Here is a 57149-nt window from a genome sequence, read left to right as displayed (position 1 = left end):
GTCATCGCGATCTGCCACGGCCGTGAGGACGGTGGTCTCGGCGGGGTGCCCCGGCGCTACGCGTTCATCCAGACCGGCGGCATGGGCGGGAAGAAGAAGACCCCTGCCGCGAAGGAGGAGGCCGACTCCAACTGGCTGCTGCATCTGATGAAGGACCAGCCCGACGAGGACGACGCGGCGGGCTCGAAGCGAGCGTCCACGAGCAAGGGCAAGGACAAGGGCAAGAGCACCGACAAGCCCGAGAGCACGAGCAAGAGCAAGAGCAAGAACAAGGACGATCGCGAGAGCACGAGCACGAGCACGAGCACGAGCAAGAACAAGCGCACGAGGAAGGCCGAGGAGGGCGACGCGGCCAAGGACTCGACGAGGAAGGGTGCCTCCCGGGGCCGCTCCTCGTCCGCGACGGAGATGAGCGAGCCGATCTCGCCCATGCTCGCCACCCTGGGAAGCCGCGACGACATCCGCGACGAGGACGAGTGGGCCTTCGAGATGAAGTGGGACGGCGTCCGCGTGATCGCCACCGTCACCGAGGACGCCGTGCGCCTGACCAGCCGCAACGGGCACGACACGACCGATGCCTTCCCCGAGCTCCAGGAGCTGCGCGAGGTCGTCGACCCCGATGTCCTCGCCGAGGGCGAGACCGTCTTCGACGGCGAGATCGTGGCCCTCGACGCCCAGGACCGCCCCTCCTTCTCCCGCCTGCAGCAGCGGCTCGGGCTCACGCGCGAACGGGACGTCGAACGCGCCCGGCAGGAGGTCGAGGCCCACGTGATGCTGTTCGACCTGCTGGTGCGCGGCGGCGAATCCCTGCTGCGCGCCCCGTACCGCGAGCGCCGCGACGCGCTGTACGAGGTCGCCGAACCCGCCGAGCACGTCCAGCTGCCCCACGCCGACCACGGCGACGTGGACCACGCGATCCAGCTGTCCAAGCAGCTGCAGCTCGAAGGCGTGATGGCGAAGAAGGAGGACGGCACCTACCGGGCCGGAAAACGCAGCCGCACCTGGATCAAGATCAAGAACGAGCGCCACCAGGAGGTGGTCGTCATCGGCTGGCGGGAAGGGAAAGGGGCCCGCTCGGGCACCATCGGATCGCTGCTGATCGCCGTGCCGGACGCCGACGGCGAGCTGAGCTACGCCGGGCGCGTCGGCACCGGTTTCACCGAACGCGATCTCGAGAAGGCCGCCGGCACACTCCGCTCCCGCACCCGCAAGACTCCACCCGCGGACGACGTGCCCGCGGCGGACAGCCGCGACGTCCAGTGGGTGCGCGCGGATCTCGTCGGCGAGGTGCAGTACACCGAGCGGACCGGGGACGGCCGGCTGCGCCACCCCGTCTGGCGAGGGTTCCGGCCCGACAAGGACGCCGACGAGGTGCGCTGGGAGGAGTGAGACCCAGCGCCGCGTTCCCGCCTGACCAGGGGATCCGGGTGTCCTCCGTCCGATGGATCACACGCGTGCACGAGCATCCCCGTCCATGCCGTAGGCTCAATGCAGTTGTTCGCACGATCCCGCCTCACGGCGGGGGAAGCACGCGCCGCACCTCCGGGTCGCGGAGATCGGGTGCTCTGGGAGCGGATGATCGCACGGCGCGTGACGTCTCGTTCTCGAGGCGGACCGACGACGGTCGCGTCGCACTATCTACGAAATTGGTACTTCATCACCTCCTCCGCACTTTCCCCGCACGTCGACGTCCCCACGTCACCCCTCACGTCCGCGCCGACGGCCGCCCCCGCGACCGTTGCAGCGCACCCCACCCTCTCCTGGCTCCGAGCCGATCACGACACCCATGTCGCCACGCTCGCCGGAGAGTACGCCGGCCACGTCGTCAGCAGCGCTGACGCGCCGGTCCACACGGCCTACGGGCCCCAGTTCGGCCGCATCGGCGACTTTCTGTCGCTGGCCGCGGCTCAGGCGGCCCTGGAGGCCGCACCTGCACCCCGCACGGGCAGCGTCGACCGCATCGGTCGGCGTGACGCCCGGGGTGCCACCCATCCGCGGCGGCGCCGTCGCCACGGATACACGGGTCACGAACGTGGCTCACGACAACGAAGGAATATCGCCATGGCTACTGGCATCGTCACCTGGTTCAACTCCGACAAGGGCTACGGGTTCATCGCCCCCGAGGACGGCTCCGCCGATGTGTTCGCGCACTTCAGCGCGATCGCCGGCACCGGCCGCCGCGACCTCGAGGAGAACCAGCGAGTGGAGTTCGAGACCGAGCAGGGCCCCAAGGGCATGCAGGCAGTGAACATCCGCTCCATCTGAGCGCTCCGGCCGGTCACTGACCGGCCCTGACGACCGGCGGGTCCGCCTCGCGGATCCCGGTCACGACCACGACGCCCGTCGGGTCCGGCACATGCCGGCACCGGCGGGCGTCGTCCGTGTCACGGTGCCGGGCGCCCGATGGTGTGCCGGCCGGCCTCGAGGACCTGCTCGATCCCCGGCAGCACCACTCGGGCGCGGGTCCCGGCGGGCACGGTCACGGTCACCGTCGCGGCCTCGCGATCCACCTCCACCGCGATCTCGCCATGGCGGGTGCGGCGGGTCAATGCGACGCGGCCGACGGGGACATCGGGATCGGGGGCGACCAGGAACTCCCGCCAGCCATCGCGCCCGCGCCGCAGCCCGGCCACGTGCTCGTGGATCCAGGTCACCGGCGTGCCCATGAAGTAGTGCGAGCACGAGCGCGGGTTCTCCCACATCTCCATGAAGGTCGAGTTGCCGGCGGCGAGCCAAGCCCGCCACCCCGGTGCCGTGGGAGCGGACAGCACCCGCAGCGCCAGGTCCCCGTGGCCGTGCTCGGAAAGTACCGGCAGCAGGTACCGCACCCCGATGTGCCCGCAGTCGTGATGGTCCCGGCGCGCCTCGATGTCCGCGACCAGGCCCGCCACGACGCGCTGGATGTGCTCTTCGGGCACGATCCCGAAGGCCAGCGGCAGCAGATTGCTGGTCTGGCGGTACTGATTCGAGCCCGGGTCGCGGTACAGGCCATGCTCGGTGTCGAGGAAGACGTCGTTGACCGCGGCCTCGAGCCGGGACGCGTGCCGGCGCAGCTCAGCGGGCGCGGGGAGGCCGCCCCCGACCGCTTCGTCATCCCCGGCTGAGGGAGCGTGGCTGACCGGCTCGCCGTCGCTGACCGGAGCGCCGCCGCTGACCGGAGCGTGCCCAGGAGTCTCCCCACCGCTGACCGGAGCGCGGCCAGGAGTCTCCCCGCCGGCGGTGGCCGCGAGCTCGATCGCGTGGGCGAGGGCACGCAGGGCCCTGGCGACGAAAAGGCTGGCCGTCAGCCGCTTGTCCTCCGGTGCCGGACCGGGACTGCCGGGCGTGAGGTAGTCACCGAGCACACCGGAGATGAGACCGTCCTCATCGCGGCGTGAGAGCTCGTAGTCCAGATATTCCGTGGCCTCCGGCCCGTGCTCGCGCACTGCCTCCGTGTCCCCGTACTCCACGGCCAGCTCTTCGAGCAGCACGGGCAGCAGTGTGGTCCACTCCGGGGCGGGGGAGAGCTCCTCGTAGCCCCATCCGGGGGTCGGCGCGATCACGGCCAGCGACCCGTCGGCGCGTTGCGTGTCTGCCTGGTCTCTGGCCCATTTGCGCAGCATCCGATGCATGTCGAAGCTCGTGACCATCGCCGCCAGGGAGGTCAGTGCGTCCCCGGTCCACCCGTTCTTCTCGTGCATCGGGGTGTCGGTGGGCACATGGTGCATGTTGTTGGCCAGCGAGGCCCTCATCGCCGTATCGAACCGCTCCAGGTAGGTGTCGGAGGAGCTCAGCGTGCTGGCGGGGGCGAGGTCCGCGTGGGCGAGCACGCCGGTGACTTCGAGACCGCCGAGGTCACCGCGAAGCGGCTCCAGCTGGACGAACCGGAATCCCTTGTAGCTGTGCTGCGGCTCGAAAGACCGGGCGAAGGCCGGTTCCAGGCGCACCCGGTCCTCCTGGAAGCGGTCGGTGTAGATGTGCTCGTTGTCGTCATCGACCGTGCCGTCATCGCGCAGCTTCTCTCCGTGCCGGGCCACGAACTCGACCGGTTCCGCGTCGAGGCCCACCTCAGCTGCGAGCTGGTACCGGCTCCAGCCGGCGAGCACGCGGCCCATGTCCAGGACGATGCACTCGGGGCTCGAGGACACCACGGCCGGGGTGAACTCGCCCTGGACGACCACCGGCTCCTGCTCCTGGACCTGCAGGAGCGGAGCCGGTGCGGCCGTCCTGATCCGGGAACCCGTGCCGGGCGAATCCACGAGCACCGGGTGCCACGCGGAGTCGTCGTAGTCCGGCAGCCGCCACGCCTCGGGCGCCTCCTCGGGGGCGAACGTCTCGCCCTCGTACATCGAGTCCTCGACGATGGGCCCCGGCCGGGTCCGCCACCCCTCGTCGGTGGCGATGGATCGGGAGCTGCCGTCGGCGAGCTCGATCTCCAGATGCGCCCAGGCCCGCACCGGACCGCGCCAGGGCGCCTGCTCCCAGCGCCAGACGTTCGGCGTGCGCATCCCGTGGAAGCCACGCCCGAGCTCGATGCCCAGCGCGTTGGGGCCCGCTGCCAGCAGCGTGGTGACATCGAGGTCACACACCTGCACCCGGCGTCGCGGGTCCGTCAGGCCCGGATCCAGGCGGGCCCCGGAGGTCGCAGCACCGTTGAGATAGGTACGGAACGTACCGAGCCCCGTAACCAGCAGACGGGCAGAGACCGGCGGCGCGGGCAGGTCGAACACGGTACGAAGCAGAGGATTCTGCGGATCCTCGCCCGGTGCCGTGATCCAGCGGGCGAGAGCGGGGTCGAGATCCGGCATCGCGGGGGCCACCTGGTTCCTGGGATGGGCGCCGATCGATCGGCGTCGACGGATCGGCACAGTGTGCCATGGTGCCGCGCGGACGGGGCGGCACGTGTGCTCTTCACGGGCGGCGGGCGACCACCTCGGCGCGTACGACCTCGCGCATCACGGTCACCACGAAGAAGCCCGCTGCGCCCCCTGCCACCCCGGCGCCCAGGGCGAGCACCACACCCGGCCCGCCGAGCGAGACGACCACCAGCAGATGCAGCGCCACGATGACGGGGAACGCGGCCATCAGAGCGATCGCGAGCCTGAGCACGTGCAGCCATGTCAGCGACGCGCTCGTGAACGCTCGATCGCCGGCAGCGAGCGCGAGGAGTCGCCAGAGCGCCAGGAGGACCACGAGGCCGCTGAGAACCGTGAGATCAGCAGCGACCGCATAGGGGATCACGAGGTGCGAGACCTCCGGATACATCTGTCCGGTCAGGTGTGATTCGCGGGGCAGTGCGGGAAGCAGCAGAACCCCGCCTGCAGCGAGAATCGTCAGCGAGACGCGTGCGGGCACAACGGCGCGGGTTCCCATGGGCGTCACCGTACGGCGCGGATGCGCCGGCCGAAGAGATTTCACACGTCGTCCACCGAACCTCCGTGACCTGCCCCCGGACAGTCGGGTTCCACTCCCAGGTACCCCCTCGGCGCGACTGGCACCATGGCCGGATGGATCTGCAGAACCTTGCCGGTGAGATCTGGGAGCGCGTCGCCCCCGGCACGGCACCCGAGCCGGGCTGGTGGATCATGCTCTCCCTCGCCGCGGCGCTCGCCGCCGTGGTGCTGCCGTCCGTGTGGCGACTCGCACGGCTCGCAGTGACCATCGTCCACGAGCTCGGCCATGCCGCCATCGGCATCCTGGTCGGCCGCCGCTTCACCGGCTTCGTCGTCAGCGCCGACATGTCCGGCCACGCCGTGACCGTCGGCCCCCGTCGCGGCCTGGGCCGCCTCGCCTCGACCTGGGCCGGCTATCCGGCCCCCGCCATCCTCGGGACGCTGCTGATCCAGATCGCTCTGCACGGATGGGCTCGCACCGCCCTGTTCGCCGCTTTCGTGGTGCTGGTCCTCTCGCTCGTGTTCACCCGCTCAGGCCACACGCTGCTGGCGGTGCTCGCCACGGCCGCCGGCGTCGGTGCCGCCTGGTGGTGGGGCGGCGCGGCGCTGAATGCCCTGATCACCCTCGCCGCAGGCGCGTTCCTGCTGATCGGCGCGTGGCGCCACCTGGGCGCCGTGATGAGCTCAGGCGGCCGTTCGGATGACCCGGCCCAGCTCGCCCAGCTCTCGCCGCTGCCGGCCTGGCTGTGGAACCTCACGTTCGTCCTCGTCCTGGCCGCCGCCACCTGGTGGGCCTGGACGGCGGTGTCCCCGCATCTGTCTGTGCCGTCATTGCCCGGCCTGACCGGATAGCGGACGGCCGCAGATCACCGCGCTGCCGCAGATGACGGCCGCGACCGTGGCGAGCCGAGTGCGGTCGGGGTGCCCATGCGCAGGGACCGCCGACCAGAAATTCCATTGCTCCCCTCCGCACTCGTTCGTACCGTCGTCTTCATGAGTGCCTCGATATTCGTTCGGATCCGCCGCCGCTGACGGCGCGGATCCCGACTACCCTCTGACGATTCCGCGCCGCCCCCGGTCCACCGCCGGGCGGCGCTTCATGCTGCCCGGCTCCTGCCTTTCCCCGAGGAGCCACCGTGCATCGTCACCCTCCCGGAGCCCATGAACTGGGCCAGAACTTCCTGCGCGACCGCCGTGTCATCGGCCGCATTGTCGAGCTCGTCGCCCACACCGACGGCGCCATCGTCGAGTGGGGCGCCGGCGACGGCGCCCTGACCCTGCCGCTGTCCCGTCTGGGCCGACCGCTCGAGGCGGTCGAGATCGACGAGCGCGCCGCACACGCGCTGTCCCGGCGAGTCCCGGCACACGTCGCCGTCCGGTGCGGCGACATCCTGCGCCATGCCCCGCCGGCGGGGTCCACGCTCGTGGCCAACCTGCCCTATCACCTCACCACTCCCGCCCTGCGGCATCTGTTCCGCGCCGGCGGCTGGAGCGACGCCCTGGTCATCACGCAATGGGAGGTCGCGCGCAAGCGCGCCGGCGTGGGCGGGGCGACCATGATGACCGCGCAGTGGTGGCCGTGGTTCGAGGTCTCCCTGGACCGCCGGATCCCCGCGACAGCCTTCAGGCCCCGGCCCAGCGTCGACTCCGGCCTGCTGATCATCCGCCGTCGGCGGGAGCCGCTCGTTCCGGCTGCGGACCGTCGGGCATACCACCGGCTGGTACGGGACGTCTTCACCGGGCCCGGCCGCGGGATCGAACAGATCCTGCGCCGCAGCGGGGGACTGACCGCCCGGCAGGCCCGTACCTTCTGCGACCGCTTCGGCTATCACCCTCGCGCCCTTCCCCGGGACGTGGACCCCGCCCACTGGGCCGAGGCCTTCGCGCTGTCCGGGCCGGAGCGGCGCCGAGGCTGACCCGGCACCGTGGAACCGGTCGGACGGGTCAGCTGACGTCGGCCGCCGACCGGGGCACAATCAAAGAGCATCCGAGACCCGGAGGTGAGCACCGTGGAGTGGACGAACTGGCTGGCACTGCTGGACGGGCACGACTACACGATCGCCCGCGAGGTCATCCTGCGCGGCGTCGCCGCCGTGTTCGTGCTCGCCTTCCTCTCCACCCTGAACCAGTTCCCGGCGCTGCTGGGGGAGCGGGGCCTGCTGCCTGTGCCGGAGTATCTCGAGCGGCCCGGCGCGCGTCACGCGCCGAGCCTGTTCCACTGGCGGCGCACCCCCTACAGCGACCGGCTGCTGCGGATCATGTGCGTGGTGGGCATCGTGCTGGGCCTGTCCGTCGTGCTCGGCATCGCCCAGCTGGGGCCGGCGTGGACCACGATCCCGGTGTTCCTGATCATGTGGGGTCTCTACCTCTCGATCCATTCCGTCGGTCAGACGTTCTACAGCTTCGGCTGGGAGTCGATGCTGCTGGAGTGCGGCTTCATCGTCGGTTTCCTGGGCTCGCACGAGGTCGCGCCGCCGCTGCTGATCCTGTGGTTCCTGCGCTGGATGCTGATCCGGCTCGAGTTCGGTGCCGGGATGATCAAGATGCGCGGGGATCAGTCCTGGCGCGACCTGACCGCGATGGACCATCACCACCAGACCCAGCCGATGCCCAACCCGCTCAGCCGCCGGGCGCATCTGACACCCCACTGGTGGCACCGCCTCGAGGTACTGGGCAGCCACGCGATCCAGCTGGGCGTGATCTGGCTGGTGCTCCTGCCCCAGCCCATCGCCTCGATCGCGGCCGTCCTGGTCATCCTCAGCCAGCTGTACCTGGTGGTCACCGGCAACTATGCCTGGCTGAACTGGCTGACGATCATCGTCGCCTTCTCCGCGATCAGCGATTCCTTCCTGCGCTGGATCGTCGGCGGCCCCTGGCCGGGCTGGGGCTGGCAGAACCTCCCGCTCGGGCCCGACGGCGCGACGGGCACGGAAGGCGGCGAGGCCTCGCCGCTGTGGTGGCACCTCCTGATCATCGCCGTGTTCGCGTTCCTCGCCGTGCTGAGCTGGAAGCCGCTGAAGAACCTCTTCTCCCGGTACCAGCTGATGAACGCCAGCTTCAACCGCTTCCATCTGGTCAACGCCTACGGTGCCTTCGGCTCCATGGCCGAGCGCCGCTTCGAAGTGGTCATCGAGGGCACCCTGGCCGAGGACCCCGAATCGGCCGACGACGAGGCCTGGCGGCCCTACGAGTTCAAGGGCAAGCCCGGCGACGTGCGACGGCGCTCGCGCCAGTTCGCGCCGTATCACCTGCGGTTGGACTGGCAGATGTGGTTCCTCGCGCTGCGCCCCGGCGCCCAGGCCTGGTTCGTGGCGCTGCTGGAGAAGCTGCGCGAGGGCGACCCCGCGATCCGCCGGCTGCTGCGCACCGACCCTTTCGACGGCGCCGCACCGACCGCCCTGCGCGTGAAGTACTACGAGTACCGCTACGCCACCGCCGCCGAACGGCGGGAGACGGGGAACTGGTGGACCCGCACCGAGCTCGGCGTCATCGCGCGACTGTGATCACGCCACGCGAACCGCGCGGGCGAGGGATCCGCGGCAGACGGCGGGCAGGTGAGCGTGAGAAGCCGGTGAGGCCCCGCGTGTTCTAGGCTGTCCTCTTCCGCCGACCATCACCCTGAGGAGCCCGATGTCCGCGATCGCCGTCCCGGCCCGCCGTCCCGTCCTGGCCGACGCCCTGACCCCGCACCGCACCCGCCTGCGCGATGCCGTCCTGGTCCTGGCGGGAACCGCCGTGGTCGCACTCCTCGCGCAGGTCACGATCCCGCTGCCCCTGGTCCCGATCACAGGGCAGACCCTCGGGGTGATCCTCGTCGGTGCCGCCCTGGGCTCTCGCCGTGGTGCTGCCGCGATGCTCACCTACCTGCTCGCCGGCCTGGCCGGAGCCCCGATCTTCGCGGAGTTCACCGGCGGCCCCGCCGCGGTGCTCTCGCCCAGCTTCGGGTTCATCCTGGGCTTCGTGCCCGCGGCCTTCGTGGCCGGCTGGTTCGCCGAGCGCGCCTGGGACCGCAGGCCGCTCGGGGCCATGGCCGGCTTCATCGCCGCCAGCGCCGTCCCGTTCCTGATCGGCGTGCCCTACCTGGCGATGATCCTCAACGCCGTGATGGGCGCGGAGCTCGGTCTCGGCGGCATCCTGGCCGCTGGAGTGTGGCCGTTCATCCCCGGCGGCGTGGTCAAGGCGCTGCTCGCCGCCCTGCTGATCCCCGCCGCGTGGCGGGGCGTGCGCGCCCTGGACGAGCGCGGCTGAACGACTGTCGGGTCCGACCAGTTGCCGTGAAGGAGCGTTCGGCCCGCCGCAGGGCTTCGACCCGCAGCGGGACCGTGCTCTCCTCAGGGCGCCAGGAAAGCTGCTCTGACCAGTAGGGCCACGAACGCCAGAGACGGGAGCAGCAGCACCGCGTTCCACACCTTGTGGTACGACATCACTGCGATGAACTCGCGCAGGGTGGCGCTGGGTACGTAGTAGAAGGCAGTGCGCCCGCCGACGGCTTCATCGGCGAAGCCCAGCCGTCGCGCCAGCAGGGCGGCGCGGAAGGCGTGGTACCGAGAGGTCGCGACGATGTACGGCCCCTGGTGGCCGGCCTCGTCGAGGATCCGGTGGGAGAGGATCACGTTCTCCTCGGTGGTGCGGGATTCGGTCTCGGCGTGCACCCGATCGGCGGGGATCCCGACCTCGTCGATCAGGTATTCGGCCATCGCCTCGCCCTCCGGGCGCAGCTCGTCCTCGCCCTTGCCGCCGGAGGGGACCAGCAACGGGTCGAGACCCGCCGCCAGCAGCCGGTCCCGCTCGGCGACCGCACGATCAAGGCGTCCCCGCAGCAACTTGCTGACCTTCCCGTTGATCAGCCCCGAGCCGTGGACGATGATGCCGGTGGTCTCCAGCTGCCGAGGAAAGAGCTGGTAGGGCACCGAGGCGCACAGGAAAACCAGGAACGCGATGCCCACGTGCACCGAGACCAGCGCCAGCAGGGCACCGGCACCGATCGCGAGCGGCGCCATCGTCAGCACCAGGGCGGCCGCGACCCAGGGAGCGGCGAGCAGAGCAGCCCCGGCAAGACCCGACAGCAGGTTGCCCAGCGAGCGCCCCTCCTTGCGCACCATCGTCAGCCCGTTGGCGACCATGAACACGCCGAGGGCGAGCACGCCCAGCAGCGAGACGATCCCCACGGCGAGGGCGAACAGATTGCCCAGAGGCAGCGTGGAGACGAGCTGAGTCACCAGCGAGACGCTCGCGTTCAGGGCGATCAGCAGCAGCACCCCGTTGCGCACCCGCCGACGGTCCTGCCGGAACACCAGCAGGTACACCGCCCACCAGAACGCCGTCCAGATCAACGAACCCAGCACCACCGTCTCCTTCCGACGCTCGTACCCTCATCCTGGCACCTACCGCTCGGCCTCGCGCTCCACGACCACCGTCCCTACACTGACGGCCATGCGCGCGGAGCAGGAGTCACCCGAGGTCGGCTGGGGATACAGCCGTGACGAGACCGAGGCCCAGAAGCTCGATCGGAACTGGAACGAGCTGCTCCAGGAGATCCGCGTGCTCCAGACGGGGTCGCAGATCCTCGCCGCCTTCCTTATCGTGCTGCCCTTCCAGTCCCGCTTCGACCAGCTCGATCAGTTCCAGATCTACCTGTACCTCGGACTGCTGCTGTTGGCGCTGGTGATCGTCGCCCTGCTGCTCACCCCGGTCGGGATCCACCGGCGCCTGTTCCGCCAGCGCGTCAAGGACGAGATGGTGCGCATCGCCAACCGGCTGCTGATGGCGGCGATCGTGCTGCTGGCGCTGTTGCTGACGGGCGTCGCCGTGTTCGTCGTCGACGTGGTCCTGGGCCGCGTGGAGGCCGCCGTCATCGGGGCGCTGCTGGCGACGCTGCTGGTCATCCTCCTGGTCGTGGTGCCGTGGACGATGCCCAAGCGGTCGATCTCCTGACCTGCGTGGCCTGACCTGCGCAGCCCACCCTGCGCGGTGCACAGCGTGGGGCCGGTCCTGCTCGACGGCACGGCGCCGCGGGCCGGTGGCAAAAAGGTGTAGCTGAGCGGCCCGCGACCCCTGTGAGGGGAGGGCGCGTGCCGCTCAGCTACAAGTTCGTGCCACCCTCCCTCAGCAGCCAGCAGCCAGCAGCCAGCAGCCAGCAGCCAGCAGCCAGCAGCCAGCAGCCAGCGGCTGGCACCAGCAGCCAGCCCAGCAACCGGCAGCCGGTGGCTCGGGGTCAGCGTCCTGTGGTTCCCGCGGCGAACGGGGCGAGGTGCCTGCCGATGTGCTCGGCGACGATGTCGGTGTGCTGCTCCTGGTGCGCGGTGACCACCTCGAGGAAGCGGTCGTGGATCGAGGCGCCGGCGGCGTCGGTCCCGTTCAGCGAGTCGCCGTAGCCGACGTGGAGGATCTGGCGGGCGTCGTCCGAGCGGATCAGCTCCACGAGGTCCACGCCGTCCAGCGAGGTCGGGGTGCGGTCCTCCTGGGCGGAGACCTGGTAGCTCGCGCGGGCCTTGACGTAGGAGGCGCGGGAGATGTCCCAGATCGCCGCGAACAGCTCCGGATCGTGCGCGGCGACGATCTCGAGTCCGCACAGGTAGCTGGTGCCCGAGGTCTTCAGGTGCACGTGTCCGTCGGTGGCCTCGACGCACAGCGGGTAGATCGAGAACTTGTCCGAGCCCGAGTGCAGCGAGATCTTGTAGCCGCCGAACTGCTCGGAGATCGCGTGGTGGGCCTCGAGGTTGGTGCGCAGCTCCTCGGTGTCGCCCAGGAAGTCCAGCCCCTTCTCGAAGCCGTCGACGTAGCGCGGGGCGAAGCTGAACCATGAGGCCCCCAGGCGCTTCAGCTCCGAGGCCAGGTAGTAGTGCTCGAAGAACGTGGTCAGCCACGCGGTCTCGTCGACGGCGATCTCGATCTCGATCTCGTGCTGGGCGTTCTCGGTGGCGTGGCGGTACAGGCGGATCGCCTCCACCACCGCGCGGCCGTACTTCACCGCGGCCGTCAGCACGTCCTCCTCGGTGACCTCGATCTGGGAGTGGCCGACGTCCACGGTCATCCCGACGTACCGCGTCCTCACGGCGGCCAGGGAGTCCTCGAGCTGATCCCAGGGGAGGGCGGCGGCGTCGGCCTCGCTGACGCCGCCGGTCACGTCGGCGACGAGGTCCCCCGGATCGAGGGTGAACATCGTGAAGCCGGCTGCGAGCCCGCGGTCGATGCCGTCGGTGCTCTTGATGTGGTCGCAGTCGGCCCCGAAGCCGCGGTCCCAGCCGGCCTCGAGCAGTCCGAAGACCGCTTCGTCCATGACGGACTGGGCGCTGCGGCCCAGGCGGTCCATCTCGCGGATCGACTGCTGGGCGAGCACGGGCATCACGTCTCCGCCGGCGGCACCGAAGGCGCGCGCCTGGCCCGGCGTCGCCAGGCCGGTGCGGTCGCCGGTTCCCACGGAGGTGCGATGCCCGGAGATCAGCTGCGGGCGAAGCACGGGGAATGCGGCCTGCAGGGCCTTCGCGTTGGTGGTGGACAGCGGGCCGGTCAGCTCGTGCACGTCCCCGGCGGCCGTGGTCTCGCCCTCGAAGGGGGCGAGGGCGTCCGAGGAGCGAGCTGTCAGGTGCAGGTGGCGGGCAGATCCGTCGTAGCGGATGCCGGCCTCGAGGGAATCGGTGCGCAGGGTCATGGGTGTCTCCGATCGAGCACGGGTCGAGGGTGGGCGAGGTCTGCCGAGGCGTTGGCAGGGAACGTGTGGCGAGGTCTGCGGACGTCAGCGTTCCGAACCCTCACACCGTAAACGATTGCATATCCCGTGCCTGCGCGACAGGGCATTCCGCGACGTAGGATGCGGTGAGACTGCAAACTTTGCAGATCGGGCCGACGTGCCCGGGCGGAGGAGACGGAGGCACCGGATGGCGATCACGCTGAAGGACGTGGCGGCCCGCGCCGGGGTCTCGATCGCGACCGTCTCCCGCGTGTTCCAGCGCCCCGAGATGGTCGGCGAGAGCACTCGCGAACGGGTCCGCGCCGCCGCGGCCGACCTCGGATACAGCCCCAATCGCACTGCGCGTGCGCTGATCACCGGCCGGTACGGCGTCTACGGGGTGATCGTCCCGGACCTGGAGAACCCGTTCTTCCCGGCCGTGCTCAAGGGCGCCCAGGCGCGTGCGCACCACGTGGGTGCGCAGCTGCTGATCACCGACGCGGGCGAGAGCCCGGAGGGGGAGCTGCCGCTGGTGCGCACCTTGGCCGGCCAGGTCGACGGCATCGTGCTCTGCTCCAGCCGGATGGACGAGAGCGCACTGGAGGAGGCTGCCTCCATGACGCCGCTCAGTCTCGTCAACCGTGTCTCCCCGGACCTGCCAGGCGTGTTCGCCGACGTGACCCCGGGCATCCCCGCCGCGATCCGGCACCTGCGCCGGATGGGCCACCGCCGCCTCGGTTACGTCGGCGGCCCCAGGGTCAGCCGCTCCGACACCGTCCGGCGCGCCGTGATCGAGGAGATCTGCGCCGAGATCGGTACCGAGTGGACCGACCTGGGCTCGTTCGCCCCGACGGTCGAGGGCGGCAGACAGGGGGCCGAGGCCGTCCTGCAGACGGATGTCACCGCGGTGCTGGTCTACAACGACCTGATGGCACTGGCGCTGATGGAACGGCTGCGGGGCTTCGGCGTGGCGGTGCCCGGCCAGATCAGCGTCGTGGGCTGGGACGACATCGAGTTCGCCGCGCTGGTGACTCCCGGCCTCAGCACGGTGCGCGTCCCGCGCTACGAGATGGGCGTCCAAGCGATCGACCTGCTGCGACGGGATGGCGGCACGTCCGACGGGCCCGCACGGATCGGCCTGCCCACCCGGTTCGTGCCGCGAGGATCGACGGCGACTGCGGCCGAGCACTACGGTGAGCTCCATGAGCGGTCCGGACGGCCTGATCGGTGACATCCCGGGAGTGGGGCGGCCGGCTGCTCGCGCGCTCGCCGAGCAGGGCCTGACGACGCTCCGATCACTCGCAGGGGCGGACTGGCCCGATCTGGCGCAGCTGCACGGCGTCGGGCCCGCCGCCGGCAGACGGCTGCAGTCGGCGCTCGAGGAGCACGGCATGAGCATGCGCGAGCCCCCGGCCCCGCAGCGGCGCACCGCCACCTTCACCGTGACCGATGCAGGCGCCCCCGCGGCCACGGGCGGTCGGCGGACCACCGGCACGCGCGCTTCGGGATCCACGCGCCCCACCGACATCTCCCCGCAGCAGTTCCTGGAGGGCCTCGGGGACCGTCGCCGACGGGAGGGGGCAGAGCTGCTGGAGCTGTTCACCGGTGTCACCGGGGAGCAGGCGAGGATGTGGGGCCCCAGCATGATCGGCTTCGGGCAGTACCACTACGTCTATGCCACCGGTCGGGAGGGAGACAGCTTCCGCGTCGGTTTCAGCACGCGCGCGGCGGATCTCGCCCTGTACGGACTGCAGAACGGCCCGCGCGCTGGTGAGCTGCTGGACCGGCTGGGCACGCACCGCCGAGGGGCCGGGTGCGTGTGGGTGAGGAAGCTCGAGGACGTGGACAGCGACGTGCTTCGTGAGCTGGTCGCGCACGCGTGGCAGAGCGGGCCCGGGGGCTCCTGATCCCCGGCTGATCCCGAGTCGCACGCCCCGGCCCGGGGCTCCGTGCGGCTGCGATCATCACGATCACGACACGGAAATGACCTCCACCGGGGCGAAGCTGGTGGTCTTGGGCTCATCGTCCGACCAAGCGTTATGTGCCGCCGTCGCAGCGGGCCTACGCTTTCGCCTGGTGCGGGGAGAGGCCCCGCAGCGTCGGAGCCGAACTGTTCTCGAGAGGAATCGCATGGGCGCGTGGAAGGCGGAGCGCAGGCGCGGGGACCGTGTCCCGATCGCCCGTCGGCGATCTCGCGCCGGTGTGGTGATCGTGGCCATCGGGCTCGCGATGGTGGTCGGCTACGCCGCCCTGTTCAAGGGCCTCATGCACATCGAGGGGCAGGAGCACTCCTGGGTCAGCGCCGTGTACTGGGCGATCACGACGATGTCGACGCTCGGCTACGGCGACATCACCTTCGACACGGACCTCGGGCGCCTGTTCTCCCTGGGCGTCCTGCTGAGCGGTGTCGTCTATCTCCTGGTCCTCGTCCCGTTCTTCGTCATCCAGTACATCGTCACCCCGTGGCTGGACCGTCGCCGTACCTCGCGCACCCCGCGCAAGGTGCCGCCGCAGCTGCACGGCCATGTCCTCCTGGTCGGCTCCGACGCCGTCACCCAGGCCTTCGCCGCTCGCGCCGAGCGCTCCGAGGTGCCCGCCGTCGTCGTGCTCGAGGACCCGATCGAGGCAGGGCAGCTGCACGACCAGGGCCGCCACGTCGTCGTCGGCCCCCTCGACTCCGCCCTGACGTACCGCAACGCCGGTGCCGACCGGGCACGGCTGGTGGTCTCGACGCTCTCGGACACCGCGAACACGAACGTCGCCTTCACCGTCCGTCAGTGCGCCGGCGACGTGCCGATCGCGGTCACCGCCAGCAAGCCCGTCTCCGTGGACGTGCTGGGTCTGGCCGGCGCCGACCACGTCCTCGAGCTCGGAGCCGTGCTGGGTCAGGAGATGGCCGGCCGTGTGCTCGGCTCCACCGGGCGCGTCCACCGCATCGGCAGCTTCGGGGACACGATCGTCGCCGAAGCCGCCGCGCGCGGCACCGCGCTGGTCGGCAAGACGCTCGGAGAGGCGATCTCCGAGCTGCGCTCGTGCGTGCGCATCCTCGCGATCATGCGCAAGGGCCGGCTGCGCCCCCTGAAGCCCGAGCTGAAGATCACCGACACCACCGTGCTGATCCTCGCCGGCGAGAAGGACGAGCTGGCCGCCTACGACGAGCAGTTCCAGGTCCAGGAGCAGTCCGAGGATCCCGTCATCATCATCGGCGGCGGCCGCGTCGGCCGTGCCGCCTCCCGCGGACTCACCGACGAAGGCGTGCCCAACACCATCGTCGAACAGCTCCCGGGCCGCGTGCAGAACTCGTACTCCGCCCTGGAGGGCACGGCCAGCTACGACGTCGTCGAGGGCGACGCCGCCGACGTGCGGATCCTGCGTCGGGCCGGGCTCGACAAGGCCTCCGCCGTGCTGGTCACCGCTCGCGACGACGACCTGAACGTCTATCTCACCCTGTTCTGCCGGCGGCTGCGGCCCGAGCTGCAGGTCGTCTCCCGCGCCACCTACGAGCGCAACGTCGCCACCCTCTATCGCGCCGGCGCCGACGGGGTGCTGTCCTACGCGACCATCGGCGCCACCGACCTGTGGAACCACGCCGGGCTCAGCCACCGCGTGCTGGTGGCCGAGGGCAACGAGCTGTTCCTCGTGCCGCGGCCGTCCTCGCTGGTGCGGCGCTCGGTGCGCAACTCCGAGGTCCACCGCCGCACCGGCTGCCTGATCGTCGCCGTGGCCGACGAGGACGGCACCCTCAGCTACGACACCGAGTCCATTCCCTCGGCTCCCGGCAAACTGCTGCTGCTCGGAGACCGCCACGCCGAGCGCCGCTTCCGCGAGACGTACCTCGGGCGGCGCCGTTCCCGCGGGAGCGGCCGCGACGGGCCGGCCGGTCCGCGCCGCTGATTCCGCCCCGCCCACCTCCCAGGAGAGACATGCCTGCCGCACCCGTGAAGCTCGCCGTCGGCGACGCCGCTCCCGACTTCGACCTGCCGACAGCCGGGGGAGGCCGAGTCAGCCTGGCCGAGCTGCGCGGGGCCCCGGCGCTGATCTGGTTCTACCCCGCCGCGAACACCTCGCTGTGCACGACGCAGGCCTGCGACCTGCGCGACAACCATCAGCTGTTCCTCGACGCCGGATACCGCGTGGTGGGCATCTCGCCGGACGCGGTACCGGACCTGGACCGCTTTGTCGCCGAGCAGGACCTGCCGTACACCTTGGCCTCGGACCAGACCCACGAGGTGATGGAGGCCTACGGCGCCTGGGGCGAGAAGAACATGTACGGCAGGCTCGTCGAAGGGACGATCCGCTCGAGCTTCGCGATCGATGCCGACGGGATCCTCACGTTCGTGAAGTACCGCGTCGGCACGCCCAAGCACATCACGCTGCTGCGGGAGAAGCTCGGGCTGTGAACCGGCAGAGCAGCTGTGAACCGGCGGAGCAGCTGTGAACCGGCGGAGCAGCTGTGAACCGGCGGAGCAGCTGTGAACCGGCGGAGCGGGAATCCTGCGCCACGCACGCTGACGTGAGGATGATCGACCCGCGCGCCCCGGTGTGACGTGATCGGTGCGCTGTCGCTTTGGCGCACTCCACGTGCTCCCGTATGCTGTATCGGCGTGCCACGCCGCGAGCGTGCGCACCAGGAGACGTGGCAGAGCGGCCGAATGCGCTCCCCTGCTAAGGGAGTAGGCGACTAAAATCGCCTCGGAGGTTCAAATCCTCTCGTCTCCGCCCAAGAAAAGGGCCCTTCACCTGCGGGTTTCTCCGCCGGGAAGGGCCCTTCTCATGCCTCCGTCCCCTGTCAGGCCGGCCCGCCCTCGCCGATCGTGGTCCACTCCGGGCCGGAGCTCTCGAGCAGGTCCGGGTCGCGCACCAGGTCCTCGTCGGCGCCGGCACGCAGCCGACCGGCGAGCTCCTGCAGCGATTCGCGCAGCAGGGCGCGGGCTCGCGAATCGTCTCCCGAGGAGAGCGCGTCCAGCAGGGCCTCGTGCGTGGCGGTCAGATCCGCGCGCACGCCGAAGCCCAGGGGATCGGAGAAGCTGCCCATCCGCGTGAGGATCACGATGGTGTTCATCGCGGTGCTCAGGAAGCGGTTGCGGGCGATCTCGGCGATCTGCTGGTGCAGGTCGAGGTCCGCGTTGCCGGCCTCGATGACCTCCTCGGCGGCCAGGGCGGCCCGGCTCCGCTCCATCGAGACCCGCAGCGGCGACAGGAGCGCCTCGGCCGCCTCCGGTTTCCCGGCCTCCCGCAGACCGGCGACCCGATCGGCGACGATCGTGGCGGCCTGCATCTCGATGCCCAGGCGGTAGTCGATGAAGTCCGACATGGTCTCGGCGTCCATGTGCGTGACGAACAGACCCCGCCCCGGGATCTGGGTGAGCAGCCCGTCGCGCACCAGGCGCTGGCACGCCTCTCGCAGCGAGGAGCGGGAGATGCCCATCTGCCGCGAGACCTGCACCTCCGGGACCCCATCGCCCGGCCGCAGATCGCCGTAGTAGATGGCATTGCGCAGTTCCAGCTCCGCCTGATCGATGATCGAGGGCCGGCGCAGCGGCTGCATCATCGGCAGCCGGACCCCCTCGTGCCGAGTGGTCATCGCCATCCTCCTGAACTACGCATGGTCACTTCCGCGATGGACATCGTATTCGCCCGTCGGGCCTGGTCGGAGCGCGCCCCGGGCACTGCCGCGATGCTCGCGCGATGCCCCCGCTGAGCGGGTCCGCACCTCGCGATCCGGCGCGGACGCGGCCCGTCCCTCGGGTCACGACACCATCACGATACGTGGCCTGACCCGCGAACGTCCCTCCCTCACCCCTTAGCGTGGACTGCGATCCGATATCCAAACAGCAGGTTGTCCGACAATCTGAGCGCTCGCGACGCCGTGGGCGCAGTGAGAGGGAGCACTTCATGCACAATCGCCGTACTTTCTTCCAGGGGAGCGGTCTCGTCGTGTCGGCCGCGGCCCTCGGCGGCCTCGCCGCCTGCAGCCGCACCGACACCGGAGGCAGCGGGGACGGCGGTTCCGGCGGCGGCAGCGAGAGCGGCGGCGACCTGCTCAAGCAGCTGCAGGATGCCGGCACGATCACGGTCGGCTTCGCCGGCGAGGCTCCCTACAGCTTCGAGGAGGGCGGCGAGCTGCAGGGCGCCACCGTCGCCATGCACCGCGAGATCTTCGGGGAGCTCGGTATCGACACCGTCGAGGGTGTCCAGACCGAGTGGAGCTCGCTGATCCCGGGCCTGAACGCCGGCCGCTTCGACATCATCAGCGCCGGCATGTCGATCCTGCCCGAGCGCTGCGCCGAGGCCGCCTTCGGCGACCCCGAGTTCCAGTACACGACGGCACTCATGGTCCCGGACGGCAACCCCGAGGGGCTCGAGAACATGCAGTCCTTCGTGGACACTGATCTCACGGTCGCCACCATGTCCGGCGCGGTCGAGGCCGGCTACGTCGAGTCCCTGGGCCTGAACGGTCTCGAGGTGGGCGGCCCGCAGGACGGCGTGGACGCCGTCAACAGCGGCAACGCCGACGCCTTCGCGCTGACCGCCATCTCCCTGAACTGGCTGGCCGAGAACTCCAACATCGACGTCGAGGTCACCGACAGCTTCGTTGCGGACATCGACGGTGAGAAGCAGTACGGCGCTGGTGCGACCGTGTTCCGCAAGGACGACACGTCCCTTCTGGAGGCCTACAACGAGAAGCTGGCGGAGATCGTCTCGGATCCGGAGCGCTACCTCTCCATCGTGGGCGAGTACGGGTTCACCGAGGGTGAGCTGCCGCCCGAGGAGATGACGACCGAGATGCTCTGCGACGGCGATCTCTCCGCCCTCCAGTGAGGCTTCTTCCGGTGAGCCGCGGCGCCCGAGGCCCCGCGGCGGGACCGGTGCGACTGCCAGGGTCCGGGCGCGGTTCCCCTCATGACCGCCCCCGGGCCCGTCCATGCTGCGCGCCGGAAGTGATGCACCCATGAACGACTTCTTCGAGAACTTCGGGGCCAACACCGAGTTCATGATCTCCCGCTGGCCCCAGATCCTCGACGGCATCTGGGTCACCGTCCAGCTCACGGTGCTCGGGGCGCTCGGCGCCCTGCTGGTCGCCCTGACCTTCGGCCTGGCTCAGACGGTCAAGTACGCCGTCGTGCGCGGGATCGCGCGGGTATTCATCGAGTTCTTCCGCGGCACCTCGCTCGTGGTCCAGCTCTTCTGGTGGTTCTTCGTGCTGCCCCAGCTGGGCTGGGAGCTGACGCCCCTGTTCTGCGGCGTGCTCGCCCTGGCCCTGAACTACGGTGCCTATGGTGCCGAGGTGGTCCGCGGCTCGGTCGGCTCCGTCCCCAAGGGGCAGTACGAGGCGATCAGCGCGCTCAGCCTGAGCCCGGTGCGCGGCATGTTCCGCGTCATCATCCCGCAGGCGTGGGCTCTGATGATCCCCTCGCTGTCGAACCTCTGGATCCAACTCCTCAAGGGAACCGCGATCGTCTACGCGATCACCCTGTACGACCTCTACTACCAGGTCGACCGGCTGCGCCAGACGACGGGCACCTGGTACGCCTTCGGCTTCGCGCTGCTGGCCTACTTCGTCATCGCGTGGGTGCTGGTGATGATCATGAACGCCCTGGAGATCGACGCCAAGCACCGCATCGGCCGCGGGCCGAGCCTCACCCACTCGCTGGGGTCGCTGTTCAGGTCCAATGCGCGCAGCGCGACGGGAGGGGGTGCAGCATGACCTTCTGGGACTGGGGACACGCGTGGGCATCCCTGCCTGCGCTGCTGGACGGCTTCAAGATCACCCTGCTGGCCACTGTGCTGGGCACGCTCATCGCCGCGGTGCTGGGCCTGGTGGTCGCTATCCTGCGCCGCAGCCTGCCGGCGATCGGGCGCGCCCCGGTGGTCGCCGTGGTCGAGTTCATCCGGATGACGCCGCTGGTGGTGCAGCTGGTCTTCGCGAACCTGGTGCTGTCGCAGTACTTCGACACACTGACCATCGGCATCTGCGTGCTGGGCATCCACTACATGACCTACATGGCCGAGGTGTACCGCGCGGGGATCGACTCGGTGGCCACGGGCCAGTGGGAGGCGGCGACCGCGCTGTCGCTGCCGCGCGCCCGCACCTGGCGAGCGGTGATCATTCCGCAGGCGATCCGCAACACGCTGCCGGCCCTGGGCAACTACGCGATCTCCATGTTCAAGGAGACGCCGTTCCTGACCGTCATCTTCATTGGGGAGATGGTGCGCGAGGCGCAGCAGTACGGCGGCAACAACTTCCGGTACACGGAGCCGCTGACGCTGGCGGCCCTGATCTTCCTGGCCGCGAGCTACCCGACCTCGCTCCTGATCCGACGACTGGAGAAGAAACTTGCCTGAGAACAACCAGCACCCCGGCGCCCACAGCGGCGGCCTCCAGCAGGGCGTGCCCGACGGCGCCCTGGCGGCGGGGTCCGCTCCGGGCGCCCCGCACATCGAGTTCCGCGACGTGGTCAAGCGGTTCGGGGACAACACCGTGCTGGACGACCTGAACTTCACCGTCTCGCAGGGCGAGCGCGTCACACTGATCGGGCCCTCGGGGTCCGGCAAGACGACGATCCTGCGTCTGGTGATGACCCTTGAGGAGCTCAGCGGCGGCTACATCCACGTGGGCGGGCAGCCTCTGCAGTACGAGGAGTCCGGCGGCAAGCGCGTGCGGATCCCCGACCGTCAGCGGCGCCGCATCACCCAGCACATCGGCATGGTCTTCCAGCACTTCAACCTGTTCCCCAACATGACGGTGCTGGAGAACATCACGGAGGCCCCGATCCACGTGATGGGGCTGTCGAAGGCCGAGGCCGCCTCGAAGGCGGAGGGGCTGCTGGACAAGGTCGGCCTGGCCGACAAGAAGAACGCCCGGCCCTCGCAGCTCTCCGGTGGCCAGCAGCAGCGCGTCGCGATCGCGCGTGCGCTGGCCATGGATCCCGAGATCCTGCTGCTGGACGAGGTGACCTCCGCGCTGGACCCGGAGCTGGTCGGCGACGTGCTCGCGGTGCTCAAGGACATCGCCGCCGAGACCGACATCTCGATGCTGATCGTGACCCACGAGATGCAGTTCGCCAAGGACGTCTCCAACCGCGTGATGATGTTCGACCAGGGATCCGTCGTCGAGGAGGGTCACCCGGAGAAGATCTTCAGCGAGCCGGAGAACCAGCGTACGCAGGACTTCCTGCGCGCCGTGCTCTGACCCGCACCGTCCGCCGATCGGCCCGTGCCGTGCTGCTGGGACGCTCGCGGTAGTCTGTGCCCGTTCGTTCCGCGCCGAGGCGGTCGCCCCAACTGCCGGCGGCCGTTCCCACGCGCCGCCGACCTCAGGAGGCCCCGTGCCCGAATCTGACGCCATTGCCGTCCCGACGTTGACGAGCGAGTTCCCCGTCGTCGGCGATGATCCGCATATCGATGCGCCCCTGCGCGCCACCGTGCGGCGTCTGTCCACGCTGCTGGGGCGCACTCTCGCCGACCAGCATGGACAGGAGCTGCTGGACCTCGTCGAGCAGGTGCGCAAGCTGACCAAGGATGCCAAGGCCTCCGACGTCGAGGCCGACGCCCGCGACGTCCAGAAGCGCCTGGCGGAGCTGCCCCTGGAGCAGGCCACGGCTCTGACCCGCGCCTTCACGCAGTACTTCCTGCTCGCCAACGCGGCCGAGCAGGTCTACCGGGTCCGCGCCCTGCAGGAGCGCCCCGCCGCGGACTCCTGGGTCCCGCGCACGGTCCGCGCCGTCCACGACGAGCTGGGGGCCGACGGTCTCCAGCAGGCGGTCGACTCCCTCGATGTGCGCCTGGTCTTCACCGCGCACCCCACCGAGGCCTCCCGCCGCGCCGTGCTGACCAAGCTGCGCCGCATCTCCGACCTCCTCGAGGAGGAGACCGAGGAGGACACTCCCGAGCGCCGGCGCCAGGACCGGGATCTCGCCGAGCTGATCGAATCGCTGTGGCAGACGGACGAGCTGCGCCGCCAGCGGCCCACCCCGCAGGACGAGGCCCGCAACGCCCTGTACTACCTGCGCCAGATCTACCGCCAGACGATGCCGGAGATGCTCGATGACCTCCGCGACGAGCTGCGCGCCCACGGCGCCGAGCTGCGTGACGGTCAGGTGCCCCTGCGCTTCGGCTCCTGGATCGGCGGCGATCGCGACGGCAATCCGTACGTCACCGCCGAGGTCACCCGCGAGGTGCTCGCGCTGCAGGCGGAGACCGCGATCGACATCGCCATCGAGGCCATCTCCGATCTGATCCTCGATCTGTCCGTCTCCAGCGCCCTGACGGGCGAGGACGAGCAGCTGCGCGCGAGCCTGGCCGAGGACCTCTCGCACGGCGGCGATGTCGACGTCGACGAGATCCAGCAGGAGATGTACGACGAGGAGCCCTACCGGCTCAAGCTCGGCACCATGCGGGCCAAGCTGCGCGCGACCCGCGAGCGGATCCGCTCCGGGGCGCCGCACGTGCCCGGCAAGGACTACGGCGACAGCGAGGATCTCCAGGCCGACTTCCGCGTCCTGCGCGAGGCCCTGCACCGCCACCGTGGGGTGCGCGCCTCCGACGGCGCCCTGGCCATCACCCAGCACGTGCTGGCCGGCTCGGGCCTGAACCTGGCGGCGCTGGACGTGCGCGAGCACTCCGAGAAGCACCACGAGGTCCTCGCCCGGCTGTTCGACCGCGTCGGCGAGCTGGACCGCCCCTACGCGGAGCTCAGCCGTGCCGAGCGCACCACGGTGCTCGCCGCGGAGCTCGCCAGCCGGCGACCGCTGGTGGGATCGGCGATCACCGAGGACGAGACGATCCTCGACGACGCCACGCGCACCACCTACAACGTGTTCCGCGAGATCCGCGGTGCCCACCGGCTGTACGGGACCTCCGTGATCGAGACCTACATCGTCTCGATGACCCACGGGGCCGACGACATCCTGGCCGTCGCACTGCTGGCCCGCGAGGCCGGTCTGATCAGCATCCCTGGCGGGGACGAGAACCGCGCCGACATCGGCTTCGTGCCGCTGCTGGAGGAGGTGGGCGAGCTCCGCGCCGCCGGCGAGATCCTCGACGAGCTGCTCAGCGATCCCTCCTACCGCGAGATCGTGCGCCTGCGGGGGGACCGCCAGGAGGTCATGCTCGGCTACTCGGACTCCAACAAGGACTCCGGCGTGATGACCAGCCAGTGGGAGATCCACCAGGCCCAGCGCCGCCTGCGCGACGTCTCGGCCCGGCACGGGGTCACCCTGCGCCTGTTCCACGGTCGCGGCGGTTCCGTCGGCCGTGGCGGCGGCCCGACGTACGACGCGATCCTGGCCCAGCCGTACGGCGTGCTCGAGGGCGAGATCAAGTTCACTGAGCAGGGCGAGGTCATCTCCGACAAGTACACGCTGCCCACGCTGGCCCGGGAGAACCTGGACCTGTCACTGGCCGCGGTGCTGGAGGGCTCGGCGCTGCACACGGAGCCGCGCACCACTCCCGAACAGCTGGAGCGCTTCGGCGACACCATGCAGACCGTCTCGGACGCTGCCTATGCGCGCTATCGCACTCTGGCGGATGATCCGGACCTGCCCGAGTACTTCGTGACCTCCACCCCGGTCGAGCAGCTGGGCGAACTCAACATCGGGTCCCGGCCGTCCAAGCGCGCCACCTCCGACAAGGGACTGGATGGACTGCGGGCGATTCCGTGGGTGTTCGGCTGGACGCAGTCACGCCAGATCGTGCCGGGCTGGTTCGGCGCCGGCTCCGGTCTGAAGGCGGCGCGCGAGGCCGGCCTGGAGCCGGACCTGCACGACATGCTGCGCAACTGGCACTTCTTCCGCACCGTGATCAGCAACGTGGAGATGACGCTGGCGAAGACGGACATGCAGATCGCCGCCCACTACGTGCATTCGCTGGTGCCGGAGCGGCTGTGGCACCTGTTCGATCGGATCCGCGAGGAGTACGAGCTGTCGGTCGCCGAGATCGAGCGGCTGACCGGGGTGCTGGGCCTGCTGGACAACCAGCCGGTCCTCAAGCGCACGCTCGCCGTGCGTGACCGCTACCTCGACCCGATCTCCTACATGCAGGTCGCGATGCTCCAGCGGGCCCGGGCCGTCACCGCGCGCGGCGAGGAGCTCGACCCGGACCTGCAGCGGGCGCTGCTGACCACCATCAATGGTGTGGCCGCCGGCCTGAAGAACACGGGCTGAGCCTTCGGCGGCCGCTCACTCGGGCGGCCGCCGAAGCTCTCCGTCGCCTCGAGATCCCGCGGGTTCGCGACTGCCGAGGTCGTTCAGCGCTTCGGCAGCGGGCGCTCCATGACGTCCATCTCGAGGTCCTGCACCGCCAGGTCGTCCGGATCCCCGGGGAAGGGGACGGCGGTGCCGGTGCGGACGAATCCGTGCCGCTCGTACCAGGCGTGCAGCTCCGGGCGCTCCTGAAGCACCTGGATCACCAGGACCGCCACGCCCGCGTTCGCGAGCAGGGCCGCCTGCGCCTCGAGGAGCCTGCCGCCGAGGCCCTGACCCTGCGCGGAGGGGTGGACAGCGAACAAGCCCAGTTCAGCACGTGAGAGCTGTTCGCTGCCGGTGGCTGATCCGTTCTCCGTGCGGGTGTAGCAGCAGCCCACTAGCTGCCCGTCGGCCTCGGCCACCAGCAAGGTCACGGCGGGATCGGACAGCATCGTGCGCACCTCGGCCTCGTCTGCGCGCGCTCCGCGGACGAGGTGGGCCTCGGTCGTCCAACCGCCCTCACCTCGGTAGGCCGCCTGGACGACGTCCACGATCGCCGGGACATCGCCCGTGCGGGCGTCGCGGATCTCCAGGGCAGCACCGGGAACGGTGCCTGCCTGCGGCCCCGGCGCTCGGGGCGCGTCAGCCCGCCCCTGCCAGGCGCTGTTGCGGGTTCGAGATTGCTGAGCGTTCATCAGAGCACTCCATGGCGGTCCAGCTCGGCCAGCAGGCCGTGCCCGTCGGGTGCCTGGACCGTCAGCGGCGCCTCACCCGCGTGGCGATACTGCTCCAGCGGCCGCAGGCTTCCGTGGGCCAGCAGCTGCTCGGACTCGGTCAGGCGGCGGATCGCGATCGCCTCCACCAGCTCGGGGCGGCGGGCGGAGAAGGAGGCGTAGATCGACGGATCGTGCTGGCCGTCGTCGCCGACGAGGATCCACCGCATGTGCGGGAAGGACTCGGCAAGTCGCTCGAGGGCCTGGACCTTGTGATCGCGGCCGGAGCGGAACAGGCCGGTGTTCGTCGGGCCCCAATCGGTCAGCAGCAGCGGCCCGTCGGGGTAGCCGTTCTTGTACAGGAATCGTTTGAGCACGGGGAACACGTTCCAGGCGCCGGTGGAGAGGTAGACGACCGGCAGGGAGGGATGGCGCCGGGCGATGCGCTGGTACAGCATCGGCATGCCCGGCACGACCTGCCGTGTGGACTGGTGGACGACGAAGGCATTCCAGAACGCCAGCAGCGGCCGCGGCAGCCAGGTCACCATCACGGTGTCATCGATGTCGCTGACCAGACCCACGCGCGCCTCCGGGGAGAACACGGTGATATCGGCGGTGACCTCGTTGCCCGGGACCGTCCACAGCACTGCGCGGTGGGTGCCCGGCTCCAGCGCGACGTCGAACTCCGCGTCGACGATGCCGGTGCGGTCCGCCCGCACGCGGAACTGACGGTCACCGATCAGGACGTGGACGGTGCGGTTCGGCGCCACCTGGCCGGCGAAGTTGCGCCAACCGCGCACCGCCATGGTCCGCATGTCATGGACAGGCTGGTCGTGGAAGTCCGCCGGGGTGCCGGGGGAGGCGTAGAGGACCTTGGCCAGCACCCTCACCCGGCCGGAGGTTCCGTACCCATGGAAGGGCTGCAGCCGCAGATCCCAGCCGAGCCGACGCAGGGCGCTGCCGACCGTGACGTTCTTGGCGTCCTCGAGCCGGGCGGCCCAGTGGGGGCGGCCCCGGTCCGATCTCGCCCCGACGGTGCGCAGCACGGCGCGCGGGGAGGGAACGCGGGAGACCACGCGCCGCGAGAGGGACACCGGGCCTCAGAGGGCGCGGGACATCTTCAGCCAGGCACCATCGGGATCGTCCTCGACGACCTCCCACCGATCACCGGTGTCGACGAAGCCGAGGCTCTCGTACAGCGACTGGGCGACCTCGTTGCCGGGGCCGACGTACAGCGTGACCGTGTCCGCCCCGTCCTGGCGGGCCCAGTCGAAGACGGCTTCGGCGAGATTCTGGGCGATGCCGGATTTGCGGGAGTTGGGGGTCACCCACATCGCCTGCAGCTCGCGCTCGTTGTCGGGGGAGTCCTCCTCGTGGCGCGCGGCCACGACAGCGACCGGCTGCCCGTCCTCGACGGCGAGGAACCAGGCCGCATCGCGCACGCGCTGCTCCCACACGGAGTCCTCGTACGTCGACTCCGTGTCCCAGCTCTGGCCGAAGGCGGCCGGGTCGGTGCTGAGAGACCGGAGCCGGATCTCGCGCACCAGCGGCCAGTCGTCGTCTTGGGCGCGGATGATGTCGGCCATCGCTGTCCTCCTGAGCCGTCGTTGCGTCGTCACGGGCCATCGTGCCCTGGTGATCATGCCCTGGCGAATACGCCGGCGCGGGCCCGTGGCACCGCAAGCACTCCCTCAAGCATTGTAGAGGCCATGGCGAATCGGCGCTCACAGCCGCTGATCGTTGACACAATGGCGCTCATGACGTCCCTCCGAGTCCTGACCGTGTGCACCGGCAATGTCTGCCGATCCCCGGCCGCTGCCGTGATGCTGCGGGAGGCGATCCGGGCCGAGGGGCTCGAAGACAGCGTCGAGGTGGGCTCCGCCGGCACCAGTTGGGAGGCGGAGGGGATGCCGATGGACGACCGCACCGAGCTGGCGCTCGAACATGCCGGGTACACCCGTCCCTTCGAGCACACCGCGCGCACCATCCATCTCACCGAGATGATGGCCTGGGATGTCGTGCTGCCGATGACGGCCGAGCAGGCGCAGGCGCTGCGCCGCATGGCGGACCAGCTGCCCGAGGACAGGGCGGCGCCGGAGATCGTGCTGTGGCGGCGCTTCGATCCGTCGGTGGCTCCCGAGCTGCTCGAGACGGATATTCCCGTCCCGGACCCGTGGTACGAGGGCCAGGCGGCCTTCGACCGCACGATCGTGGAGATGGAACGCAGCGTGCCCGAGATCATCGCGCACGTACGGGAGGTTCTCGCCCAGCGCTGAGCCGTCGGGTCCGGGGTACGCAGGGAACGGCTGCCCCGGCGAGGCGTTCGCCCCAGGGTCTCAGCGTCCCGCGCGCTTGGTTCCGCTGACGGAGGCCGCGCGCCGGCTCTGCCACGTGGCGCCGACGAAGCCGGCCGTGGTCAGGAAACCGATGCCGAGTGCGATGATCAGCACCTGCCGCATCCGGCCGAACGCCGAGTTCTCATCATTCGAGGAGATGGCGTTGAGCAGCTGGACGACCGGCCCACCCTCTTGCGCGGCCGACGCCGGCTGCGGCTCGGGTGGTGGCGGAGGGCTCTGATCGCCGTTGCCGCCATTCACCTCGGACGTCTCCGGTTCCTCCGACGGGTCTTCGACCTCGGTGGTGCCCGACGAGGTGGATTCGGTGTCCGTGGTGTCGGTGGTCTCCCTGGTGTCCTGGGTGTCGGAGCTGGATGGCTCCTCGCTGGGCACGGCCGGAGCCGGCTCAACAGGTTCCTCGTCCTCCGGGCGGGCGCGCTGAGCCGGCTCCTCGGAGGGCTCCTCCGATTCCTCGGTGGTCTGCTCTTCAGTAGACGGAGTGTCCTCGCCCTCGCTCTCGGACGGGGCGGGGTCCTCTTCAGACGTGCCGGGCCGTTCCGATGGCGTCTCGTCCGTGGGCTCGGTCGAGGGAGTCGCGCTCGAGGATTCCTCGGGAGTCGGGTCGTCGGTGCTCGGTTCCTCGGAGGTTGGCTCCTCGGACGACGGGTCGCCAGGAGAGGGCTCTTCGGAGGTCGGTTCCTCGGTCGGCGCCGGAGAGGGAGGCTCGGTCTGCGCCGGGGTGCTCGTCCGTATGGGCTCCGAACCATCCGCGGGCGGGTCGGTCTCGTCCGTCGCGCCGGCGTCGCCCGTCGAGTTGTCGCCGTCGGTGCCTGTCGCGTCGGCGTCGCCGGTTGAGTTGTCGCCGTCGGTGCCTGTCGCGTCGGCGTCATCGATGGCGCCATCATCGGTGGTGCCGTCACCGGTTGCGGGGTCTGTGTTCCCGTCGGTGCCGTCGGTGCCGTCGGTGTTCGAGTCGTCTCCGTCGGTACCGTCCGTGCCGTCAGTGTTCGAGTCGCCGCCGTCAGTGTTCGAGTCGTCGCCGTCGGCAGTGCCGTCGCCGTCCGTTGCGTCGCCCTGGTCGGCGGAGCTTCCGTCGCCTGCGTCCTCGGAGCTGCCATCACCATCGCAGTCCACGAGCTCGTCGGCGGCTTCGCACAGGCCATCGACGAGACCCGAGTCCCCGTCCGGAACGGGATCCTTCTCGCCGGGCGTCTGGTCCCCGGAATCACCAGGTGGCTGGTCACCGGATTCGTCCGGCACCGGGTCAGCGTCGTCCGGGGCGGTGTCGGGTGGCGTGAGCTCGGTGTCACCGGGATCGGCAGTCTCCGAGCCAGGGGTGGTCGGATCGTCGATGTCGACCGTTCGCAGAGGGTTCTCGGCAGAATCGCCGTCGTCCGCCATGGCCGGGAGCGTCGCGGTGGGGAGCGCGATGGCGAGGGCAGCGGAACATGCACAAAGGCGTGTTCGCAGTCGCATCAGCGCGGTCCCCCCTCTCCTGGTCGCTGCCCCGTGGGCGCGTTCGACGTCATCTTCGGTGGGTCCGGCCGAGCATATTACCCTACCGAACTTTTACCTTCCCGGATCATCCTCCAAGCCGAGGGGCGGGGCGCGCAAGGGCTTGTGGATGGCGCCACCCTAGGGTGATAGGCGCAATATTGACCGTGGCTTTACGTATCCTTGACTGGCCACCTGCGGAAATGCTGGGACGGACCGCGCATGTTCCCAGGACACGGCCTCACAGGGCGAGACGTCACTCGGCGAGCGCGTCGTCCACGAGCGCCTTCGCCGCGTCCTGGACCTGCGCGAGATGCTCCTCGCCGCGGAAGGACTCGGCATAGATCTTGTAGATGTCCTCGGTGCCGGACGGGCGCGCGGCGAACCACGCGGACTCGGTGGAGACCTTCAGCCCGCCGATGGCTCCGCCCGACGGGGCCTCGGTGATCGCGGAGACGATGCGCTCGCCGGCCAGCTCGGTCGCGGTGACCTGGTCGGCGCTGAGCGCCTTCAGCTTCGCCTTCTGCTCCCGGTCGGCCGGGGCATCGACCCGCGCGTAGGCGCTGGCGCCGAACTCCTCGACCAGCTCGGCGTGCAGCGCACTGGGGGAGCGGCCGGTGACCGCGAGGATCTCCGAGGCCAGCAGGGCGAGGATGATGCCGTCCTTGTCGGTCGTCCATACCGACCCGTCGCGGCGCAGGAACGAGGCGCCCGCGCTCTCCTCCCCGCCGAAGCCGACGGAGGAGTCGATCAGTCCGGGAACGAACCACTTGAAACCGACGGGCACCTCGAACAGCTCGCGGCCGAGGGACGCGGTGACGCGGTCGATCAGGCCGGAGGAGACGAGGGTCTTGCCGACCTTCGCCCCGGCCGGCCAGTTCGGGCGGTGGGCGTAGAGGTAGTTGATCGCGGTCGCCAGGTAGTGGTTGGGGTTCATCAGGCCGGCGTCGGGGGTGACGATGCCGTGCCGATCGGAGTCGGCGTCGTTGCCGGTGGCGATGTCGAACTCGGAGCGCTTCTCGAGCAGGGATGCCATCGCCCACGGGCTCGAGCAGTCCATGCGGATCTTCCCGTCCCGGTCCAGCGTCATGAAGGACCACTGCGGGTCGACCTCGGGGTTTACCACGGTGAGGTCCAGGTCGTGCAACTCGCCGATCTCGGCCCAGTAGTCCACCGCCGCGCCGCCGAGGGGATCCGCACCGATGCGCACCCCGGCCCGGCGGATGGCGTCAAGATCCACCACGCTGGAAAGGTCCTGGACGTAGGTGTGGAGGTAGTCGTAGCGGCCCGCATCCTGCAGGGCCTTCTGGCGCCCGTGGCGCCGTACTCCGCGCAGCCGGTCCGCCAGCAGCTCGTTGGCGCGGTCCGCGATCCAGCCGGTGGCCTCGGAGTCGGCGGGGCCGCCGTGCGGCGGGTTGTACTTGAATCCGCCGTCGCGCGGCGGGTTGTGGCTGGGGGTGACGACGATCCCGTCGGCCTGGCCCGGGTCGCTCGCGGAGCGGTCGCGGTTGTGGCCGAGGATCGCGTGGGAGACGGCGGGGGTGGGGGTGTACCCGTCCATCGTGTCGACCTGGGCGACGACGTCGTTGCCGGCCAGCACCTCCAGCGCCGTGTCGAAGGCGGGTCGCGAGAGCGCGTGGGTGTCCCGGCCGATGAACAGCGGACCGCGGATGCCCTGCCCGGCGCGGTACTCGACGATCGCCTGGGTGGTGGCGGCGATGTGGTCCTCGTTGAACGCGGTGTCGAGGGAGGAGCCGCGATGACCGGAGGTGCCGAAGCTGACCGCCTGAGCAGGATCGGCGGGATCCGGATGGAGGTCGTAGTACGCGTCCAGGAGCGCATCGACGTCGACGAGATCCTCGGGAAGGGCCTTCTGGCCGGCACGGGGGTGCATGCTCACCACTCCATCCACGGTTGCGGGGTCTGAGGTCACTCTAGGTCAGGGCGGCGCCGGGGGACCCGGCACGGGTCGTTCCCTGAGACGCGCGGTGACGGGACGGCACCGGCGACGGAGATGCCGCCACGAGGGGCGCCGGGACAAGCGGCACCGGGACAGGTGTCGCCGGGACAGGGAGCACCGGGGTCGTGGCGCGGCAGGTTCAGCCGCGCCGAGTACGCACCAGCAGCACGATGCCCACGATGACCAGCACGAGGCCGGCCAGCCCGGCGAGCACGCCGATGATCGGTCCGATCAGCAGCGGTCCGGCCATGCCGAGCAGGCTGTACGGGCCCAGATACGCCGGGGCGTCGGTGCCGGTGCAGGAGATCGTCACCGCGGTGTCCTCGGTCGCGACGACGCCCAGCACCTGCTCGTACTCCGTTCCATCGCCGAATCTGGTGCGGCCGGAGGTGGGCACCGACGTGACGGCGTCCGAGCCCTCGGCGGTGCACTGCGCGTTCGCGGCATCCTCCGCGGGGACATAGACGATGACCATCTCGTTGGCGGCGACGTCGATCTCTCCGGTGCCGCCCTCGATCACAGCCGGCCCCTCGTCGGTATCGGCGACGATGGATCCGACGGACCACACGATGCCGCCGATGGTGGCCACGGGGCCGACGATCACCAGCAGGACGAGCCCGATGATCAGCGGCCACAGCCCGCGGCGCTTCGTGGGCCGTTCCGGCTGCGGCGGCTGCGGGGGCAGCGGCCCCGTCCTCGGCGCCGATCCGTCGGGAGCCCCCGGATCGCCGCCGTCACGGTCGAAGGGTCCGGCCGACGGGCTCGATGCGCCCCAGCTGTTGCCGGAGCCGGGAGCATCCGACCCGCTGCGCGGTCCCTGGCCGGGAGCCGGACCGGACGGGGCCGGGCCCGGTAGCCCATAGGTCGGACGCTTCCGCGGGCTGGGCGTCGAGGACTCGCCGTCGGACATCTGGACTCCTTCGCGATTCGGACGCCGCCCAGGATAGCCGCCATTTCTCCGAGGAGCCCCGGCGCCGGCAGCCGCGGCCGCCGGCGGGCTCAGCCGATCTGCAGCTCGAGCATCACCCCGGACAGGGCGGCGGCGAACACGCCCGTCACCACCGGCGTGGTCAACCAGGTCACGACGATGGAGCGGGCGACCGCCCACCGGACGTGGCGCGGGCCCATGGCCACGCCCGCCCCGACCACGCTGGAGGCGAGGCTCTGGGAGCTGGAGATCGGGGACTCCAGGCCGAAGACGCCCAGCGTCATGAAGGCCACGGCCGAGGATTCCGCGGCCAGGCCCTGGGCGGTGGAGAGATCGGTCAGGCGCCGGCCGATGGTGCGGATGATTCGATGGCCGCCCATGAGCGTGCCGGCTGCCACGGCGACGGCCACGGGCAGCATGAGGGCCAGGGAGTCTCCGATGTGCAGGCCGGCGCTGGAGGTCGCGACGACGACCACGGCCAGGGGGAGGCGCGCGTCGCTGAGCCCGTGGCCGGTGGCCACCGCACCGGCGGAGACGGTCTGGGCGAAGCGGAGGTGCTCGATCCGCAGCCGCTCGCCCCTGCCCAGGGCGAGGATCCCGTGCATCAGCAGATAGGCGGCGAGAGCGGCGACCGCGGGGCCCACCACGGAGACGACGAGGATCGCCGCCAGCCGGTCCCAGGCGGCGGCCGCGCCGATCGCGAGCGAGGCCCCGATGGTGCCGCCGTAGAACGAGTGCCAGGTCGAGGACGGCATCCCGTACCACCACGTGATGATCTCCCAGCTGAGCGTGGCGACGAGGATGGAGACCAGGGCCATCCCGAGCACATCGGGTGCCCCGCCGGCCTGCTCCGCCAGTTCGCCGAGCCCCAGCAGGCTGACGGCCCAGTGTGCGGTCACGGCGAGCAGCAGCATGCCCAGCAGGGCTCCGAGGAGGTTGAGGACCGCGGCCATGGCCAGCGCGGTCGACTCCTTCAGCGAGCGGGTCGTGATGGCCGTGGAGACCGCGTTCGAGGCGTCGTGGAAGCCGTTGACGTACGCCATGACCAGTGCCAGGACGAGGACGATCGCAAGCAGGGCCGGCGACACTCAGGCGTCCTTGACGCGCAGCAGATCCGCGAGCCGGGCGGTGTGCTCCTGCAGGGCGATGGTGCGGCCGACGGATTCGATCACGTCGTGCAGGGGCAGCACCTCGGTCATCGCGCCGCCGCGCTTGTAGACCTCGGCCAGGGACTGTCGCACCAGCCGGTCGCCCTGGCGCTTGAGCTTGCGGATCTGGGTGTAGTAATCAGCCAGCTCCTGCACCCGGCTCAGCGACCAGGTCGCCGTGACGGTCAGCTCCGAGGCGCGCTCGATGCCCGTGGCCGCCTCGAGCAGCGGAGCGGGCAGGGCGCCGACGCGCGAGAGGACCAGCAGCTCAGCGGTGTGGTTCATCGCATCGACGGTGTCCGCGATGGTCAGGGAGATGTCGTAGAGCAGCTCCGCCTCATAGGGCGTGATCAGCGAGCGCGCCAGACGCTGGGCGATGCGCCGGCCGAGCTCCTCGGCACGGGTGGACTGGTCGTGCAGCTTCGGGGCGATGCGGGTGCGCTCGCGGTAGCCGTGGCCGACCAGCTTGGAATGGGTGTCGGCGGCCTGGACCAGGAGTTCGGCGAGATCGCCGAACAGGTCGTACATCGGGCGTTCGGTCCGCCGTGGGAAGAACTGCACCAACTCAGGCCGCCTCCCCGCGCCCGTCGGCGCAGTACCTGCATCCGCCGTGCCCGAGAGCGGGGCGCTTGCTGTCCGTGTGAAGCTGGGGCGCCGGACCGGGATGCGCCTGTCGGCGCGAAGGCCGCTCGAAGCGGCAAATGTTGGAGCCCGGGGCAACCGCGGCCCGGCGCCTGACCATCGTAGGACACGGCGGTCGGGTGGACGCAAGCAGGGCCGCGGCGGACATGGCGCGTGCCACGTCCGGCCGGATCCTGCCGGCCACGGACCTCAATCCAGCTGACCGGCCTCGGCGTGCCGTCCCGCGGCGGCCAGCTCCTCACCTGTCCGCAGCAGCCGTTCGGCCTGCCGGGTGCGCTCGTCGTCGCGGTCGTCGTCGGCCAGATGGGCGGTGCCGTGGGCGACGAGCGTGGCCACCGCTCCGGCCCGGGTCAGGGCCAGGGCGAGGTCGCCGGTGAAGGCACCGCGCAGGATCTCGTCCATCGTGCGACGCACCTGGTCGACATCCGGCGGCTCGGCGAACCCGGAGAGGTAGCGCAGACCGGGAATGGTGCGGGAACCGGCGCGGTAGCGGTGGACGACGTCCTCGCTGTGGTGCTGGACCCAGGTATGCAGCACGTACAGGCGCCACAGTGCTCCCGGGAGGGTGGTGGCGGGCGAGCTCGACCACAGCGCGGCCAGGTCCGCGAGTCCGCCGTCGGCCGCGAGGTGCATCACGCGCTGGACCACCTCCGGGTCCGAGCTGTGGAAGACGCCGTCCAGCAGCGCCTGCGCGGAGTCGTGCGCCATCTCGGTCGAGGCCGACGGGTCCGGTTCTCCGGGGATGGCGTCCGCGGTGGCGGGGAACAGGGGGGCCGGGCGACGGAAGCGGGGAGAGTTCGATCCGTGGGAGGGCATGGACGAAACTGTACGCACCGTCCTGCCTGGACGCACGGGCCGATGGGAAAGGCAGACGGGGCGGGCAGACAGGGCGGGACGCAGGGGTCGACGGGCATGGCGCGGGCGGGCTCGCGCATCGAGGCGCATGGGTCACGGGCGGGAGTGACGGGTGTGGGTCCCGGGCATGGGGAGAAGGGCCCATCGACCTGGTTCGCCGCGAGCATTAGCCTGGCTTTATGACCATTCCCCGGCAGATCGGCCCCGAGACGGGGCCGCGCACCGTGTTGCCCGACTACTCCCGCAGCAGTGCCACGGTCCAGCGGATGGTCTCGGACCTGTCGGGCGCGAAGCGCGGTCGTCAGACCGCCCGTCACGGTGGCGGAGAGATCCGAGCGCTGTTCCCGGCCGCCGCGACCCGGGATACGGCTGTGCGCGCCGTCGTGTCCGCCGCCGCCCTGGGGACGGCGCTCGTGCTGGCGGCGATCGGCGTCGCGCTCTGGCTGACGGTCGAGGAGGGCCACTCACCGGGGATCGGCCGGTTGCTGATCATGCTCTGCGTCGCTGTGGCGGCTCTGGTCCTGGGCCTGCTGGGACTGCGCTTCGGGGCCGTGGCCCTGGGGACGGCCCGTTCCCGCGTGGAGATCACCGAGGCCGGGCTGCGGGTGGTCGGCGCCGTGCGAGCCCGGGAGGTGCCGTGGGAGCAGATCCTCGCCGTCGAATCGCGGGTCGTCCACCCCGTGCACTGGCTGACAGCAGCGCTCCGACTGCGTGACGGCTCCCGCGTGGTGATGCCCGCGTTCGATCGCCACATCTGGACCTATGGTCAACCCTCTGGGCAGGACATCCGCTCCCTGCGCCGGGAGCTGCACCGCCGGCAGCGGGCGAGCGCCGGCCCGCTGTGAACGGCTGCGGCACGGAGCCGTCGGCACTCTGAGCCCGCGCCTGCGAGTCCGGGCCGGCGCTCTGAGCCCGGGCCTCCGGCGGCCGGGATCGCCTCAGGCGTCAGGAGCCGAGGGCGCACGGCTGATGCCGTCCTCCCACAGCAGCCGGACCGCCTCGCCGATGTCCTCGCGGGCGACGTCGGAGACGTTCAGGATCCCCTCGTCGTCCAGCGGCAGATGGCCGATCCGCCATGTGCGGTCCTGCTCGGTGTGGAACATCATCGGCACCGCCTGGTCAGGGGCGGAGATATCGGTGCGGCGCAGCGACACGGTGCGCTCGTGGCCCTCGTCGAGGAAGGCGATGACGATGTCGGCGACAGAGGCCGGTACATGCGAGCGGTCGGGCAGCGCGGAGACCGCGAAGGAGTCCAGCTCGTCCTGGGTCAGCATCAGGATCGCGTCGTTCGCCTTGATCACGAACGCCATCCGCATCGCCTCGCCCTCGGCCAGCGCGATGCCCAGCCACCGATCCGCGGCGGTCAGGGCCGTCGCCACGACCTGCCCCTCCTCGCCCAGCACCCACTGTCCATCGGCGGAGCGCTCCACCTTGCCGCGCGCCCGCAGGCCCGAGGTGACTGCCGCGGTCACGAACTCCCGGGCCTCCTCGGGAGCGCTGCGCAGCCCGATCTGCTCCCGCGTCATCGCACCGTTCTCGGTCGCGCGCAGACCGAGCATGAACTCGATCTCGTAGGCCGTGTAGATGGTGATCTGCTCGTCCGTCGCGGTGCCGGCAGTCGTCTCGCTCATGGAATCCCCTCGATGCTCGGTCCCGGGGCGCTGGCTCGCGCCGGGGTCGTTGACACCGGAAGCATGTCAGAGACCGGGCCCAGGACGCACGTCTCTGCCCGTCGGCGCGCACGGAACCAAGGGCGCCGCCTCAGCGTGAGCACGCCGAGTCAGAGTGAGCGCACGGCGCAGCCGGCGCTCTGCACGGCGTCGGTCAATGCCTCGCCCCGGACCATGGACCGAAGCCTCTCGATGTCCTGGTGGGCCGGCCGATCGCGCTCGATCAGGACGTTCTCGCCGCTGCGTGCCGATCGGGCGATAAGGTCGCAGAATGACGGAGCGAGGCGCGGACCGAGAGGTGGGATCGCTCGCGGTCGATGATCTCGGCAGTGACAGCGTCCGCGCGGTCTACCGCGATCTGCTGCGGTTCGGGCCCCGCTCTCGCAGCGAGCTGACCTCCCGGCTCGGGCTGTCGGCCCCCACGGTCACCCGGGCGACACGCGAACTGCTGGACGCCCACCGTCTGCGTTCGCTGGAGAGCGTCGTGCGCCCCAAAGGGCGCCCGCACCAGCCCCTCGACATCGAGGAGAACCTCGGCCCTCGCTTCATCGGGGTCAAGGTCACCGCCGACGAGATCCACGCCATGGTCACCACGGTGCGCGGCAACGCTCTCGAGACCCTGGTGCTGCCGTTGGCCGATACCTCGCCCGAGACCGTGCTGACCTCGATCGCGACGCCCGTCGCCGCTCTCGCCGAAGCGCATCCCCGCCTGACCGTGGTCGGGGTCAGTCTCGGCGGCCGCGTCGCCGATCGCCGCACCGTCCTCTCCTCCACCCTGCTGGACTGGAGCGAACCGGTGGAACTCGCCGCGGCGCTCGAAGCGCGCCTGGACCTCCCGGTGGTCGTCGAGAACGACCTGCTGGCGATGGTCCACGGGCTGCACTGGTTCGGCATCGGCCGCGCGTATCGTTCCTTCGCCGTGCTCACGATCGGTGCCGGGGTGGCGATCGGCACCGTCCTGGACGGCCGGGTGGTCGAGGGGCACACCCGCCTGGCGGGACTGACCGAGCGGCTCCCCGTCGGCCTCGACCGGGACGGCGCGCTGCTGACGGTCGGCCGGGCGGCCCGCACCGACCAGGTGCTCGCGCGCGCTCGCGAGGCGGGGATCCTCACCGCCGAGCAAGGCGTGGACGATCTGCGCCGGCGCGTGGCCGACGGTGACCGGGACGCCCTCGATCTCGTCCGGGGCCTGGCCCGCGCGCTCGCCTCCACCGCGGCCACCATCACCGCCCTGGTGGATCCCGAAGCCATCGTCCTCGGCGGGGAGACCCTCGACCTGGTCCGAGCCGCCGATCCGCTCTTCGAGGACGTGCTGCGCACCGACCTCGCCCCGGCCCAGCGCGACATCGTGGTGCGTGACCTGTCGGGCGACTTCGACGAGTGGGCACGGGGCGCAGCCGTGATCGCCATCCAGGAGTTCGTCGGCCCCGACGCCTGATCCGCGGGCGGCGGCGGCCGGGGCCGGGGCCGGGGCCGGGAGTCACTCGAACAGAGCGTTGACCCTCTCGTTGTACGCGGCGAAATCCGCCCCGTCGATCCGCCGCATCCAGCACTGGTCGAACGCCGGCTGCATGATCGACATGATCGAGGCGGAATTCTCCACCAGCGGGTACAGGCCCGTCTCGCCGTTCTTCACGCGGTCGGTGAACGGAGTGACGTCCAGCCCGTCGGCGGCGTAGCTGTCGATCGCGGTCTGCGTGCCCACATCGGTGGAGGGGAAGAACGGGGCGCGCTCGCCGATGATCCGCTGGGCCTCATCGGACGCGAGGTAGGCGATCAGGCGCGCCGCCTCCTCCTTGTTCTCCGACTGCGCGGAGATCGAGTCCCCGAGCCCGTTGAACATCGAGACCGGGTGCCCGAGCGGCCCGGCCGGCAGCGGGGCGATGCCGAGGTCGATGCCCTCGACGTTGTTGTAGGTGGTGATCATCCAGGAGCCGTCCGTGGCCAGGGCGGAGGAGCCGGACTGCAACTGGGTCTGGGGAGGGCTGGAATCCCCGAACGTCCCGAACGGAGCCATGAAGCCCTTGTCGACCAGCCCGAAGTACCAGTCGATCGCGGCCACGAAGCGCTCGTCGTCGTAGTTGAATCGGGTTCCCCAGGTCTCCTCATCGGTGAACGTCCATCCGGTCATGAGCGCGAAATGCCCCCACGTGGTCTGGCCGACGTAGTCGGTTCCCGGCGCCACGGCCAGGCCGTACCGGGCCACGTTCGCCGGATCGAAGCCGTCCTGGTCCCCGCGCACGCCGTTGGCGTCCACGCTCAACCGCGCCAGCATCTGTTCGAAGCTGCCGCCGTCCTCGGGGTTCCAGTCCAGGTCCTCCAGGTCCTCGGGGCTGAGCCCCTCCTCCTCGATCATGGCGCGGTCGTACATCACGGCGATCGTGTCGTAATCCTTGGGGATCCCGTAGCGCGCACCGTCCGGGCCGGTCCACAGCTCCTGCAGGCCCTCCTGGAACCGGTCGGCCGGCAGGTCGTCGAGGGGCCCGATCCCGCCCAGAGGCGAGATCACACCGAGCTCGAGGAACTCGGGATACCGAGCCAGGTGATCCGCGAAGGCGTCGGGGCCCGCTTCGGCCACGAAGCTGGCCGTCAGCTTCGTCCAGTAGTCCTCCCAGCCCAGCTGGGTCACCCGCACGAAGACGTCGGGGTTCTCCGCCATGAAGGCGTCGATCGCCGCGGAGTAGGCGGGCAGTTGGTTGGCATCCCACAGCCAGTAGTCGATCTCGGTGGCGCCGGCGGGGGCAGCGACACCTCCGCACGCGGTCAGCGTGCCGGTGCCGGCGGCGCCTGCGGCGAGGGCGGCTGATCCCTGCAGCAGACGGCGGCGGCTGACGGCACCGCCGCCGCGGGCCGCGGACGGGGTGCGGGAGACGGGGTCGCGGTGGTTCCTGATACTCATGCCGGGGTACCTCACTTGATGCCGCTGAAGCCGATGGAATTGACGATCTTCTTCGCGAACAGCGCGAACAGGATCAGCATGGGCGCGGCCGCCACCAGGGTCGCCGCCATCAGTCCGGACCAGTCGGGGCCGGTCCCGGGGGCCTGCGCCCGGAAGACGCCGAGGGCGACGGTGAGCACTCGGGACTGGTCGGTGTAGGAGACCATCAGCGCCCAGAAGTACTCGTTCCACGCCGTCATGTACGTCAGCAGGGCCAGCGTGGCCAGCGGGGCGCTGGACATCGGCAGGATGAGCGTGAAGAACACCCTGACCTTGCTGGCGCCGTCGATCAGAGCGGCTTCCTCGACCTCGCGGGAGATGTTGTTGAAGAACTGGCGCAGGAAGAAGATCGCGAAGCTGGAGATGAACAGGGTCGGCAGCATGATCCCCAGCAGCGTGTCCACCAGGCCCAGGTTCTTGATGAGGATGAAGTTGGGCAGCAGCGTGAAGATCTGCGGGATCATCAGCGAGCCCAGGAAGATCATGAACACGGTGTCGCGCCCGCGCCAGTGCAGACGCGAGAAGGCGTAGGCGGCCATCGCGCACGAGAACGTCTGGACCACGGTGATGGTGGTCGCGACGATCACCGAGTTCAGCAGGTAGCGCCAGAAGTTGATCGAGGCGCCCGAGCCTCCCTCGGAGATCGCCGTCTCCACGTCCTGCATGCCGAAGACTCGCTCGAAGCCGCCGGTGTTCAGGCCCACGGGAAGCAGGCTGGCCGGATCGGTGCCCAGGGCATTGTTGCTGGAGAGCGCTGTGCGCAGCATCCAGTAGAAGGGGAACAGGGTGATCAGCAGGAAGATCACCATCACGGCCCAGGCGAGGATCTTGCCCCAGGGGATGCCGCGGCGGGGCCTCGTGATGGCGGAGTCGGCGGCGCGCGGCCCGGTGGGGGAGCCCTCGCGGACGTCGTCGGTGACCGGATGCGGTGCGGTGGTCATGATGTCCTTCCTCAGTCCAGGTCCGACTGGCCGGCACGGGTCATGCGGTATTGGGCGAAGGTGATCACCATGAGGATCACCAGCAGCGCCATGGACAGCGCCGCGGCGTACCCGAACTGGTACTGGCCGAAGGCGTTCTCGTAGATGTACATCTGCAGCACCTTCGAGGCGTCGGCGGGGCCGCCCTGGGTGGTCACCGAGACGGTGTCGAAGACCTGGAAGGACCCGATGATCGACATGATCAGCACGAGCGCGAGGATCGGTCGCAGCAGGGGCAGCGTGATCCGGCGGAACAGGCTGATCTCACCGGCCCCCTCGGTGCGGGCGGACTCGTAGAGGTGTCCGGGGATCGACTGCAGTCCGGCGAACAGCAGCAGCGCGGTGTACCCCATGTGGCGCCACACGTTGACCAGCGCCACGGTGGGGATCACCCAGGTCTCGCTGGACCAGAACGCGACCGGATCGAAGCCGATCCACTGCAGGAAGATGTTGAAGATGCCCAGCTGGGTGTCGAGGATCCATAGGAAGACGATCGCCGCGACGACGTTCGAGACCAGGTACGGGGCCAGCACCAGCGAGCGCAGGATCGTGGACTGGGTCAGGCGCTGCATGAGCACGGCGATCACCAGCGCCACCACGGTCTGGACGCCGATGTTGATGACCACGTACAGCACCGTGACCTTCAACGAGTTCCAGAACACCGGGTCGCTGAGCATGGCCCGGTAGTTCTCCAGCCCCACCCACGTGGGCGGGGTCAGCGTGGTGTACTCCGTGAAGGAGTAGTAGATCCCGGTCAGCAGCGGCCACACCAGGAACACCAGCAGGCCGACGGAGGCCGGCGCGATGAACAGCAGCGCCAGCTTCGTATCGTCCGGATGCCGGCGGCGGGTGGGGGCCGACCGCGTCGACGTCGTCGCGGTGGACATGGCTACCTTCTTTCGATCGGGTCGCCCGGACCACCTGGCCCGGGCAGGTGGTCAGTGCATCGGGGCGCGGGAGATGTCGATCAGCACGGCCTGCTCGGGATCGAGCAGGGGAGCGGCGAGACCCGAGTGGGTCAGAGCGGCGCCGGGGACGAGCAGGCCGTCCTCGTCGGCGGCTCGGGTCATCCACGGCGGCATGGTCAGCCCCGACGGCCGCGGGCCGATCCGGACGGGGCGCAGACGATAGGTGGCCGCCGGATCCAGGCCGGGGAACCGGAGCCGCTCGTGCTGGGACTCGGCGGACCGGCCGACGGCGGCGAGCGAGAACACGGCGCTGCCGCGGTCGGCCGCGACGACCCCGTGGACCCACAGGGCGCTCTCGCCACGATCGGCCCGCACCAGGTCACCGGTCAGCAGCAGCTCGCGGCGAGAGGTGTAGAAGGCGATCCACTCACGCAGCTCCTCCAGCTCCTCCTCGGTGGCGGCCGCCAGGTCCCATTCGATGCCGAGGTGGCCGAACACGGCGGTGGCGGCGCGGAAGCCGAGGGTGTGCAGGCGGCCGGTGCTGTGCGACCGGCCGGAGGCGATGTGGCTGCCCATCAGCTCCAGCGGGATCAGCTGGGAGGTCCAGCGGTTCATCTGCTGGCGCTCGAGCGGGTCGATGCAGTCCGAGACCCAGACCCGGTCGGTGCGTTCGAGGATCTCGAGGTCCACGCGGGCGCCGCCGGACGAGCACGATTCGATCTCCAGGCCCGGATGAGCCGCCTTCAGCTCGTCCATCAGCCGGTACGTCGCGAGGGTCTGCTCGTGGACGGCGGCGCGGCCGGTGGCGCGGGTGGCCGCCTCCAGCAGGTCGCGGTTGTGGTCCCACTTGAGGTAGTCGATGTCGTAGGTCTCCAGCAGCGCCGACATCTGGTCGCGCACGTGGGCGTAGGCGGCGGGGATCGACAGGTTCAGCACCTGCTGGTGGCGTGATTCCAGCGGGATCCGGTCCGGAGCGGGGGCCATGATCCACTCCGGGTGGGCGCGGGCGACGTCGGAGTCCTCGTTGACCATCTCGGGTTCGAACCACAGTCCGAATTCCATGCCCAGGCCGCGCACGTGGTCGATCAGCGGGCCCAGCCCGTCGGGCCAGACGTCGGCCGAGACGATCCAGTCGCCCAGCCCCGAGGTGTCGTCGCGCCGGGACCCGAACCAGCCGTCGTCCAGGACGTAGCGCTCGACGCCCAGCGCGGCGGCCCGGTCGGCCAGATCCGTGAGCCGGGCCAGGTCGTGGTCGAAGTAGACGGCCTCCCAGACGTTCAGGGTGACCGGCCGCCGGGCATCGACATGGTGCGGGCGGGAGCGCAGGTGGCGGTGGAAGCGGTGGGCCACGTCGTCGAGCCCGGCGCCGTAGGAGGCATACAGCCACGGGCCGACGTACTGTTCGCCGGCTCCCAGCCGTACCTCGCCGGGCAGCAGCAGCTCGCCGCCGCCGAGGAGACGGGTGCCGGTGTTGATCTGTTCGGCCAGGTGGCGATGGTTGCCGGAGTGGGCGGTGTGGACGGCCCAGGCTTCGCCGGTGCGGAACCCCAGGCCGGGCCGGGCGGCGTGCAGGACGTGGGCGGCGTCTGCGCCGGTGCGGCCGCGCCGGTTCTCACGCAGGTGGGTGCCGACGGTGAAGCGACTGCGCTGCGGGGTGCGCTCCTTGCCCCAGCGGCCCGCGAAGTCCAGCAGCTCGTCGGCGTCGCCCGGGACCGGCAGGGCGAGGGTGAGCTCGTCGAGGTCGTACGGCGTTTCGAGGGTGTTGGTCAGGGCGGCGCGCAATCGAAGCAATCCGGACTCGAGCAGCTCGATGTCCAGGGCGACGGCCAGGCCGAGGTCCTCGTCGGCCAGATCGACACGGAGCCGGGCAGGACCTGTCTCCACGTGCGGCTCGGTGAGCGGCCGGCCCTCGAGGTGCAGCGACCGCGTGACCAGGCGCGGCGCCCATCCGGAGCCGTCGGCCCGTGAGCCGGTCAGGCCGGGGCGCCCGATCCAGCCGTCGCACTGCTGAGGGATGATCCCGAGGCGCACCGGGACGTCCACGGCGTTGTTGGGGACGACGTCGACGGCAGCCTCGCACAGCGCGTCGAGTGCGGCCGCGCCCAGAGCTGCCGACCGGCTCGAAGGTTCCGGTTCGCCCGCAGTGCCCGGTTCGTCCGCAGTTCCCGGTTCGTCCGCAGTTCCCGTCGGCCCGTCGCCGCCACTGACGCCGAGAGCCGCGCCCCAGTGGACGATCGCCGGGATCCGGCCGTCGGTGACGTCGAGGACCAGCGAGACCCCGGCCGCGGTGAGATGGACTCGGTGGGTGGCGCCCGCTCGGGGAGCGGTCACGGCGGTGTCCACGGGCGTCCGGCGTGGGGACATCATCGGCCTCCAGGTGGGGCGGCGGCACGGTCCGGCGGGGTGGATGTCGACGGCGACAGGGACGGACCGTTAATTGAAACTATGAAACTAAACCGGCCGACGGACGTCAAGAGCCCGGCGGCACGCGATGCGGTCATGTCCTCGCCGAGGGGGCGTGCGGCGCTACGCTGGCGCTCACCCGATCCGGCCCCAGGAGTCCCAGATGATCTTCACCCAGTCCTCGAAGCTGCGCGACGTGTGCTACGAGATCAGGGGACCGGTGCCCGCCGAGGCCGCCCGGATGGAGACCGAGGGTCACAAGATCCTCAAGCTCAACATCGGCAATCCGGCGCCGTTCGGTTTCGAGGCGCCCGACGAGATCCTCGTCGACATGATCCGGAACCTGCCCACCGCACAGGGCTACTCGGACTCCCGAGGCATCCCGGCGGCGCGCCGGGCGGTCGCGCAGTACTACCAGACGCGCAGCATGCCGGGCATCGAGCTGAACGACGTCTACCTCGGCAACGGGGTCTCCGAGCTGATCCAGATGGTGTGCCAGGCCCTGGTCGACGACGGGGACGAGATCCTCATCCCGCAGCCGGACTATCCGCTGTGGACCGCCGCGGTGTCGCTCGCCGGGGGCCGGCCCGTGCACTACCGCTGCGACGAGGAGTCCAGCTGGTGGCCCGATGTCACCGATCTCGCCGACAAGGTCACTCCGCGCACCAAGGCGATCGTGGTGATCAACCCCAACAACCCCACCGGGGCCGTCTACCCCGAGCACGTGCTGCGCGACATCGTCGAGGTCGCGCGCAAGCACGGCCTGATGATCCTGGCCGACGAGATCTACGACAAGATCCTCTACGACGACGTGGTCCACACCCCGGTCGCCTCGCTCGCCCCCGATCTGTTCACGATCACCTTCAACGGACTCTCGAAGGCGTATCGGGTGGCGGGATTCCGCGCCGGCTGGATGACGCTGTACGGACCCAAGGACGACGCCACCAGTTTCATCGAGGGCCTGGACGTGCTGGCCAACATGAGGCTGTGCCCCAACGTGCCCGCCCAGCACGTGGTGGCCACGGCGCTGGGCGGCTACCAGTCGATCAATGACCTGCTGTTGCCCGGCGGCCGGCTGCGGGAGCAGCGGGACGTGGCCTACGAGGGCCTGAGCCAGATCGACGGGGTCAGCGTCGTCAAGGCCCAGGGCGCGCTGTACATGTTCCCCAAGATCGACCGCGAGATGTACGCGATCGAGGACGACGAGCAGTTCGCCTACGACTTGCTGCGTTCACAGAAGCTGCTGGTCACGCACGGCACCGGCTTCAACCTCGACACCTCGGACCACTTCCGGCTGGTCACGCTGCCCCACGCGGAGCTGCTGGCCGACGCCGTCGACCGCATCGCCGACCACCTCGCCTCGATCCGCCGCTGACCGCGCCGGCCGGCCCAGCGGCACGGCGGACCGTGCCTGCGTCCACAGCGGACCGTGCTTCTGGCCGGACCGTGTCCGTCAACGGGACGCTCATCGCATCTGCCGTGCACATGTCACGGCAGATGCGCCAGGCGTACCGCGCGTGGACAGTCGGCGGCGCGAGCGGGCTCGGACGGGCTGGTAGGTGGCCGCGGCCAGCCCAGGCAGGCTGGAAGTTGCGGCCTGCCGCGGGCAACCCGGGCACGTGGTGCCTGGCGCGAGCGTCCCGGGCGCGGTGCGCCGGATCCGGCACTTCGTCAGGCGCGGGAGGGCTCCTGCATGCCTTCGCGGGAGACGCGGACCATCTCCTCGCGCTCGACGACCTTGATGCGGGCACGGGGCTCGCCGTCGGCATCGACCGCGGCGGCGCCGAGGCTTCTCTCGTGCTCGTCGAGGCTGGTCCAGCCCTCCCAGGTCGTGTACTGCACGCCCCGGTCCTCGAGCAGGCGCAGGATCGCGTCCTCCTCCCGCTCGGGCGCGGCGGCGAGAGTGCCGGCGGCGATGTCCTCGTGCAGCGAGTTGATGGTCTCGATCGCGTCGGATTTCGTGGCGCCGATCAGGCCCACCGGGCCGCGCTTGATCCAGCCGTTGGCGTAGACGCCGGGCACCACGGTGCCGTCGGCCTCGGTGACGCGACCGGCGACGTTGTGGATCACGCCGCGCTGGGGGTCGTAGGGGACGCCCGGCAGCTCGGAGCCGAAGTACCCCACGGCGCGGTAGACGGCGCCCAGCTCGTAGTCGATGTACTCGCCGGTGCCCTCGACGCGACCGTCGGCGTCCAGGCGGGTGCGCTCGAAGCGCATCCCGGTGACCGTGCCGTCCTCGCCGAGCACCTCGACGGGGCGGTGCCAGAAGTGCATGTGCAGCCGGCGCTGGACGGGGCCGCCGTGCATGTCGGTGGGCTCCTCGCCGGCGGCCTCGCGGCGCTGCTGCTCCTCGAGCCACCCGGCGAAGGTCGAGACGACCTGGTCGGTGCGCTTGTCCGCCTTGATCGCCTCCCACTCGGCCTCGGTGATCTGCTCGAGGTCGCGGGGGTCCATGACGACCTGCAGGCCCTTGGGGTGGGCGAGCTCGCGGGCCTCCAGCGGCGAGAACTTGGTCTGCGCGGGGCCGCGACGGCCGAAGATGTGCACGTCGGTGGTCGGGGCGGCGCGCAGGCCCTCGTAGACGTTGGCGGGGATCTCGGTGCGCAGCAGCTCGTCGGCGCTCTTGGAGAGCACGCGGGAGACGTCGAGGGCGACGTTGCCGTTGCCGATCACCGCGACCTGCTCCGCCTCGAGCGGCCAGGTGCGCGGGTAGTCCGGGTTGCCGTCGTACCAGGCGACGAAGTCGGCGGCGCCGTAGGAGCCCTCCAGCTCGATGCCGGGGATGTCGAGGTCGGCGTCCTTGAGGGCGCCGGTGGCGAAGATGACCGCGTCGTAGTGGGCGCGCAGGTCGTCGGCCGTGAGGTCCGTGCCGAACTCGACGTCCCCGAGGAAGCGGATGTCGCCGCGTCCCAGGATGCGGTGCAGGGCGGTGATGATGCCCTTGATGCGCGGGTGGTCGGGGGCGACTCCGTAGCGGATCAGGCCGAAGGGCGCGGGGAGGCGGTCGAAGAGGTCGATGCTGACCTCGAGTTCACCGCTCTTGACCGGCTCTGAGCGCAGCAGGGTCTCGGCGGCGTAGACGCCGGCCGGGCCGGAGCCGATGACTGCCAGACGGAAGGGCTGCTGGGAGAAGGACATCTCACCTCGGTCTCGTGGCGCAGGAGCGCCGGGTCGGGTGCGTCGTCGAGCGCGCGAAGATTTCCGCACCACTGTATACGCGAAAATCGTGGCGTTCCCGGCCGGTGTGAGCTGGCAGACGCCTCGTGGCCCGGCCCGAGTCACGGGGGCGCGATCCGAGCCCATGCCGGCCGATGCGGTCAGCGGGCGTGACCTGGACCTTCGCCGCCGCGCCGTCCAGGACGCCGGCCGACGCAGCGGTTCTCGGCGCCGTGAAGGCCGAAGTCGGCGGATGACGCCGCGTGACAGGCGCGCTCAGCATCGCCGGGCTCGACCCGCCTCGCCCGATGCCGCGCCACGGGCTCCCGCCCCTCAGGGCTCAGCCTCGCGCGACACCGCGCCACATGGCTCGGCCCCTCAGGGATCAGCCGCGTCCGTCCTCGCGCCTCTCGTGCGCGCGACGCTGGTCCTCGGTCACCAGATCGTCGTCGCCGCGTCGGTAGGAGGCCCAGAAGTAGGCCGCCACGAGCACCGCGCCGCCGACGATGTTGCCCAGGATCACCGGGATGAGGTTGTTCCACAGGGCGGAGCCGACCGTCAGGGATGCGTAGGTGCCGACGTCGACGCCTGCGTCCTGCAATGCCTGCCCGGCCCAGAAGGAGTCCCCGGCGGCCGCCTTGATCAGCAGCCCCATGGGCAGGATGAACATGTTGGCCACGGAGTGCTCGAAGCCGGTGGCGACGAACAGGGCGATGGGGCCGATGACCGCGAGGATCTTGTCCGTGACGGTCTTGCCGGCGGTGGCGACCCACACCGCCAGGCACACGGCGAAGTTGGCGAGGATCGCCAGGAAGAACGCCTGATGCCAGTCGTAGGAGACCTTGGCCTGCGCCGTGTCCAGGACGACCAGGCCCCACGCGGAGTCGTTGCCGGTGTGGGTGCCGGCGAACAGCAGCAGCAGGGCCACGGCGAGCGACCCGATGAAGTTGCCTCCGGCCGACATGCCCCAGTGCCCCAGCATGCGGCCGGTCGGGATCCGCTTGGACAGCCACGGCATGAACGTCATGGTGGTCCCGGTGAACAGGTCCGAGCCGCTGATGACGACGAGGCCCAGGCCGACGGAGAACGCGATGCCGCCGATGAGCTTCGCCGCCCCGACGGGCCAGGCGTCCATGCCCTGCTGGGTGGTCACCATGAACACGAAGCCCAGGGCGATGTAGGCGCCGCCGCTCAGGGTCAGCAGGAACATCCGGCCCAGCGGCGCGGTGGCTTTGGCGACGAGGCTGTCCTCGAGCACGTCCGCCAGCGCGTCGGGCTTGGGGATGACGGGCGAGGGCGGTTTCGCGGCGGCGTCCGCCGGCTCGGGGGAGGAGGTGGAGGCCATCGGGAGTCCTTCGCGGGCGCGGCACGAGCTCGGTCACGGGCGGTGGGGGCGCGGTGCGATGGCCTGCCTCTGCCCGACAGGCCACGGCGCCGACGCAGCGTCAGGCTATGTCGCCGCCGGCCCGGCGGGCTACGTTTCCACCGCCCGGTCGGCTGGAGAGTTCGCCGTGCGCTCGCAGGCCTGTCGTCGACCTCGCGTCCCGCATCCCGACCTGGCAGCCCCGCTATGGGCTCGTCGCCCTCTCCCTCATCGCGTGCCCGGCAGCCCCGGCCGCGGGCTCGTGGCCCTCACTCGGCGCTCGAGGCCTCCGGGGTCACGGGCACGACGCCGACGGCGACCTCGAGCGTGCTGGTCGCTCCGGGCGGGCCGACGACGATGCCCTTCAGCGGCGGCACGTCGCCGTAGTCGCGGCCCCAGGCGGTGGTCACGAAGCGCTGATCGACGAAGGTGCGGTTGGTGGGGTCGATGTCGACCCAGCCGGTGCCGGGGACCAGCACGCTGAGCCAGGCATGGGAGGCCGCCGAGCCGATCATCTCCCCGGCCGGCTGGGTGACCAGCGCACCTTCGGCCGACGGGGCGGTGCGGAGGTATCCCGAGACGTATCGGGCGGCGAGTCCGGCGGCACGCACCGCGGCCACCCCGACGTGGGAGAAGTCCTGGCAGACGCCGTGCCGGGCGGCCAGGACGTCCTCGAGGGTGGAGGTGACGGTGGTGGCACGGGAGTCGTAGGTGAACTCGGTGTGGATCAGCGCGGTGAGCTCGGCCAGGCATTCCCCGATGGGGCGCTCGGGGGTGAACACCCGCTCGGAGATCTCGCGCGCCGCGGTGCCGCCCGGGATGCGAGGGGAGGAGTGGACGAAGTCGATGCTGGAGGCCGGCAGCAGGGGACCCCAGTTCTCCGGTGTGCACAGCTCCCAGGGGCGGGACATCGGCTCGAGGGGATAGCGGCGCTCGGCGACGGTGACCCGGGCGTGCGAATGCACGTCGAGTCGTTCGTGCCGCTCATCGACCAGGAGATACGTCGAGGAGTTGCCGTAGAAGTCGGTGTGCGCGGTCAGCCGGGCCGGCGCCGGGTCCACGACGACCTCGTGAGACAGCACCCGCTGATGGGGCGTGGCCCGGGGCTCGACGTGGGCGCGGCCGTAGTTGCGCGAGACGGGCTTGGCGTACCGGTAGGAGGTGAGGTGGTGGACGCGGTAGTGGGCCGCCTCGGCCGGCTCCTCGGTCTCGGTGCGCAGCGGGATCTCCGGGGCAGGCGGTGGCGCCGCCGATGACGCCGCCGGTGACGCCGCTGGTGACGCGGACGCCGGCGCGGCTCCCGGTCCCAGAGGACCGCGCCCGTCCTCGGACGGTTCGGGCCGGTCGGTCTGCTCAGACATCATCGACTCCCCACAGGGACGTGGACTCCGAGGGACGGAAGAAGCGGTTCTCGATGGCGGTGGCCAGCTCGCGCAGCGAGGCGATCGCGGCGTCGGTCTCCTCGAGCAGGGCTGTCGGGGCGCCGTCGGAGGTGTCGGCGCCGTCGGCGTCCTCGGCCGGTCGCAGCAGCTCGCGCGGGGCCCAGGAGGCGATGCGGGAGCGCAGCGCGGTCAGCGGCGCGCGGAGCTCGGGGGAGGGGGTGACCTCGGGCAGACGGTCGAGGGTGGCGTGGAGCCGGTCGAGCTGGAAGGCGATCGACCGCGGCAGGGTGACGTCGCTGAGCAGCAGCTCGACCAGCAGCTCGGACTGGACGGCCGCATGGTAGGAGCGCCGGTAGGAGGCCCCGGACTCGGTGATCGCGGCGACGGCTCCGGCGATGCGGACCTCGGCGGCGCGAGTGCGGCGTCGGCCGAGGGTGGCGCGCAGGAGCGCGAGCAGGCCCATGGTCCGCTCGATCTTGCGGCCGGCCTCGGTGAGGTCCCAGCCGAAGTTGCGGGGCATCGAGTCCGCGACCGCGCCGGAGAGGGTCAGGCAGCCGTCGACGATATCCGTCAGCCCTTCCTCGAGCGGCGGGGTCTCGGGGCCGGCGAGGGTGCGCAGCCGCTCCCGCATCCGGGCGATGACGGGCCAGACGTCGTCGGAGATGAGATCGCGCAGGGTGCGGGTGGTGTGAGCGAGCGCGGCGTAGGACTGGGCGAGTGAGCCCGGGCGGCCGAGATCCGTGAGCAGGCTGGTGATCTCGGTGCGCACCGCCTCGGGATCGTGCGGATCCAGGGCGAGGAACCCGGGATAGGTGGTGGTCACGTCGGTGACTGCTCTCAGCAGCACGGACTGCGCGACGCGCGCGGTACGGCCCCGCTCCGAGCCGAGATCGTTGGAGGTGTCCAGCACGGTGCGCAGCAGCCGGGCGGTGGAGTCGACCCGTTCCAGGTAGCGGCCGAACCAGAACAGGTCCGAGCCGATCGAACGGGTCATGGCCGGGTAGGCGCTCAGCACGCCGCGCGGAGCGCTCGCGGCGGTGGCCTCCGGCAGCTCGGACCCCGGCGGGTCCTCACCGGGTCCTCCCGGCAGGGCCGAGGTCTCCGGGACCGCGACCCAGACATCCTTGAGGGCCTCGGGCCCTTCGTCGTCGGTATGCGCCACGCCGCCGGGCAGCACGTCGAACCCGTCCTCGGAGGCGATCACCAGCAGACGGATGCGTACCGGCCGCTCGACGAGCTCGTCACCGCCGTCGGGGTCCAGGGAGAGCCAGCCGGCCCGCTCCGCCGCCGCGGAGGCCGGCGGTGCCGCGGCATCCGGCGTCGCTGCCGTTCCCGGCGCGGGATCCCCGCCCGCGGTCGGGCCTGCCGGGCGCAGCTGGAGATCCTCGTGGAGGATCTGACGGCACAGGTCCGGCAGTGCGGCGCGCAGCGCCGGGTTCTCGAGCAGACCCGCACCGAAGGGGTTGAACACCTCGACGTCACCGCAGCGGGCCGCTTCGACCAGACCGGTCACGCCGCCCAGCGGCGTCGGCCCCAGGTCCAGGGGATCCAGCAGCGGGGAGGGCAGCAGACGGATGATCGCGTCGACCGCGTCACCGGGATCGGATTCCAGCCCCGGCAGTCGCAGTGCGAGGGTGCCGGAGCCCGTGCGCAGGTCCCCGGCCGAGACCACCGGGGCGCCCAGCAGGTTGGCCAGCCAGCTGTGGTCGAAGGCGCGCAGGGGATCGTCGGCGTCATCGGTCAGAACCACCGTACGCCCCGCTCTGCCGTCGGTGCGGGTGCGGTGGTGCAGGCCGGTGCGCACGGCGTCGAAGAACGGGTGCAGACGGCGCAGCGGGGTGGTGCGGTACAGCGTCGGCGCGCAGCGGGAGAGCACCCGCCGCATCTCGAGCGCGGTCCCGGCGCCGCCCGGCACGTCGACCGAATCCTCCAGCACCACCCAGGTCCCGTCGGCGCCGCGGGTCAGCGTGGAGGTCATGGCGAACAGGTGATGCGCGCCGCGGGAGGGAATGCCGACGGCCGCCCGCAGATAGGCCGGGTCCCGCAGCAGATCGCCGACCGGGGCGACGTCCGTGCCCAGCACGGTGCGCGGCCCGTACAGGTCGGCGTAGAGGGCGTCCAGCAGACGTGCCCGCTGGATCAGCCCGGTCGAGATCTCCTCCCACGCCTCGGCGTCCAGGACCACCGGCACGGGGTCGACGACGGGTGCGGAGACGGAGACGTCGGCGGCGATCATCGACGCCGCCGACGTCGCGGCCCGTCGACGACCGACGGGGCCCAGGGCGGCCAGCTCGTCGACCAGCGCCTGCGGGGGTGCGATGCTCACCGGGCCATCGTAGGCGCGGCGAGCTGTGCGGTGGACGGTTCGACCGCGGTGATCAGGACGAGCAGATGATCAGGACGAGGAGGAGCTGACCACCGGCATGCCCTCGGAGGGCTGGACCACCACGAAGCCCGGGCCGTGGAAGCCGAGCTGGAAGGACTCGCCGGAGCCGCGGCCGATCAGCGATCCCATCTTGAAGTCGTTCTTGATCTGCGGCTGGAGGTTCGCGGACCAGCACACTGCCGCCTGCGGATCGACGAACGTGGGCTGCTGGGAGCAGTCCAGCAGCATGGGCGGGCCATCCGAGGTGACAGCGACCATGCCCTGGCCCTGCAGGAACAGGTTGAACAGGCCGCCGGCCATGAAGCCCGCACCGCCGAGGGACTTGATGTCCCACTGGATGGAGCCGTCGAAGGCCAGCATGTTCTTCGTGTTCAGCGTCAGCGCCTCGCCCTCGAGCTGGATCAGGAAGATCTCGTTGGCCTGGCGGGCGTAGAAGATCTCGCCGTGGCCGGTGGTGCGCATCATGTTCGCGCCCTCGCCGGTGGCCATCTTCTTCAGCAGCTTCATGCCGCCACCGGAGCCCTGGTAGGAGAAGTCCATCTGGCCCTGGTAGGCGACCATCGCGCCGGCGGCCGAGATGATCTCGGGCGCCTGCGGGTTCAGCGCGCAGCGCAGCAGCTTGGAGGACTGCAGCGCCCACCGGTCGTTGGTCTGTCGTTCCTGGTTGGAGGCGTCGAACAAGTTGGAGCGCATGGAGGCCCTTCCTCTCGGCAGCCGGGCGGTTGCCCGGGGTCGCAGGGCGGCGCCCACCGCGCCGCAGGGGGATCTTCTCACGCGGGACGGCGGGCGGGAATGGATTCCCGGACTTCCCCGTGCGGTGCTTCGGCGCCGCTGTGCGGGCTCTGTGCGGGTCCGGTGAGGATGACCCGGAGGTCAGGCGGCGCCTCGTAGCATGGCGCTCATGGCTCAGACCGATTCCTCTCGCAGCGCCCGCCGTGACCCGCGGCTGATGGCGCTGGCCGAGGAATCCGGCTACGAGGTCCTGGGCCGGATCGGCGCGGGCGGCATGGGCATCGTCTACCGGGCCCACGACGCGGACGGACGGGACGTCGCCCTGAAGCTGCTGCGTCACGAGATCTCCGATGACCCTCGCGCCCGTGAGCGCCTCGCGCGCGAGGTCGCCGCCCAGAAACTGGTGCGCAACGAGAACATCGTGCGGATCCTCGATGCGGAGCTGGACTCCTCCGACGCCTTCGTGGTCACCGAGTTCGTCCCGGGGCCGACGCTCGAGGATGCCGTGCGCGCCCATGGCGGCCTGCACCCGGAGGCAGTGCGGGAGCTCGGCCTGGTCATGGGCGAGACCCTGCGCGACATCCATCGCGCCGGCGTGATCCACCGCGACCTCAAGCCCAGCAACGTCCTGCTGCGCGGCGCCTCCGAGGAGGACCTGGCGGTCTTCGATCCCGACGGGGACCGGCTGGACCCGGTGATCATCGACTTCGGGATCGCGATCGCCGCGGAGGAGTCCCGCCTGACCTCGACCGGTCTCGTGATGGGCACGGCCGCCTATCTGGATCCCGAGGTGATCCGCACCGACCGCGCCGGGGAGGCGGGGGACTGGTGGGCGTGGGCCGCGCTGCTGGCCTTCGCCGCGACGGGCCGCGAGCCCTACGGCAGCGGCCGGGCGGACCTGGTGTTCCTGCGCGCCGAGCGCGGCGAGATCGACCTCGAGGGCATGCCGAGCGAGCTCGGCGAGCTGCTGCGATCGGCCCTGCAGTCCGATCCCGCGCAGCGGCCGGATCCCGACGACCTGCTGGCGCGGCTGGCCGAGCTGGATCTGAGCTACTACGACGACCCGGGGCCGACGGAGGCCCTCGATGCGAACGGTCGTACGGCGGTCCTGCCCGTCGTGGGCGCCGATGCGGCCGGGCAGACCGATGCCGGGCAGAATGCCGCCGGGCAGACGGACGCCACCGCGCCGGTCGGCAGCTCCGCGGGCGAGAGCACCGGCCCTGCGGGAACCGGCCGGCAGGCCCCGCCGGCCGGCGGCGCACAGGGTGACCCGGCTACGGAGGTGCTGCCGGCGGTGCCGGACGGTGAGCGGGCGACGCAGAGCCTCCCGCGCGTGAGCACTCCCGTCGAGGCACCCACGGAGGCGCTGCCCCGCGTCGAGTCGCCGTCCGAACCTGCCACGGAGACGCTGCCGGTGACAGGGCCACCCACCCGCCAGTTCCCGGCCGTGCCCGCCCCGGAGCAGAGCGCCACCGGCCCGGGGCAGGGCCACGCCGGGCCGGCGGGAGCCACCGGACGCCCCGTGCAGCGTGCCCCGCAGCAGTCGATCCCGCCCTCTCCGACACGGCAGGCATACACCGAGCGGCCGTACCCGCCGCAGGCATACGCCCAGCAACCGTATCCACCCCAGTCATATGCCGGGCAGCAGGTCGCGGCACCGACGCAGCCCGCTGATCACCCGCAGCCCGCAGGCCAGCCGCAGTACCCGGGCCAGTCGCAGTATCCGGGTCAGTCGCCGTACGGCGCCGGCGCGCCGCCCATGCCCGTGCCGCCGCCCCGCAGGCCGCTGCTGGTGTGGATCGGGCACCTGCTGATCATCACCCTGGCCGCGGTCGCCCCGTACGTGTCGCTGGCCCTGATGCTGCTGCTCGGCGCGCTCGCCCGCACGTGGGAGAGATCCCACCGGTCCGTCGAGCGGAAGCGTCTGCGCGGCTCCACGGGCGCGGGTCCCCGGTGGGCCGCCGGTCTCTCCGCACCGTTCGGGTTCGTTCTCGGGCTGCTGGAGATGGCGCTGCAGGCGCTGTTCCCCCTGATCCTGGGTGTGCTGGTGGGCGTGGCCGTGGATGCGGCATGGACCCTCGCCCAGGGCACGCCACCGCCCGGCGGGGTCGCATTCGCCATCGCGATCACGGTGACGCTGCTGATCACGTGGGTCGGGCTGGGCAGCCGCACCACCCGCACCGGCGCGCACCGGATGCTGGACGCGGCCGCGCCCGACCTCGTCTGGAGCGCCGTGGTGGTGGGCCTCCTCCTGCTCCTGCTGGCCGCAGTGGTCACGACCCTGCTCGCGCGAGAGGGAATGGTGGACTACTTCCCCTTCCCGGCCGGGCCACGGCTGGACGACATCGGCCTCTGGCGCGGCTGAGTCGCGCAGGCGAGACCGAGCCCACCGGTGACGCCGAGCGCGCCGGCGGCGCCGAGCGCAGCGCCGAGGTGCTCGCGCTCGCCGGCAGGAGCCGCGGCAGGCGGCAGCGCCGGCGTGATCAGCAATGCTCAGACTCGGGCAGTTAAACTCCCTGCGACCTGTCTTCCACCGCAGCCCCGGTCCGGGGGCAAGGAGCATCATGGCCGCGTCCGGTTCGTCGAAGTCCGCGCAGGAGCGCCGCGAGGCCCAGCGAGAGGCTCTGCGCACACAGCGTCAGGCCGAGCTGCGCCGCCAGCGCTCGGTACGGACGGTGGTCATCGCCGCGATCACTGTGGTGGCACTGGCCATCCTCGGCGGGCTCGGCTACCTGATCTACCAGTCGCAGCAGCCGGCCGGCCCCGTCGCGGTCCCCGAGGGCATGAGTGCCGACCAGCCGTACCTGGAGCTCGGCGCCCCGGAGGACTCCGGGAAGCCGATCGTCGAGCTGCACCTGGACTTCATGTGCCCCTATTGCGGGCAGTTCGAGGAGACCAACGGCGAAGACGTCGCCACCATGGTGGAGAACGACGAGGCCACGCTTCATCTGGTCCCGCGCCGCCTGCTCGACACCCAGTCGACGACCGGTGACTTCTCCTCCCGCGCGGCCAGCGCCCTGGTGTGTGTCTACGAGGACAACCCGGACAATGTGATCCCGTTCCAGCAGCTGATGTTCGCCAACCAGCCGGCCGAGGGCTCGGCCGGCCTCACGGACGAGCAGATCTGGGGCTACGCGCAGGAAGCCGGTGCCTCGGCGGAGGTGGAGAGCTGCATCACCGATGCCACCTATCAGCCGTGGGTGCGACAGGTCGCCGATCCCTACGGGGCGGAGGCCGGGGGCGGCACCCCCTACGTCGCGATCGACGGCACAGCGTTCGAGGACTGGTCCACGCCGGGCGCCCTGCGAGAGGCGGTGCTGGCCGCGGGCGGCAGCTCGGCCTCCGACGCCGGCGGCGCCTCCGACGCCGGCCAGGGCTGAGCGGCCAGCTCAGCCGAGCAGGCAGATGCGCGTGGTAGCGCTCACCGCGTGGTAGCGCTCGGGCCACCTGCTCTACACTTTCGGGGCCGGTCGATTCGTCGGCCGGCCCCACCCGCTGGAGTGGCGCAACGGTAGCGCACCTGTCTTGTAAACAGGCGGTTGCGAGTTCGAATCTCGTCTCCAGCTCGAAACCCCGTCACGGCGCCCCGCACCGGGATGTCTTTCGGGACGATCGGTATCGGGGGAATGCCGTGAGGTGCCTGTCACCTGCGCCCGCGCAGCCGTGACGAGGCCGATCAGATGATCGCCCAGGTCCTCGAGGACGGGCGCCGGGTGATCGGCAGGCACGGCCCGCATTCCGTCCTCTGGATCCCGATGGAGATCATCGGGATCCTCGCGGTGATCGGCGGAATCGTGCTGACGGTGGCGTCCCTGGCCGGGGGCTGAGCAGCTGAGACCTGCATGCACTGACCTGCCCGGGCCGCTCAGAACTTCTCGTACGTCGAGCGGCTGACCATGAATCCCTTGCCGGTCTTCGTGTTCCAGCAC

Annotated in this window: 48 protein-coding genes and 2 tRNA genes (2 of these 50 running past the window's edge); 25 read left to right on the top strand and 25 right to left on the bottom strand. The window is 70.8% G+C overall.

What is annotated here, in order from left to right; all coding sequences use genetic code 11:
- On the top strand, window positions 1-1389 hold the 3' portion of the coding sequence (locus AC5020_RS05825; RefSeq protein ID WP_464987552.1) for an ATP-dependent DNA ligase. 1329 nt of this gene lie to the left of the window's left edge; only the last 1389 of its 2718 coding nucleotides appear in the window; its start codon lies off the left edge, out of view; it ends in the stop codon at window positions 1387-1389.
- A 672-nt stretch (window positions 1390-2061) separates the two neighbouring features.
- A complete protein-coding gene (locus AC5020_RS05820; RefSeq protein WP_377016035.1) occupies window positions 2062-2265 on the top strand; it encodes a cold-shock protein in 204 nt (67 codons plus the stop codon).
- Window positions 2266-2384: 119 nt separating this feature from the next.
- Here the strand turns inward: AC5020_RS05820 and AC5020_RS05815 are convergent, their stop codons facing one another.
- Both AC5020_RS05815 and AC5020_RS05810 read right to left on the bottom strand, forming a co-directional pair.
- Window positions 2385-4787: a family 78 glycoside hydrolase catalytic domain gene (locus tag AC5020_RS05815; RefSeq protein WP_464987551.1), complete on the bottom strand. Its 2403-nt coding sequence runs from the start codon at window positions 4785-4787 to the stop codon at window positions 2385-2387.
- Between the two features lie 103 nt (window positions 4788-4890).
- Window positions 4891-5352 (bottom strand): DUF2975 domain-containing protein, encoded by a 462-nt coding sequence (locus tag AC5020_RS05810; protein ID WP_464987550.1) that lies wholly within the window; start codon window positions 5350-5352, stop codon window positions 4891-4893.
- Between the two features lie 134 nt (window positions 5353-5486).
- Here AC5020_RS05810 and AC5020_RS05805 point away from each other — a divergent pair, with 134 nt between their 5' ends.
- The 4 genes from AC5020_RS05805 (at window position 5487) to AC5020_RS05790 (ending at window position 9620) form a co-directional block, all read left to right on the top strand.
- Complete coding sequence (locus tag AC5020_RS05805) at window positions 5487-6224, top strand: M50 family metallopeptidase (RefSeq protein ID WP_377793451.1); 738 nt, start codon at window positions 5487-5489, stop codon at window positions 6222-6224.
- A gap of 284 nt (window positions 6225-6508) precedes the next feature.
- Complete coding sequence (gene erm / locus AC5020_RS05800) at window positions 6509-7288, top strand: 23S ribosomal RNA methyltransferase Erm (protein WP_464987549.1); 780 nt, start codon at window positions 6509-6511, stop codon at window positions 7286-7288.
- Between the two features lie 93 nt (window positions 7289-7381).
- Window positions 7382-8875 carry a lipase maturation factor family protein gene (locus AC5020_RS05795; protein ID WP_464987548.1) on the top strand — a complete coding sequence of 498 codons (1494 nt, stop codon included), beginning with the start codon at window positions 7382-7384 and terminating at the stop codon, window positions 8873-8875.
- 127 nt (window positions 8876-9002) lie between these two features.
- Complete coding sequence (locus tag AC5020_RS05790) at window positions 9003-9620, top strand: biotin transporter BioY (RefSeq protein ID WP_377016045.1); 618 nt, start codon at window positions 9003-9005, stop codon at window positions 9618-9620.
- 83 nt (window positions 9621-9703) lie between these two features.
- Here the strand turns inward: AC5020_RS05790 and AC5020_RS05785 are convergent, their stop codons facing one another.
- A complete protein-coding gene (locus AC5020_RS05785) occupies window positions 9704-10717 on the bottom strand; it encodes a YdcF family protein (protein WP_464987547.1) in 1014 nt (337 codons plus the stop codon).
- Window positions 10718-10805: 88 nt separating this feature from the next.
- Here AC5020_RS05785 and AC5020_RS05780 point away from each other — a divergent pair, with 88 nt between their 5' ends.
- Window positions 10806-11306 (top strand): DUF6328 family protein, encoded by a 501-nt coding sequence (locus AC5020_RS05780; RefSeq protein ID WP_464987546.1) that lies wholly within the window; start codon window positions 10806-10808, stop codon window positions 11304-11306.
- A 280-nt stretch (window positions 11307-11586) separates the two neighbouring features.
- On the opposite strand, the gene AC5020_RS05775 is transcribed toward AC5020_RS05780, so the two are convergent.
- Entirely contained in the window at window positions 11587-13023 is a 1437-nt protein-coding gene (locus tag AC5020_RS05775; RefSeq protein WP_464987545.1) for a tagaturonate epimerase family protein, read from the bottom strand.
- 226 nt (window positions 13024-13249) lie between these two features.
- Here AC5020_RS05775 and AC5020_RS05770 point away from each other — a divergent pair, with 226 nt between their 5' ends.
- The 5 genes from AC5020_RS05770 (at window position 13250) to AC5020_RS05750 (ending at window position 17760) form a co-directional block, all read left to right on the top strand.
- Entirely contained in the window at window positions 13250-14272 is a 1023-nt protein-coding gene (locus AC5020_RS05770; protein ID WP_377016053.1) for a LacI family DNA-binding transcriptional regulator, read from the top strand.
- A complete protein-coding gene (locus tag AC5020_RS05765; RefSeq protein WP_377016055.1) occupies window positions 14244-14948 on the top strand; it encodes a helix-hairpin-helix domain-containing protein in 705 nt (234 codons plus the stop codon). Before AC5020_RS05770 ends, AC5020_RS05765 begins: the two co-directional genes overlap by 29 nt.
- 223 nt (window positions 14949-15171) lie before the next feature.
- On the top strand, window positions 15172-16935 hold the full coding sequence (locus AC5020_RS05760; RefSeq protein WP_377793443.1) for a potassium channel family protein: 1764 nt from the start codon (window positions 15172-15174) through the stop codon (window positions 16933-16935).
- A 29-nt stretch (window positions 16936-16964) separates the two neighbouring features.
- On the top strand, window positions 16965-17441 hold the full coding sequence (locus AC5020_RS05755) for a peroxiredoxin (RefSeq protein ID WP_464987544.1): 477 nt from the start codon (window positions 16965-16967) through the stop codon (window positions 17439-17441).
- Window positions 17442-17671: 230 nt separating this feature from the next.
- A tRNA-Ser gene (locus AC5020_RS05750) sits at window positions 17672-17760 on the top strand.
- A gap of 70 nt (window positions 17761-17830) precedes the next feature.
- Here AC5020_RS05750 and AC5020_RS05745 read toward each other — a convergent pair.
- On the bottom strand, window positions 17831-18625 hold the full coding sequence (locus tag AC5020_RS05745) for a GntR family transcriptional regulator (RefSeq protein ID WP_464987543.1): 795 nt from the start codon (window positions 18623-18625) through the stop codon (window positions 17831-17833).
- Window positions 18626-18936: 311 nt separating this feature from the next.
- Here AC5020_RS05745 and AC5020_RS05740 point away from each other — a divergent pair, with 311 nt between their 5' ends.
- The 5 genes from AC5020_RS05740 (at window position 18937) to ppc (ending at window position 25205) form a co-directional block, all read left to right on the top strand.
- Entirely contained in the window at window positions 18937-19863 is a 927-nt protein-coding gene (locus tag AC5020_RS05740) for a transporter substrate-binding domain-containing protein (protein WP_464987542.1), read from the top strand.
- A 130-nt stretch (window positions 19864-19993) separates the two neighbouring features.
- Window positions 19994-20749 (top strand): ectoine/hydroxyectoine ABC transporter permease subunit EhuC, encoded by a 756-nt coding sequence (ehuC, locus tag AC5020_RS05735; RefSeq protein WP_377793441.1) that lies wholly within the window; start codon window positions 19994-19996, stop codon window positions 20747-20749.
- The gene (gene ehuD / locus AC5020_RS05730; RefSeq protein ID WP_464987541.1) at window positions 20746-21387 is read left to right on the top strand and encodes an ectoine/hydroxyectoine ABC transporter permease subunit EhuD; all 642 of its coding nucleotides are present in this window, start codon (window positions 20746-20748) and stop codon (window positions 21385-21387) included. The genes ehuC and ehuD overlap by 4 nt, the downstream gene beginning before the upstream one ends.
- 109 nt (window positions 21388-21496) lie before the next feature.
- Window positions 21497-22234, top strand: coding sequence for an ectoine/hydroxyectoine ABC transporter ATP-binding protein EhuA (ehuA, locus tag AC5020_RS05725; protein WP_377793468.1), 738 nt, complete (start codon window positions 21497-21499; stop codon window positions 22232-22234).
- Window positions 22235-22370: 136 nt separating this feature from the next.
- Window positions 22371-25205, top strand: a complete 2835-nt coding sequence (gene ppc, locus AC5020_RS05720) for a phosphoenolpyruvate carboxylase (protein WP_377016069.1) — start codon at window positions 22371-22373, stop codon at window positions 25203-25205.
- Between the two features lie 83 nt (window positions 25206-25288).
- On the opposite strand, the gene AC5020_RS05715 is transcribed toward ppc, so the two are convergent.
- Genes AC5020_RS05715 through AC5020_RS05705 form a run of 3 tightly spaced genes read right to left on the bottom strand, consistent with a single transcriptional unit; the run spans window position 25289 to window position 27525 of the window.
- Entirely contained in the window at window positions 25289-25921 is a 633-nt protein-coding gene (locus tag AC5020_RS05715) for a GNAT family N-acetyltransferase (protein ID WP_377793440.1), read from the bottom strand.
- Entirely contained in the window at window positions 25921-27033 is a 1113-nt protein-coding gene (locus AC5020_RS05710; RefSeq protein ID WP_377016071.1) for an App1 family protein phosphatidate phosphatase, read from the bottom strand. The genes AC5020_RS05715 and AC5020_RS05710 overlap by 1 nt, the downstream gene beginning before the upstream one ends.
- Window positions 27034-27039: 6 nt before the next feature.
- Window positions 27040-27525: a GNAT family N-acetyltransferase gene (locus tag AC5020_RS05705; RefSeq protein ID WP_377016073.1), complete on the bottom strand. Its 486-nt coding sequence runs from the start codon at window positions 27523-27525 to the stop codon at window positions 27040-27042.
- A 171-nt stretch (window positions 27526-27696) separates the two neighbouring features.
- Between AC5020_RS05705 and AC5020_RS05700 the strand changes: the two genes are divergently transcribed.
- Entirely contained in the window at window positions 27697-28215 is a 519-nt protein-coding gene (locus AC5020_RS05700; RefSeq protein WP_377793439.1) for an arsenate reductase/protein-tyrosine-phosphatase family protein, read from the top strand.
- A gap of 60 nt (window positions 28216-28275) precedes the next feature.
- On the opposite strand, the gene AC5020_RS05695 is transcribed toward AC5020_RS05700, so the two are convergent.
- The 6 genes from AC5020_RS05695 to AC5020_RS05670 form a co-directional block, all read right to left on the bottom strand.
- Complete coding sequence (locus AC5020_RS05695; RefSeq protein ID WP_464987539.1) at window positions 28276-29676, bottom strand: hypothetical protein; 1401 nt, start codon at window positions 29674-29676, stop codon at window positions 28276-28278.
- A 349-nt stretch (window positions 29677-30025) separates the two neighbouring features.
- Window positions 30026-31663 carry a phosphoglucomutase (alpha-D-glucose-1,6-bisphosphate-dependent) gene (gene pgm / locus AC5020_RS05690; RefSeq protein WP_464987569.1) on the bottom strand — a complete coding sequence of 546 codons (1638 nt, stop codon included), beginning with the start codon at window positions 31661-31663 and terminating at the stop codon, window positions 30026-30028.
- Between the two features lie 205 nt (window positions 31664-31868).
- Window positions 31869-32639, bottom strand: coding sequence for a hypothetical protein (locus tag AC5020_RS05685; RefSeq protein WP_464987538.1), 771 nt, complete (start codon window positions 32637-32639; stop codon window positions 31869-31871).
- Window positions 32640-32728: 89 nt separating this feature from the next.
- A complete protein-coding gene (locus AC5020_RS05680; RefSeq protein WP_377793436.1) occupies window positions 32729-33745 on the bottom strand; it encodes an inorganic phosphate transporter in 1017 nt (338 codons plus the stop codon).
- Window positions 33746-34333 (bottom strand): hypothetical protein, encoded by a 588-nt coding sequence (locus AC5020_RS05675; protein WP_377016083.1) that lies wholly within the window; start codon window positions 34331-34333, stop codon window positions 33746-33748.
- 303 nt (window positions 34334-34636) lie between these two features.
- Window positions 34637-35263 (bottom strand): hypothetical protein, encoded by a 627-nt coding sequence (locus AC5020_RS05670; RefSeq protein ID WP_377016085.1) that lies wholly within the window; start codon window positions 35261-35263, stop codon window positions 34637-34639.
- A 218-nt stretch (window positions 35264-35481) separates the two neighbouring features.
- Between AC5020_RS05670 and AC5020_RS05665 the strand changes: the two genes are divergently transcribed.
- Window positions 35482-36147, top strand: a complete 666-nt coding sequence (locus tag AC5020_RS05665) for a PH domain-containing protein (protein ID WP_377803472.1) — start codon at window positions 35482-35484, stop codon at window positions 36145-36147.
- 93 nt (window positions 36148-36240) lie between these two features.
- On the opposite strand, the gene AC5020_RS05660 is transcribed toward AC5020_RS05665, so the two are convergent.
- A complete protein-coding gene (locus AC5020_RS05660; RefSeq protein WP_377803471.1) occupies window positions 36241-36933 on the bottom strand; it encodes a hypothetical protein in 693 nt (230 codons plus the stop codon).
- Between the two features lie 310 nt (window positions 36934-37243).
- On the opposite strand from AC5020_RS05660, the gene AC5020_RS05655 reads away from it, so the two are divergent.
- A complete protein-coding gene (locus AC5020_RS05655; protein WP_464987537.1) occupies window positions 37244-38410 on the top strand; it encodes an ROK family protein in 1167 nt (388 codons plus the stop codon).
- 42 nt (window positions 38411-38452) lie between these two features.
- Here the strand turns inward: AC5020_RS05655 and AC5020_RS05650 are convergent, their stop codons facing one another.
- From AC5020_RS05650 to AC5020_RS05635, 4 genes are read right to left on the bottom strand one after another with little or no spacing between them, the layout of a single operon-like run.
- On the bottom strand, window positions 38453-39871 hold the full coding sequence (locus AC5020_RS05650; RefSeq protein ID WP_464987536.1) for an ABC transporter substrate-binding protein: 1419 nt from the start codon (window positions 39869-39871) through the stop codon (window positions 38453-38455).
- An 11-nt stretch (window positions 39872-39882) separates the two neighbouring features.
- Window positions 39883-40851 carry a carbohydrate ABC transporter permease gene (locus AC5020_RS05645; RefSeq protein WP_377016095.1) on the bottom strand — a complete coding sequence of 323 codons (969 nt, stop codon included), beginning with the start codon at window positions 40849-40851 and terminating at the stop codon, window positions 39883-39885.
- A gap of 11 nt (window positions 40852-40862) precedes the next feature.
- Entirely contained in the window at window positions 40863-41777 is a 915-nt protein-coding gene (locus tag AC5020_RS05640; protein ID WP_377016097.1) for a carbohydrate ABC transporter permease, read from the bottom strand.
- Window positions 41778-41828: 51 nt separating this feature from the next.
- Window positions 41829-44162, bottom strand: coding sequence for an alpha-galactosidase (locus AC5020_RS05635; protein WP_494564398.1), 2334 nt, complete (start codon window positions 44160-44162; stop codon window positions 41829-41831).
- A 202-nt stretch (window positions 44163-44364) separates the two neighbouring features.
- Between AC5020_RS05635 and AC5020_RS05630 the strand changes: the two genes are divergently transcribed.
- Window positions 44365-45576: a pyridoxal phosphate-dependent aminotransferase gene (locus AC5020_RS05630; protein ID WP_377016101.1), complete on the top strand. Its 1212-nt coding sequence runs from the start codon at window positions 44365-44367 to the stop codon at window positions 45574-45576.
- Between the two features lie 296 nt (window positions 45577-45872).
- On the opposite strand, the gene AC5020_RS05625 is transcribed toward AC5020_RS05630, so the two are convergent.
- From AC5020_RS05625 to AC5020_RS05605, 5 genes are all read right to left on the bottom strand, one after another.
- A complete protein-coding gene (locus AC5020_RS05625; protein ID WP_464987534.1) occupies window positions 45873-47339 on the bottom strand; it encodes an FAD-dependent oxidoreductase in 1467 nt (488 codons plus the stop codon).
- Between the two features lie 403 nt (window positions 47340-47742).
- The gene (locus AC5020_RS05620; protein WP_464987533.1) at window positions 47743-48702 is read right to left on the bottom strand and encodes a formate transporter FocA; all 960 of its coding nucleotides are present in this window, start codon (window positions 48700-48702) and stop codon (window positions 47743-47745) included.
- A 287-nt stretch (window positions 48703-48989) separates the two neighbouring features.
- The gene (locus AC5020_RS05615; RefSeq protein ID WP_464987532.1) at window positions 48990-50081 is read right to left on the bottom strand and encodes a transglutaminase family protein; all 1092 of its coding nucleotides are present in this window, start codon (window positions 50079-50081) and stop codon (window positions 48990-48992) included.
- Window positions 50074-52428: a circularly permuted type 2 ATP-grasp protein gene (locus AC5020_RS05610; RefSeq protein ID WP_464987531.1), complete on the bottom strand. Its 2355-nt coding sequence runs from the start codon at window positions 52426-52428 to the stop codon at window positions 50074-50076. Before AC5020_RS05610 ends, AC5020_RS05615 begins: the two co-directional genes overlap by 8 nt.
- Window positions 52429-52497: 69 nt before the next feature.
- Entirely contained in the window at window positions 52498-53181 is a 684-nt protein-coding gene (locus AC5020_RS05605; RefSeq protein WP_377016111.1) for an AIM24 family protein, read from the bottom strand.
- Window positions 53182-53389: 208 nt separating this feature from the next.
- On the opposite strand from AC5020_RS05605, the gene AC5020_RS05600 reads away from it, so the two are divergent.
- The 4 genes from AC5020_RS05600 (at window position 53390) to AC5020_RS05585 (ending at window position 57047) form a co-directional block, all read left to right on the top strand.
- On the top strand, window positions 53390-55585 hold the full coding sequence (locus AC5020_RS05600) for a serine/threonine-protein kinase (protein WP_464987530.1): 2196 nt from the start codon (window positions 53390-53392) through the stop codon (window positions 55583-55585).
- Window positions 55586-55784: 199 nt separating this feature from the next.
- The gene (locus AC5020_RS05595; protein ID WP_464987529.1) at window positions 55785-56600 is read left to right on the top strand and encodes a DsbA family protein; all 816 of its coding nucleotides are present in this window, start codon (window positions 55785-55787) and stop codon (window positions 56598-56600) included.
- Between the two features lie 114 nt (window positions 56601-56714).
- A tRNA-Thr gene (locus tag AC5020_RS05590) sits at window positions 56715-56786 on the top strand.
- A 114-nt stretch (window positions 56787-56900) separates the two neighbouring features.
- Complete coding sequence (locus tag AC5020_RS05585; protein ID WP_464987528.1) at window positions 56901-57047, top strand: hypothetical protein; 147 nt, start codon at window positions 56901-56903, stop codon at window positions 57045-57047.
- Between the two features lie 38 nt (window positions 57048-57085).
- Here AC5020_RS05585 and AC5020_RS05580 read toward each other — a convergent pair whose 3' ends face one another.
- Window positions 57086-57149, bottom strand: partial view of a variant leucine-rich repeat-containing protein gene (locus AC5020_RS05580; RefSeq protein ID WP_464987527.1) — the 3' portion only. 1211 nt of this gene lie beyond the right edge of the window; the window shows 64 of its 1275 coding nt (coding positions 1212-1275); its start codon lies off the right edge, out of view — the gene reads right to left on this strand; the stop codon is at window positions 57086-57088.

The sequence above is a fragment of the Brachybacterium sp. SYSU DS0246 genome (genome assembly GCF_059391765.1).
The sequence above is the reverse complement of the archived record's forward strand: the minus strand, read 5'-3'. Positions and strand labels throughout refer to the sequence as shown.

Bases quoted from the DNA above. Each gene is read 5' to 3' on its own strand.
- AC5020_RS05595 (WP_464987529.1), top strand. From the start codon at position 55,785: ATGGCCGCGTCCGGTTCGTCGAAGTCCGCGCAGGAGCGCCGCGAGGCC.
- AC5020_RS05600 (WP_464987530.1), top strand. From the start codon at position 53,390: ATGGCTCAGACCGATTCCTCTCGCAGCGCCCGCCGTGACCCGCGGCTG.
- AC5020_RS05620 (WP_464987533.1), bottom strand. From the start codon at position 48,702: ATGGCCTCCACCTCCTCCCCCGAGCCGGCGGACGCCGCCGCGAAACCG.
- AC5020_RS05615 (WP_464987532.1), bottom strand. From the start codon at position 50,081: ATGTCTGAGCAGACCGACCGGCCCGAACCGTCCGAGGACGGGCGCGGT.
- ehuC (WP_377793441.1), top strand. From the start codon at position 19,994: ATGAACGACTTCTTCGAGAACTTCGGGGCCAACACCGAGTTCATGATC.
- AC5020_RS05770 (WP_377016053.1), top strand. From the start codon at position 13,250: ATGGCGATCACGCTGAAGGACGTGGCGGCCCGCGCCGGGGTCTCGATC.
- AC5020_RS05625 (WP_464987534.1), bottom strand. From the start codon at position 47,339: ATGTCCTTCTCCCAGCAGCCCTTCCGTCTGGCAGTCATCGGCTCCGGC.
- AC5020_RS05700 (WP_377793439.1), top strand. From the start codon at position 27,697: ATGACGTCCCTCCGAGTCCTGACCGTGTGCACCGGCAATGTCTGCCGA.
- AC5020_RS05645 (WP_377016095.1), bottom strand. From the start codon at position 40,851: ATGACCACCGCACCGCATCCGGTCACCGACGACGTCCGCGAGGGCTCC.
- AC5020_RS05685 (WP_464987538.1), bottom strand. From the start codon at position 32,639: ATGTCCGACGGCGAGTCCTCGACGCCCAGCCCGCGGAAGCGTCCGACC.
- AC5020_RS05775 (WP_464987545.1), bottom strand. From the start codon at position 13,023: ATGACCCTGCGCACCGATTCCCTCGAGGCCGGCATCCGCTACGACGGA.
- AC5020_RS05760 (WP_377793443.1), top strand. From the start codon at position 15,172: ATGGGCGCGTGGAAGGCGGAGCGCAGGCGCGGGGACCGTGTCCCGATC.
- AC5020_RS05705 (WP_377016073.1), bottom strand. From the start codon at position 27,525: ATGGCCGACATCATCCGCGCCCAAGACGACGACTGGCCGCTGGTGCGC.
- AC5020_RS05810 (WP_464987550.1), bottom strand. From the start codon at position 5,352: ATGGGAACCCGCGCCGTTGTGCCCGCACGCGTCTCGCTGACGATTCTC.
- AC5020_RS05820 (WP_377016035.1), top strand. From the start codon at position 2,062: ATGGCTACTGGCATCGTCACCTGGTTCAACTCCGACAAGGGCTACGGG.
- AC5020_RS05715 (WP_377793440.1), bottom strand. From the start codon at position 25,921: ATGAACGCTCAGCAATCTCGAACCCGCAACAGCGCCTGGCAGGGGCGG.
- AC5020_RS05585 (WP_464987528.1), top strand. From the start codon at position 56,901: ATGATCGCCCAGGTCCTCGAGGACGGGCGCCGGGTGATCGGCAGGCAC.
- AC5020_RS05660 (WP_377803471.1), bottom strand. From the start codon at position 36,933: ATGAGCGAGACGACTGCCGGCACCGCGACGGACGAGCAGATCACCATC.
- AC5020_RS05655 (WP_464987537.1), top strand. From the start codon at position 37,244: ATGACGGAGCGAGGCGCGGACCGAGAGGTGGGATCGCTCGCGGTCGAT.
- AC5020_RS05815 (WP_464987551.1), bottom strand. From the start codon at position 4,787: ATGCCGGATCTCGACCCCGCTCTCGCCCGCTGGATCACGGCACCGGGC.
- AC5020_RS05665 (WP_377803472.1), top strand. From the start codon at position 35,482: ATGACCATTCCCCGGCAGATCGGCCCCGAGACGGGGCCGCGCACCGTG.
- AC5020_RS05740 (WP_464987542.1), top strand. From the start codon at position 18,937: ATGCACAATCGCCGTACTTTCTTCCAGGGGAGCGGTCTCGTCGTGTCG.
- AC5020_RS05640 (WP_377016097.1), bottom strand. From the start codon at position 41,777: ATGTCCACCGCGACGACGTCGACGCGGTCGGCCCCCACCCGCCGCCGG.
- AC5020_RS05805 (WP_377793451.1), top strand. From the start codon at position 5,487: ATGGATCTGCAGAACCTTGCCGGTGAGATCTGGGAGCGCGTCGCCCCC.
- AC5020_RS05765 (WP_377016055.1), top strand. From the start codon at position 14,244: ATGAGCGGTCCGGACGGCCTGATCGGTGACATCCCGGGAGTGGGGCGG.
- AC5020_RS05635 (WP_494564398.1), bottom strand. From the start codon at position 44,162: ATGTCCCCACGCCGGACGCCCGTGGACACCGCCGTGACCGCTCCCCGA.
- AC5020_RS05780 (WP_464987546.1), top strand. From the start codon at position 10,806: ATGCGCGCGGAGCAGGAGTCACCCGAGGTCGGCTGGGGATACAGCCGT.
- AC5020_RS05790 (WP_377016045.1), top strand. From the start codon at position 9,003: ATGTCCGCGATCGCCGTCCCGGCCCGCCGTCCCGTCCTGGCCGACGCC.
- ehuD (WP_464987541.1), top strand. From the start codon at position 20,746: ATGACCTTCTGGGACTGGGGACACGCGTGGGCATCCCTGCCTGCGCTG.
- AC5020_RS05695 (WP_464987539.1), bottom strand. From the start codon at position 29,676: ATGGCGGACGACGGCGATTCTGCCGAGAACCCTCTGCGAACGGTCGAC.
- AC5020_RS05650 (WP_464987536.1), bottom strand. From the start codon at position 39,871: ATGAGTATCAGGAACCACCGCGACCCCGTCTCCCGCACCCCGTCCGCG.
- AC5020_RS05605 (WP_377016111.1), bottom strand. From the start codon at position 53,181: ATGCGCTCCAACTTGTTCGACGCCTCCAACCAGGAACGACAGACCAAC.
- AC5020_RS05745 (WP_464987543.1), bottom strand. From the start codon at position 18,625: ATGACCACTCGGCACGAGGGGGTCCGGCTGCCGATGATGCAGCCGCTG.
- AC5020_RS05675 (WP_377016083.1), bottom strand. From the start codon at position 34,333: ATGTACGACCTGTTCGGCGATCTCGCCGAACTCCTGGTCCAGGCCGCC.
- AC5020_RS05755 (WP_464987544.1), top strand. From the start codon at position 16,965: ATGCCTGCCGCACCCGTGAAGCTCGCCGTCGGCGACGCCGCTCCCGAC.
- pgm (WP_464987569.1), bottom strand. From the start codon at position 31,663: ATGCACCCCCGTGCCGGCCAGAAGGCCCTTCCCGAGGATCTCGTCGAC.
- AC5020_RS05670 (WP_377016085.1), bottom strand. From the start codon at position 35,263: ATGCCCTCCCACGGATCGAACTCTCCCCGCTTCCGTCGCCCGGCCCCC.
- AC5020_RS05630 (WP_377016101.1), top strand. From the start codon at position 44,365: ATGATCTTCACCCAGTCCTCGAAGCTGCGCGACGTGTGCTACGAGATC.